The organism is Stenotrophomonas sp. B2 (assembly GCF_014947095.1).
GTDB classification, from domain to species: Bacteria; Pseudomonadota; Gammaproteobacteria; order Xanthomonadales; family Xanthomonadaceae; genus Stenotrophomonas; species Stenotrophomonas maltophilia_P.
On record NZ_JADCQA010000004.1, the window covers coordinates 112,295 to 169,965 of the forward strand.

Below are 57,671 nucleotides of genomic sequence, written 5' to 3' on the forward strand. Positions count from 1 at the left end.
CTGGAACGTGGTCAGCACCGAAATGCCGATCAGCAATGCCCACGCATGCAGCACCAGCCGCCAGGCGCCCTGCAGGTAGTGGGCGAACTTCACCCACAGCACGATCAGCAGCACGATGTGCAATGACGGCGCCTGGTTGAAAGGCTTGTCGAACCCCAGCAGCACTTCGAACAACCAGCCATAGGCACCGCCCGTCTCCGGCCGCTCGAAGCTGAAGCGCAGCGGCCACAGCAGAAAGCAGGCCACTGCGATCACCTGTGCGCTGAGCAGCCGCAGCGCATGGCGGTCCAGCTCCAGGCGCTGCCGGCACAGGAAGAACGACACCGCGTAGAACAGGTCGATCGACCAGTACGGCACGATCGTCCAGGGCACGAACGGAATGCGCGTCTCCCAGTGGAACACGACAACCGGCACCACGTCGTGGCGGCCGGCCATCCAGTTGGCAAAACCATAACTGGCGAAGAAGAACGGGCCCAGCACCGCCAGCCACAGCAGTGCGCGGCGCCACGGACGCGGTGCATCGGCAACGATCGGCGTTGCGGTGATGGCCATCAGGCGACCCGACGCGCCAGCGATACGGTGAAGATGCCGAACGCATCGATGCGCTGGGTCACCTTCTCAAAGCCCGACAGCCGCACCAGCTCGTCCATCTCCTGCTGGGTGCGCCGTCGCATGACCCAGGCCGCGCCCCCGCGGTGGCTGGTGAGTGCACGGGCGATGAATTCCAGCTGCGGGTGCCAGGGCTGGCCGGTATAGGCCAGGTAGCCCCCCTCCGGCACCACCGCGGCAATACCCTGCAGCGAACGCAGCACGGCGTCGTTGTCGGGGAACAGCTCGTACAGCCCTGAGACCACAGCCAGCGTCGGCGCGGGTTCCGCCGTCGCCAACGACGCCGGATCGAATGCGTCGCCCCGCTCGAAGCGGGCGATGTCGGCGGCTCCCAGCCGTTCGATCAAGGCCTGGCCCTGGGTCACATTGAGCGGGCTGAAATCACGCAGCACGATGCGGTCGGCGCGCTGTTCGCCCTGGCCCAGAGCTTCCAGCACATTCCGGCCATGGCCGGCGGCCACGTCCAGCACCTGCACCGGCAGATCCTGACCGCGCAGGCGCATGGCCGCATCACGCAGCAGTTCCTGCAGGTGCTGGCCACGCACGCGGATGCCGCGCCAGCCGATCGCATCGAGGTAGTTGCGGTCGATCATCCGCCCCACCGGCCCCTTGCCGCGCGCTTCGTCGCGGTAGATGTAGTCCAGCGTGCTGCCGGAGTCGAAACCGGTCTGCAGGCCCAGCGCGATGCCTTCGGACAGGGTGCCGCCCAGGCGCAGGCCCGCACGCACCCCGCGCCAGCGCAGGTCGGCCAGGCTGTTGCGTTCCGGAGGCCAGGCCAGGATCTCCGACTCCTCGAACGTCGGCCCATGCCGATGCGCGTCGCGCCGCGACAGCGTGCGCAGCGGTTCGGCGAAACGCGCCTGGATGAAGTCGCGGATGCGCGCCAGTGCCGGTGCACGATCGCGCTCGCCCAGCGTGTCGTGGAAGAAACCCGGCAGGTACACGCGCTCCTTGATCGGACTGGACAGGCGCTCATAGAAGCGGTCCTGCGGACCACGGTGCACCACGAAGTCGGAGCCGGACACCAGCAGTTGCACCGGCACGCTGATCGCCTGCGCGTCGGCCACGATGCGGTCGGCGGCTTCATACAGGCCCAGCAGCACGCGTACCGAGATCGGCCGGGTGATCAGTGGATCGGTGCGGTAACTCTCCACCCGTGCCGGATCATGCGTCAGCCACTGCGGCTTGACGTAGCTGTTGACGAAGAAATTGCCGCGCAGCTTCTGCATCAGGGCCAGGCCTGGACGTGCGAACGGCACATACAGCTTCACCTTGAATGCCGGTGACGCCAGCACCAGCGCGCGCAGGCGGGGGGCATAGTCGTGTACCCAGGTCGCAGCGATGACCGCGCCCACGCTCTGCGCGACCACGACGATGTCCTCGACCGCGATGCCGTGCTCGCTGCCGATGTGGGCGATGAAGCTGTCCAGGTCGCGCACCAGCGCAGGGAAGCCCGGTGCGTCGCCACGCTCGCCCGGCGAACGCCCATTGCCGCGCGCGTCCCAGGCGAAGAAGGCGATCTCCGGCAGGTCCAGCTCGTCGACCAGATGGGCGACCCGCCCTGAATGCTCGTGGCCACGATGCAGCAGCACGATGGCCCGGACCGTGCGCCCCGGTGGTGTGCCTGCGGCCGCAACCGGCCAGTGCCGGTAGAACAGCGGTACTTGGTCGAAGCTGTGGAATTCCCGTTCCTGCACCTGACGCATGCCTTCTCCTGGTGGGCTGTTGACTTATCGCTGCGCTGTGGCCGCTTCCTTCAGTCCCCGCCGGACGCGGTTGACCGCTGTTACCCCGCACAGCAGCGCCATCGCTGCGGCCACGCCGCCGACCGTCAAGGCACCGGCCCAGCCGAACGCCAGCAGCAGGCCCAGCAGGCCGATGACGAAGGCACGGTCGCTCTTGCCCATCGGGCCGTCGTAGCGGCGGCTGGCACCGACCATCAGGCCCAGCACACCGGCGTACTCGCTCAGTGCTGCACCCCAGGCCAGCAACCACAACGCTTCCGGGCGCACGCCCGGCACGCTGAGCAGACTCAGGTACAGCGCCGCATCGGCCACCACATCGCACAGCTCGTTCAGATAGGCGCCCAGCCGCGACTGCTGGCCGAACTCGCGGGCCAGCATGCCGTCCACGGCATTGAGGGCCATGCGCAGCAGCATCCACAGCGGCAGGGCCAGATACAGCAGCGGTTGCTGTGGCGCACAGCACCAGACCACGACGGCGACCAGCAGCGAGACCACGGCAGCGGCCACGGTCACCACATTGGCGGTGATCCCCGCGCGATGCAGGCCGCCTACGGCCGGACGCAGCAGGTCCTGGAAACGTCCTTTCAATGCATAGATCGACACGATCCGAACCCGCAGCTCCCTGGCAGTTCCGGCACAGCCTACCCGATTGGGAGCGCACCTCCGTCGAAATGTCCGCGGCGCGGCGCCGGCCAGGGCATACCGAAGGCGGCCGCAGGGCCGTTGGGGCCGGTCAATTTTGCCGCCGCCGCCCGCCGTCGGCCCCCACCGCCTACAATATCGGCCCCGCTCCGCTGCCGATTGCCCTGTCCCATGACTGCTGATCTGTTGCCCGTCCGTCGGGCCCTCCTCTCCGTTTCCGACAAGACCGGCCTGGTCGAGCTGGCCACCGCTCTGGCCGCCCGCGGCGTCGAGCTGCTGTCCACCGGCGGCACCGCCAAGGCGATCCGTGATGCGGGCCTGGCCGTGAAGGACGTCGCCGAGGTCACCGGTTTCCCGGAAATGATGGACGGGCGGGTCAAGACCCTGCACCCGATGGTGCACGGCGGCCTGCTGGGCCGCTCGGGCCTGGATGACGCCGTGATGGCCGAACACGGCATCGGCGCCATCGACCTGCTGGTACTGAACCTGTACCCGTTCGAATCGGTCACCGCCAAGGCCGACTGCACCCTGGCCGACGCGGTGGAGAACATCGACATCGGCGGCCCGGCCATGCTGCGCTCGGCGGCCAAGAACTTCGCCCGCGTGGCCGTGGCCACCGACCCGTCGCAGTACGCCGAGCTGCTGGGCGCCCTGGACACCCATGATGGCCAGCTGCCGGCGGCCACCCGCTTCGCCTTCTCGGTCGCCGCGTTCAACCGCGTCGCCCAGTACGATGCGGCGATCAGCAACTACCTGTCGGCGGTCACCGCCACCGACGCCGCCGTGCCGGTGCGTGCCGAGTACCCGGCGCAGATGAACTCCACCTTCGTCAAGGTGATGGACCTGCGCTACGGCGAGAACCCCCACCAGAGCGGCGCGTTCTACCGCGACCTGTACCCGGTGCCGGGCACCCTGGCCACCTTCCAGCAGCTGCAGGGCAAGGAACTGAGCTACAACAACCTGGCCGATGCCGATGCCGCCTGGGAATGCGTGCGCCAGTTCGATGCGCCGGCCTGTGTCATCGTCAAGCACGCCAACCCGTGCGGTGTGGCGGTGGGTGCCGGCAACGGCGATGCCTACGAGCTGGCCTACGCCACCGACCCGACCAGTGCCTTCGGCGGCATCATCGCCTTCAACAAGCCGCTGGACGCCGCCACCGCACAGGTCATCCTGGACCGTCAGTTCGTGGAAGTGCTGATCGCACCGGACTACGAGCCGGCGGCGCTGGAATACGCGCAGAAGAAGGCCAACGTGCGCGTGCTGCGCATTCCGCATGGCGACGGCCTGAACAACTTCGACAGCAAGCGTGTCGGCTCGGGCCTGCTGCTGCAGTCCTCGGACAACCGCGGCATGACCCGTGACGAACTGAAGGTGGTCAGCAGGCTGGCACCGACCGACAAGCAGTTCACCGACCTGCTGTTCGCCTGGAAGGTGGCCAAGTTCGTGAAGTCCAACGCGATCGTCTATGCCAAGGACAACCGCACCATCGGCGTCGGTGCCGGCCAGATGAGCCGCGTGTATTCGGCGCGCATCGCCGGCATCAAGGCGGCCGACGCGAACCTGGTGGTTGAAGGCTCGGTGATGGCTTCCGATGCGTTCTTCCCGTTCCGCGACGGCATCGATGCCGCCGCCGCCGCCGGCATCAAGGCGGTCATCCAGCCGGGCGGCTCGATGCGCGACGCCGAGGTGATCGCCGCCGCCGACGAGCATGGCCTGGCCATGGTGTTCACCGGCGTGCGCCACTTCCGCCACTGATCCGCATCACCAAGCCGGGCCCTGCCCGGCTTTTCTTTTCTGCTTACGAGAACCCTGTCCCATGAAGATCCTCGTCATCGGCTCCGGCGGCCGCGAACACGCCCTGGCATGGAAGCTGGCCCAGTCCTCCCGCGTCGATGAGGTACTCGTGGCACCCGGCAACGCCGGCACCGCCACCGAAGACAAGTGCCGCAACGTGGCGGTGAAGGTCACCGACATCGATGGTCTGCTGGCCCTGGCCCAGGCCGAAGGTGTTGAACTCACCGTGGTCGGCCCGGAAGTGCCGCTGGTGGCAGGCGTCGTCGATCGGTTCCGTGCCGCCGGCCTGCGCATCTTCGGGCCAACCGCCGCCGCTGCCCAGCTGGAAGGCAGCAAAGCCTACGCCAAGGACTTCCTGGCCCGGCACAACATCCCGACCGCGTTCTACGCCGTGCACACCGACGTGGAGGCGGCACTGGCCTACATCCGCGAGAAGGGTGCGCCGATCGTGGTGAAGGCCGATGGCCTGGCCGCCGGCAAGGGGGTGATCGTTGCAATGACCCTGGCCGAGGCCGAGGATGCGGTGCGCGACATGCTCTCCGGCAACGCATTCGGTGACGCCGGCGCACGCGTGGTGATCGAGGAATTCCTCGACGGCGAGGAAGCCAGCTTCATTTCGATGGTCGATGGCGTGCATGCGCTGCCGATGGCCACCTCGCAGGATCACAAGCGAGTCGGCGACGGTGATACCGGGCCGAACACCGGCGGCATGGGCGCGTACTCACCGGCCCCGGTGGTCACGCCGGAGGTGCACGCGCGGGTGATGCGCGAGGTGGTCAACCCGACCGTGCAGGGCATGATCGCCGACGGCATTCCGTTCACCGGCTTCCTTTACGCAGGCCTGATGATCGATGCCAGCGGCGCACCGAAGGTGATCGAGTTCAACGTGCGCTTCGGTGACCCGGAAACCCAGCCGGTGATGCTGCGCCTGCAGTCGGATCTGGTCGAGCTGGTGGAAGCCGCCATTGATGGCCGCCTGGACCAGGTGCAGGCACAGTGGGATGCGCGCCCGTCGCTGGGTGTGGTGCTGGCCGCGAAACCTTACCCGGAATCGCCGGTCACCGGCGATGTGATTTCCGGACTGGATGAGGTGCCGGCCAGCGCCAAGGTATTCCATGCGGGTACTGCACTGGACGCGCAGGGCCGGGTGGTCAGTGCCGGCGGCCGCGTGCTGTGTGTGGCGGCGCTGGGTGACAGCGTGCGTGATGCGCAGGCCAATGCCTACGCCGGTGTGGCCAAGGTCAGCTGGGCCAACGAATTCCACCGCAACGACATCGGCTGGCGCGCGATCGCGCGTGAGGGGTAAGGCCTGATAGATCCACCACGCAGCCTCCTGCATGGAACCAGATCACGGATTCTGGGAGTCTTCACCGTCCTCGGCATGGAAGCCGGGACGGTGCGCTTCGGGAAGAGGCGACGCACGTCAAGCGAAGGAAATTACGCTGAGTGAATCCGCTATTTCGCCGAGTCAAGATAACGTTTCCAGTTCTCGAAGAGCCGCGCAACGTTCTGCTCATGTGAGTGAGCAGACGGATCATACCCATCAGAAGCTGGCATGTACCTGACAAAGCTCTCCAGAGACTCCGGGTAATCAAAATCAGCGTAGATCCTCTCAACCTCTCCGAGCGGATCAGCAATCTCATCGCGCTTGGCGTAGGCGTCCGCGAGAAATGCAACAAGCCATCTTCTGAGAATCTCATCCTCGTTTGAGTTCTTATCGAATGCCGCCAACTGCGCAGCTACGCTATTACGCTCATCGGGAAGAACCCCTTCAAGCCTTTCAATCAAGGCGTTCAGATTGAACTTCTCTTCCAGTTCCTTCTGCTCCGACGCGCACTGCTTCACAACCTCAAAGTCAATCAGATGGCGCCCCAGTGCCCATGCCACCTCGGTCTGATTCCAGGGTCCATAGGGTTGAATAGAGTCATACGTTCTCATGGACACTCACTTCTTGTTTGGTATTCCGTTCATGCTGCCACCTTCCACAAATCTTTGATGGGTCAAGTCGCCAGCCTTGTCGACTATGTATTCAAATCGACCGGCCTTTCCATTGAGTTCACCTGGCAGCTGCGTCAGAGTGCGGACCACGCCGTCACCCCCTGTCAACGGAGTATGAACACCCGCTTCTGCAGCAGTCTCTCGCATAAAGGTCGCCGAATTGTGCCCAGCGTCGGCTTTGAGTGCACTTCCCACAGGTCGGGAATTCAGAAGTGCCCGACCTTCAACACTCAGAGCTTTGGATGCCACCACACCTGCTCCACCGGCACCTGTAACTCCTGCGATATCAGCAGCGATACTGGTAGCTGCTGATATGACACTTGGATTGGCCATCGCAACCATGCCAGCTTCGATCAGCACTGGGGCAGCCATTGCCGCTGTAACAGCGATTGCGGCCGGTCTCATCGGCTCGTATACGGCGCCATTTCCGGCAGCAATATCCCTCCGATGCTGCTCAACGAATCGCTCTGCGGCCTGCCTTCCATCCGCATCGACGAACCTGTAGGGATTCCCGTTCGCGTACCGATACCTATTGAACTGCTCAACTGGCTTTTGGTGAGCGGTGACTGGGTCCACTGACAAAAACACACCCAATTGTGGATCCATGTAGCGCTGTTGCATGTAGCTCAGCCCTGTGGCCGAGTCACTCACATGTCCGGCGTACCCAGGTCCATCCGTGACCTGACCGCTTACCACGGCCCCGTAGGGCTCGTAGTCATATCGTTTGATGACGTTGCCGTTGGCATCGCTTTCGGCCACAACCGAGCCCAGGGCATCAGTGTGAATGTATGTGATCGTTGTCTGGGCGATTGCGGATGGTGACAGGCCAAGGCCCATCAGCAGCAGGCAGCACAGCCAGGCGCCTATGACACCAAGCTTGCGAGTTCGATCTTCAATTCCCCCGAAGCGGGTCGACACACCGCTTGCAGTTCTCTCAAACCTGCGCATCATTCCAATCCATGGAAGAGCCTTGAAGCAAGGCTTGGCATTCATAGCACAGAAGGGTAATCATCGGAGTCCAACTCTAGGACTGAGGCCAAAGGGAGGATACTGCATTGGGCCAGGCCCTTCGCTATAAACCTCGCGAGGGCTTGAACGGCTACCGACAGCGCAAGAGTGCCAGCCATGGGCTGATACTACTGAAGCACCCGATCAGCGGCCCGCATCACTAACTGCCATGCCGGCCAAACGAAAAGCCCCGACCAACGCCGGGGCTTTTCATCAGAACGGGTGCCGGAGATAGAAACCGAACCTAAGATCCATGCCTTACGCGGTGAACAGCGCCTTCATCTTCTTCAGGGCATTCGCCTCGACCTGGCGGATGCGTTCGGCCGACACGCCGTACTCGTCTGCCAGTTCCTGCAGCGTCACCTTGCTGTCCGCATCCAGCCAACGGCGGCGGATGATGTCACGCGAACGCGCATCCAGTTCGGCCATGCCTTCGCGCAGCAGCTGCAGCTGGTTGTCCTCGCTGTCGGCACGCTCGTAGGCCATCGACGGATCTTCATCGTTGGCCACCAGGTATGCGGCCGGCGACGGCGGCGCATGATCATCATCCTCGTCGCTGGGCGCATCGAAACCGATATCGCGACCGGACAGGCGCGACTCCATTTCCATGACCTCGCGCTCGGACACGTTCAGATCCTTGGCCACCGCGCTGACTTCCGCGGCGTTCATCCAGCCCAGGCGCGTCTTCGACTTGCGCAGGTTGAAGAACAGCTTGCGCTGCGCCTTGGTGGTGGCGACCTTGACGATGCGCCAGTTCTTCAGGATGAACTCGTGCATCTCGGCACGGATCCAGTGCACGGCGAAGGAAACCAGGCGCACGCCCATGTCCGGGTCGAAGCGCTTGACCGCCTTCATCAGGCCGATGTTGCCTTCCTGGATCAGGTCGCCCAGGGCGAGGCCATAGCCGTTGTAGCCGCGGGCCACGTGCACCACGAAGCGCAGGTGCGAATGCACCAGCTCACGGGCAGCGTCCAGATCGTTGCCGTCGCGGAAGCGACGGGCCAGGTCCTGTTCGTCATCGACCGACAGCACCGGGATCTGGTGCACGGCACCGATGTAGGCGTCCAGCGAACCGAGCGCACTGGGAATCGGGAGATTGTTTGCCACAAGGGCAGTAGAGGTGTTCTGGCTCATAGGCACCCATCTTAGCAGTCCGGGATTTGGACTGCTAAAGGAGGAAAAAGTTCCAGCATCCTATTGATGCAACACTGGTCCCAAACAGAGCCCTACCGTAGCGCGATTTGATGACAGTGGCGAGCGCGCTTTTCGGGATTCACAATCCCTTGGAATTCAATCAATTACCTGCCGGGAACCGGCCGATTCCGGTCAAGCGGAGCTGAACGGGCCGTTCCGGAGGCCCATTCAGGCCAGGAAACGTTGCCCGGTGTTCAGGCCCGGCTGCCGGCGGAGGTCAAAGCGCCGCGCGCGGCGGCAGCGACCAGTCGATCGGCGCCTGCCCGCGACGCTGCAGGTAGTCGTTGGCCATCGAGAAATGCCGGCAGCCGAGGAAGCCACGATGGGCCGACAGCGGCGAGGGATGCGGGGCTTTCAGCACACGGTGGCGCCGGGTATCGATGACCTTGCCCTTCTGCTGCGCGTAGGCCCCCCAGAGCATGAACACCAGGCCTTCGCGTTCGCGGTTGAGCACATCCACCACGTGGTCGGTGAAGCCTTCCCAGCCGCGGCCCTGGTGGGCGCCGGCCCTGCCCTCCTCCACCGTCAGCACGGCATTGAGCAGCAGCACGCCGCGCTGCGCCCACGGCACCAGGCAGCCGTGATCGGGACGGGGGATGCCCAGGTCGCCTTCGATCTCCTTGTAGATGTTCAGCAGCGATGGCGGCACCGGAACGCCGGCGGGCACCGAGAAGCTCAGTCCATGCGCCTGGCCGCGCCCGTGGTACGGGTCCTGGCCCAGGATCACCACTTTCACCTGTTCGAACGGCGTGGCGTCGAACGCCGCGAAGATCTGCGGCCCCGGCGGGAACACCGCCGCGCCGGCCGCCTTGCGCTGGCGCAGGAAGGTGGAGAGTTCGCGCATCTGCGGCTGCAACAGGTAATCGCCGACCTGCTGCTTCCAGCTCGGTTCCAGCTGGATCGTCGGGGTGTCCACTACGTCATCGGTCATCGCAACAGGGGTCCATCGTTCAAGCGGGCCAAGCGCAGCTGGAACAGCACCTTGGTCACCAGCAGGCGCTCCTCGATCGGCTTCAGCACCAGATCATTGGCACCGGCCTGCAGCAACCCGGTCTGGTTGTGTGGATTGCCGTCGCCGGTCATCACCAGCACCGGCAGTCGGCGTTTGCCGTAGCCGAAATCCACGCGCACGCGCTGCACCACGTCGCGTCCGCTCAATTCGCCCTTCAGGGTGACGTCGGTCAACACCAGGTCGATGCGGTGGCGGCTGCGGCCCAGCGATTCGGCCGTGAGCAGGGTGAAGGCCTCTTCGGCACTGACCACGTGCAGCACGTTGAGCTGCTGGCGTTCGAGCATGCGCTTGGTCGCCTCCGCCACCACCCGGCTGTCCTCGATGTAGAGGATGGTCGCCCCGGGAATGGTCTGCGGCTGCACATAGCCACGGATGAAGGTCGCCAGGGCCTCATGGCCCAGCGCCTTGTCGAAATAGTCGGTGACGTACTCGGTGAAGCGCCGCTGCTCCAGATGCTGCTGCGCATCGCCGGAGACGACGATCACCGGCACGTATGCCTGGCCGGCAGCTTCGCGGACCGTCCGCGCCAGCGCCAGGCCGTCGCCATCACGCAGGGTCAGCGAGGTGGTGACCAGGTCCACCGGCCCCTGCGCCAGCGCCTGCTGGGCACCCTCGATGCTGTCGCAGCCGATCACCTCCACGCCCGGCAGATCACGCTGCAGCACGTCGGCGATCAGCTTGCGCACCAGTTTGGAACCGTCGACCACCATCACCCGCGTAGCGGGCCCTTCAAGGTGCTTCAGCGCTTGCGGTTGCATGCCGGTCTCAGGTGTCGGTCGGGCGGGTCTGGTGGAGGAAGTGGCCGGTGACCAGCCACGCGCCCAGCCACCCCAGCAGCAGCGTGCCCAGCAGGACCAGGCTGCCATGCAGCAGGTCCAGGCCGTGCAGCACGAACGGGCTGCCGTAGCTGCGTGACAGGTCAGCCAGCGGCGCGCGCAGGGCGGCGCCGGCAACACCGATCAGGGCCAGCGCCACCGCGCCGGCGCCCAGCCCGTACCAGGCGCCCAGATACAGGAAGGGCCGGCGGATGAAGCCATCGCTGGCGCCGAGCAGCTGCAGCACGCCGATTTCCTCGCGCCGTGCCTGGATGTCGAGGCGCACGGTATTGCCGACCACCAGCGCAGCGCCGACGCCGAGCAGCACCGAAAGCACCTGTACCAGCCGCGCGCCGAACGCCAGCCACGCATCCAGACGCTGCCGCCACAGCGCATCGTGCTGCACCAGATCGGCCTCGGGCAGGCTTTCCAGCGCACGCGCCAGACGCGCATCGTCCTTGCCCTGCCCCGGGGTGATGACCAGCAGCGAAGGCAGCGGATTGTCATTCAGCGCGTCGATCGCCTCGCCAAGGCCGGCATCGCGCAGCTCCTGCAGCCCTTGCTCGGGCGTGCGCACGGTCACCTCGCCGACGTCATCGCGGTCGCGCAGCTGGCCGGCCAGGCGCAACGCACCCGGGCCATCCACCGTGCCCTTGAGGAAGACATTGATGTCGCGCGACTGCTGCACGCTGCCGGCGAAATGCTTGAGGTTGTCCAGCGCGATCGACAGGCCCAGTGGCAGTGCCAGCGCCAGCGCCATGACCATCACCGTCAGCAGGGTCGCCCACGGCTTGCGGCAGGCGCGGCCCAGGCTGAACACCACGCTGTGCACGTGGTGCTGGAACCACACGCCGAGACGCGAGGGTGCGGCGGCTTCGCTGTTTTCGTTCTTCGCCATGCGTTACTCCGCCAGATCCTGCGGCGAGATGTCGTCCACCAGCCGGCCGTGGTCGAGAATCAGCACACGCTTGCGCATGCGACGCAGCAGGGGAAGGTCGTGGCTGACCACCAGCACACTGGTGCCGCGCGCGGGCAGCTCGGCAAACAGGGCCATGATCTCCGCCGCCAGGGTCGGGTCCAGGTTGCCGGTCGGCTCGTCGGCAACCAGCAGCTTGGGTTCACCCACGATGGCGCGGGCGATGCCCACGCGCTGCTGTTCGCCGGCCGACAGCTGCGACGGCAGCGCCTTCTCGCGATGGCCCAGGCCCATCCGTTCCAGCACGGAACGCACGCGCTTGCCGATGTCGCCACGGCGCGTACCGCGCAGGATCAGCGGCAGTGCCACGTTCTCGGCGATGGTCCGGTCCATCAGCAGGCGATGGTCCTGGTACACCGCACCGACCGCGCGCCGATGGCGCGGGACGTCGCCGCCGCGCACCTTCAGCAGGTTGCGCTCGTCGAAGACCACCGCGCCGCGGCTGGGCCGCTCGTCGAGGTGGATCAACTTGAGCAGGGTGCTCTTGCCCGCCCCGGAATGGCCGGTGACGAACAGCATTTCGCCCGGCGCGACCTCGAAGCTGACGTCGATCAGGGCTTCGTGGCCACCGGCGTACTGTTTGCTGACATTGTCGAAGCGCAGGACACTCATGCCCCGATTATGCAGGACCGGCGCGAAGTATCGATAGCGCCGGGACGCGCCCGGGTGGAATCGTCGATCTGCCGCTGCGCGCGCCGGGCATGGCCCGGCGCTACCGCTGACCGGGTGCGCCGATCAGCCGCCCGACAGCATCCGGCGGATCTTGCGGCCGATGCGGGTCAGGAACGAGTCGGCGGCGTCGGTGCTGCGCACCGGCTTGGCCACCACGTGAACCGGCGTCACCGGCGAGGCACCGTTGCCGGCGCTGCCGTTGGCGACCATCGCCTCGCCACCCTCGACCGGACGGCCATGGCGACGACGACGGCGCTTGCGCGGCTTGCGCTCGCCGTCCGCCGCGAGCTCCGGAGCACCTTCGGCACGCGGCGGACGCGGCGGACGCGGGGCCTGGGCCGGGGTGCCGGACCCGGCACCTTCCACCGGCGCGGTCGCGCCCTGCTCGCCTTCCACCCGCGGCTTGCGCGGACCACGCGAGCGGCGTTCGCCGCTGCGCTCGCCATCGCGGCGCTCGCCACGGCCGGCGCCGGAGCGACCACCGCTGCGGCCACCGCCACGACGCTCTTCCTCGGCGGCGCGGGCTTCGCGCGCCTCGCGGAAGATCTGGCCGACGCTCTCGTTCTCGTCACCGTCCTCGCCAGCGACCGTGGCCGGGCGTTCCGGACGCGGCAGTGCGGTCATCAGTTCCTTGGTGACCGGCTCGGACGGAATCTTCTGTTCGATGTAGGCCTCGATGTCCGGCAGGCTCATCGCATAACGCTCGCAGGCGAAGCTGATCGCGTCACCCTCTTCGCCCAGGCGTGCGGTACGGCCGATGCGGTGCACATAGTCTTCGGCGTCGAACGGCAGGTCGTAGTTGTAGACGTACTTGATGCCGTCGATATGCAGGCCGCGGGCAGCCACGTCGGTGGCGACCAGGATTTCCAGCTGGCCCTTCTGGAAGCGGTTGAGCAGGCTCTCGCGCTTCTTCTGCGGCACGTCGCCGGACAGGACGCCGACCCGGTACCCGGCCTTTTCCAGCGAACGCGCCACGCGCTCGACGAAGACCTTGGTGTTGACGAAGACCATGGTGCGGGCGCCTTCGCTGCGCGAGAGCAGGCCCAGCAGCAACGGGATCTTCTCGTCGTCGGCCGGGAAGTAGATCTTCTGGCGCACGCGCGCGGCGGTCACTGTTTCAGCTTCGACCACCAGCTTCTGCGGCTCGTTCATGTGCTCGTAGGCCAGCTCCAGCACGCGATGGCTGAGGGTGGCGCTGAACAGCAGGGTCTGCCGGGTGGTGCGCTCGGGCATGCGGCGCAGCAGGAAGCGGATGTCCTTGATGAAGCCCAGGTCGAACATGCGGTCGGCTTCGTCCAGCACGCAGATCTCGCAGGCGTGCAGCGAAACCACCTTGTGCTGCTTGACGTAATCGATCAGGCGGCCGGGGGTGGCGATGATCACATCCACGCCCTGCTGCAGGATCTCGCGCTGCTTGTCGTAATCCACGCCACCGTAGACGAGGGCGAAACGCAGGCCCAGGTCGGAACCGAACTTCACGGCGTCCTTGTGGATCTGGATCGCCAGCTCGCGGGTGGGCGCCAGGATCAGCGCGCGCGGGTCTTCCGCCTTGCGGTCGGCCAGCGCCGGGCGGCTCAGCAGGCGGTTGACCACGGCAACCAGGAACGCCAGCGTCTTGCCGGTGCCGGTCTGGGCCTGGCCGGCGACATCACCACCGGCCAGCGCGACCGGCAGTGTCAGCGCCTGGATCGGGGTGCAGCGGGTGAATCCGGCTCCTTCAAGGCCAGCCTGCAGGGCCGGATGCAGCTCAAAGGAGGAAAAGGTCAAATCGGTCAGCGGTTTGTCGCTCATGAGTCCGTCTTGGTATGGCCACCGGCCAGCGGGCGGGCAGCACTGCATCGTCTGGGGGCACCGTCGCAAACTGCGGCCCCTGCGGCGGGTCGGCGGACCGGGACCACCGGGTCCGCGCGCCGCTCAATGCCCCAGTTTAACGCACTCCGGCGACCAAACCGGAATGAACCGTCTCACACAACTGCGAGACTGACTCGCTCGGCCGCCTCTTCACCCAGCCACACCGCGCTTGAACAGCCCTGCCCGGGGGCGCTGGAGTCTGCGCCTGCCGGCCCCCACTTCAAGAAGACAGTGAAATCCGACACATACCGCGCTTCGAAGCGATCACGATACGCTGGGTTCCAGCCGGCGACTGTCCGTGCCCCGCGATAGGGGTACACTGCCGGCCGTGAGCGTCCAGGCATCCCGCCGAACGCACCGCGGCAGGACGCCGCGAGGCAACGACGAGGGTCGCGCCACCGGGCAAGGCCCAGTTCACCCACCTCCGGCCTGGCCGGGTGCAATCCAAGACGAGAAACCAAGATGAGCGACAAGGTTGTACACGTCGGCGATGCCGACTTTGATAGCGCCGTGCTGAATTCCAAGGAACCGGTGCTGGTCGATTTCTGGGCCGAGTGGTGTGGCCCGTGCAAGATGATCGCCCCCGCGCTGGACGAGCTGGCCGATGCCTACCAGGGCCGCGCCAAGATCGCCAAGGTCAACGTCGACAACAATCGTGCGCTGGCCGCCAAGTACCACGTGCGTTCGATCCCGTACCTGGTCGTGTTCAAGGATGGCGAGAAGGTCGGCGAGCAGATCGGTGCGGTGGGCAAGGCCCAGCTGGCCGGCCTGCTGGACAAGGCCCTGGCCTGATCCTGTAACGACTCCGGCAGCCGCCCGGTGCGGCTGCCGGCAGGCGCGGACCGCGCCTGCATGAATGCTGTTCCCGGCGACCCTTGCACGGCGCCGCGGGCCGATGATAGTGTCGGCACATCCGGCCGCGTTCGCGTGCCGCACCTTCTGGACGCAGTTTCTTCCAGACCCATCCCCAACGTTCGCCGCCCCAGCCGGGCGCTCGCACCTTCAAGCGAGGAATAACGCTCTTGTCCGATAACACTCCCGAAACCGGCAGCGCAGAAGCGCCCGCCGAAAAGCGCGTGCGCAAGGCCCGCGTGACCAAGGCTGCCGCACCGGCCGCCGCCGAAACCAGCGCGCCCCCCGCGCAGCCGACCCTGCCGCTGGCCGCCGCGCCCGAAGCACCGGCGCCGGCCGCAGCCGCTCCCGCGCCGAGCGCGCCCGCCGCCGAGGCCCCTGCCAGCAGTGGCGGCGGTGAAGGCGGTGAGGGTCGCGAATCCGGCCAGCCGCGGCAGCAGAACCCTCAGGGTGGCGGCCAGCATCAGCACAACCAGAATGGCCAGCAGGGCCAGGGCCAGGGCCAGGGCAACCGCCGTGACCGTTTCCGCAACCGCCGCGACCGCGACCGCAACAACCGCTTCCGCGATGACGGCATGCCCAACGAGGGCGGCGAGCAGCAGGCGTTCGTGCCGCGCGTGCAGCCGACGGTGCCGGAAGGCTTCCCGGTCTATTCGCTGAGCGATCTCAAGCGCATGCCGGCACAGAAGCTGCTGGAAATCGCCGAACAGCTGCAGATCTCCGAAGGCGTGGCGCGTGCCCGCAAGCAGGATGTGATCTTCGCCCTGCTGAAGGTGCTGACCCGCCACGGCGACGGCGTTGCCGCCGATGGCGTGCTGGAGATCCTGCCGGACGGCTTCGGCTTCCTGCGCGCGGCCGAAGCCAGCTACCTGGCCGGCCCGGACGACACCTACATTTCGCCCAGCCAGATCCGCCGTTTCAACCTGCGTACCGGCGACCACCTGTCCGGCCGCATCCGCTTCCCGAAGGACGGCGAGCGCTACTTCGCGCTGTCGATCGTGGACACCATCAACGGTGAGCCGCTGGAAGCGTCGAAGAACAAGGTGCTGTTCGAGAACCTGACCCCGCTGTTCCCGCGTCGCCGCTTCACCCTGGAGCGCGGCAACGGTTCGTCGGAAGACATCACCGGCCGCATCCTCGACCTGATGGCCCCGCAGGGCAAGGGCCAGCGCTCGCTGATCGTCTCCCAGCCGAAGGCGGGCAAGACGATGATGATGCAGCAGGTCGCCACCGCGATCACCACCAATCATCCGGACGTGCACCTGATCGTGCTGCTGATCGACGAGCGCCCGGAAGAAGTGACCGAAATGCAGCGCACCGTGCGCGGCGAGGTCATCAGCTCGACCTTCGACGAGCCGGCCGCACGCCACGTGCAGGTCGCCGAAATGGTGATCGAACGGGCCAAGCGCCTGGTCGAGCACAAGAAGGACGTGGTGATCCTGCTGGACTCGATCACCCGCCTGGCACGCGCCTACAACAACGTCGTGCCGAGCTCGGGCAAGGTGCTGACCGGTGGTGTGGACGCCAACGCCCTGCACCGCCCGAAGCGCTTCTTCGGTGCCGCGCGCAACGTTGAAGAAGGCGGCAGCCTGACCATCATCGCCACCGCGCTGGTCGACACCGGCTCGAAGATGGACGAGGTGATCTACGAAGAGTTCAAGGGCACCGGCAACAGCGAAGTGCACCTGAGCCGCCGCATCGCCGAGAAGCGCGTGTTCCCGGCCATCGACATCAACCGCTCCGGCACCCGCCGCGAAGACCTGCTGATCGAGCCGGAACTGCTGCAGAAGATCTGGATCCTGCGCAAGCTGCTGCATCCGATGGATGAAATGGCCGCGATGGAATTCCTGCTGGACAAGATGAAGAACACCAAGTCCAACGACGAGTTCTTCGGTTCGATGAAGCGATAAGAAGAAAGCCCCGCACTGCGGGGCTTTTTTTGTCATACGATAGTTCCCCGATAGGCATTGGGCACCGCCCACGTGGGCACCGCGTTTGCCGTGGTATCCTGAAGACTAGCGGGCTGGTGCTAAGCGAATCTCAATTCGCCAGGGGTGTTCGATTCCCCCCCGTCTTTACTTCATCTTGATGTGCTTGGCATCCGCAGCAATCGAGCTAAGCTCCTCAGACAGGCCGGTTGCGCCGACAAAGTTCGCGCTGCGAAGCTTCGCCCCGTCGAACTTCGTCCTTGTGCAGTTTGCACCTCGAAAGATCGCGCTGCTCAGATCTGCGTTTGAGAAATCTGCACCAGTCAAATCTGCCCCAGAGAAATCGCAGCCTTTGAAGCGGGCCCCCACCAGTTTCGCGCGCACGAGCTTCGCGCCACGGAAAGTAGTCCGCTTTGCTCTGACGTCAAGGAAAACGGCCCCATCAAAGTCACATCCGGTGAAGGCGCAATCTCTGAGACTGGATTTTGAAATGACTACGCCCTGTGCACTGGAGTCGACAAGATCCAATCCCTCAAGGCTTACATCATTGATACGAGCGGTTGCGATCGTGACCTTTTTCACCCCCAGCGAGGACAGGCGGCGTAGTTCTCCGTAGATCCGATATCCGGCATCACTTCCCCTGTAGTGTCTGAGATCCTCAAGATCACGAAGAACTTGCTTCTTTAGATCGGACCGTTCGCTTCTCCGCTGGAACAGATAGGCGACCAAACCGATGACCAGCAGGTCCAGAATCATTCCATGTGCTTCGACCAACACATTCTCGAAGAACTCTTTCGAGTAAAGCCCCCATGTTGTGTTTGGAAAGACGTGACCCGAGACCCACGACCAGCGACCGGTCACTGCGATGATCACCGTGCCGCTCAGAACCAATGCAAGGATCGGAATCCTGAGCTCGTACAACCAGTACTTCATTCGCGCCAGAATCATGCTATCTGCACACATTTGATGTGAAGCGTGATGATACAAGCACCCACATACGCGCTCGTCGGAGATTTGTCTGAACAGACATAGCTTGCCTTCTATCCAGCAGGCAGGGTTACGGGCAGGCCACCGCGTCTTCGGCGGTAGCCGTGTTGGCCGTCAACCTGACCCGGGTGAATGCCGCGGCGAACGGCGCGTCGGCGCTGACCACGAACGGGGCTTCCACCGCGCCCAGGTCCACGCCGCGCTTTGCAAAGCAGGCCAATGGCACGGTCACCGTCTGCTTCTGCCCGGGCGCCAGCGCGACCAGCTGCGGGGCGATGTCCACCCCACCCTCACAGCCGCTGCCACACTGCATGGTCACCTTCACCGGCGATGCCGGGCGCTTCACCAGCTGCACATCGAACTGCAGCGCGCCGTTGCTGCGCGCCAGTGCGCCGAGATTGCGGCGCGAGGTGCTGCGTGCGATCAGCTGCGCCGGGGCCCGCCAGGTCACCTCCTTGGCGTCCTGCTGGGTGTTCACCTGCACGGTGCGCACCTGCACCACCGGCTTGGCGGTGGGCCAGCGCAGCGTAGCGTTCAGATCATTGCCAAGCGGTTGGGTCGCTCCCGCGGCGGCAACGTGCAGGGCGAATGGCGGCGTGTCGGCGCGGTTGAAGATCGGCAGCACGGTGACTTCGCCGCAGCTGTCCGGGTCAGCTTCCTCGAGCCTGGCGACCTTGCCGCCCTTGGCGTAGCTGAGGCCATAGCCAAGCGCGAACAGCGCCGGCTTCTTCGCGTCGGGCTGGTCGATCGGTGCCGGGCACGGAACGCCCGGCCACGGGAAGCTGAGGCGTCCACGGAAGTCGTGTGCCGGCTTGCCGCCCTTGCCCGCCACCAGCACATCCGTCACGCCCTTGCCTTCGGTGCCCGGCAGCCAGGCGGCGACGAAGGCGCTGGACAGATTGAGCAGGTCGTTGACATACATCGGGCGACCGGACAGGTAGACGGTCACCACCGGCTTGCCGGTTGCAGCTGCGGCCTTCAGCGCGGCCAGGTCCTGCGGGTAGGCCCGGCTGTGGCTGACGGTATCCGAAGCGAGAATATCGCCGTTGGTTTCCGCATAGGGCGTCTCACCGATCACCGCCAGCACCACATCGAAAGCCTTCGGATCGACGCCTTGGCCATCGGCGCTGAAGCTGACCTTGTCCGCACCCAGTTCGGCGCGCAGCGCGCCCAGCACGGAATCGGCGTTGGGAAAATCGGAATTCCTGTTCTCGGTGCCCTGCCAGGTCAGCGACCAGCCACCGGACTGGTCGCCGATGCTGTCGGCGCTCTTGCCGACCACCAGCACCCGTGCATCGCGGCGCAGCGGCAGCACCTTGCCTTCATTCTTCAGCAGCACCAGCGATTCGCGCACGGCACGCCGGGCCAGGTCACGGTGCTGCACGGCACTGGCATCGCCGGCGTAGCGGCTGTCGGACGGCTTGTGGTCGAACAGGCCCGCGCGCAGCTTCACCCGCAGGATGCGGGCGACCGCATCGTCGATGCGCGTCAGCGGAATCTCACCGCTCTTGACCTGCGCGGTGGTGTTGGCGATGAACGCTTTCCAGTCGTCGGGCACCATCACCATGTCGATGCCGGCATTGATGGCCTGCGCACAGCTGTCGTTGCGGCAGCCCGGCACCTGCGCGATGCCGTTCCAGTCGGAGACGACGAAGCCATCAAAACCCATCTTGTCCTTCAACGCATCGGTCAGCAGCGCCTTGCTGCCGTGCATCTTGCCGTAGTCCACGCCTGCGGCGCGGTCGTTCCAGCTGTTGAACGAGGCCATCACCGTCTGCGCCCCCTCGGCGAGCGCACCATAGTAGCCCTGCGCGTGGACGTTGATCATGGTGTTCTTGTCGACCAGCGCCTCACCCTGGTCGCGGCCGTTGTCGGTGGCACCATCGCCCAGGTAGTGCTTGGCGGTGGTGACCACGTTGCCGTCGTCCTTGAAGGTGCCCTGTGCTCCCTTCACGTAGGCGTGGGCGTAGCTGCGGATCACCGCCGGGTCGGACGTATAGCTCTCATAGGTGCGGCCCCAGCGAGGGTCATGGGCCACGGCCAGGGTGGGTGCGAACACCCAGCCGATGCCGGTGGCGCGCACCGAGCGCGCGGTCGCCTCGCCGATGCGTTCGATCAGTTCGGCATCGCCGGCCGCGCCCAGGCCGATGTTGTGCGGGAACAGGGTCGCACCCAGCACGTTGTTGTGGCCGTGCACCGCATCGGTGCCCCAGATGACCGGCACCGGCGTCTTCGCATCGGTTGCCAGCGATGCAGCGTGGTAGGCATCGGCCAGCTGCAGCCAGTCCTGCACGCTGGCGTGCTTGTCCATGCCCGGCCAGGAGCCACCGCCATTGAGGACCGAGCCGATGTAGTAGCGGCGCACCTCGTCCGGCGTGATGGTCTTGATCTCGGCCTGGGTCATCTGCCCGATCTTCTGCGCCAGCGTCATCTGCGCAAGGATCTCCTGCACGCGCCTTTCGATATCCGCATCTGCAGCGATCACGCTGTGGACGCGCGGCCAGTCCTGCAGGCGTTCGCCCGTGGACGGCGCGGCACCCGCCGATGCGGCCAGGGCGGCCAGCAGACAGCCGGAAAGAAGGGTCTGGGTGGGGCGCTTCACTGGGTACTACCTCCGTGGATGACGTTCCTGGCGTGCGGGACTGCAGCGGCACGTCGGTATGGGCGATCGGACGCCTGTCCTGACAGCGCTGTCATATAAGCCTGCCTGCATCGTGTCAATGAGCGATCGCACATCCTGTGGCGGCAATCGCGTAACGGCGGGCTTTGCGGCCGACGCAGCACACGGCCCGCGGCGGTGGGTGTTGCGACGCGACAAGAATTCAGGACGTGCCAGTCCCCCTCGCGTCGTGGCACCATCCGCCTGCTCCGGCAACACCGACATCGCAGGTACGCACTACCATCGGCGCGTCGCCGCCGCCTTCCAGGAGGATCCACCGCATCATGCGCAGTCGAATCGAGGATGTCGCCGCCGTTGCCGGGGTATCGATCAAGACGGTGTCCCGCGTGCTCAACCGCGAGCCGAACGTGCGCGAGCAGACCCGCGAACGGGTGCTGGCGGCCGTGGCGCGCCTGGGCTACAAGCCCAATCTCTCCGCGCGCAGCCTGGCCGGACAGCGCTCGTACGCGCTGGCACTGGTCTACAACAATCCTTCGCGCAACTACCTGATGGAAATCCAGAACGGCATGCTCGAGGCCTGCCACGCACAGCACTACAACCTGATCCTCGGCCCGGTGGGCACTGGCCGGCGTACCCTGCCCGACATGACCGCGCTGTTCGAGAACTCGCGTCCGGATGGCGTGGTGCTGATCCCGCCGCTGACCGACGACGAAGTAGTGCTGTCGTACCTGGAAGAGCATGACATTCCCTTCGCCTGCATCGCCCCGCGACACCCGGAGGGACGCATCGGCGTGCGCATGGATGAAACCACTGCGGTGGTCGAGCTGATCGGTCACCTGGTCGCGCAGGGCCACCGCCGCATTGCCCACATCAAGGGGCCGCGCGCGCATGGTGCCTGCCAGTGGCGCTACGCCGGTTACCGCCAGGCCCTGCGGCAGGCAGGTATCGCCTACGATCCGGCGCTGGTGGTCAACGGCCAGTTCTCGTTCGAGTCCGGCGTGGACGCAGCCAACCTGCTGCTCGACATGGATGAGCCTCCCACGGCAATCTTCGCCGCCAACGACGACATGGCCGCGGCCGTGTATCGCGTCGCGGGCGAACGCGGCCTTCGCGTGCCGCGCGACCTTTCGGTGTGCGGGTTCGACGACACCCCGATCGCAGGGCACATCTACCCTGCACTCACCACCGTGCGCCAACCGACCTCGCACATGGGGCGGCTGGCCACCGAACAGCTGATCGAGCACATCCGTGCCGAAGCCGCTGGCCGCATGATCACGGTCGAGCACGCGGTACTCGAACGCGAGTCGACCGCCGCACCACGGCGACGTTGAGCCAGCGGCGAACCTGCGGCTCACGCGGCAGGCAGCCGCGAACCCTTCCATGCATAGAAGGCAATGTAGAGATAACACAGCGCCGGCAGCAGGAACGACAGCTGCAGGCCATGATTGTCGGCAAGCCAGCCCATGGCCAGCGGGATGACCGCACCGCCGACGATCGCCATCACCAACAGGCTTGAAGCCTGTCCGGTGAGAGCTCCAAGGCGGGTGATCGCCAGCGCGAAGATGGTCGGAAACATGATGGAGTTGAACAGTCCGATGCTCACCACCGCCCACTTGGCCAGGCCACCCGTGGTGGAGACGGTGATGCCGAGCAGCAGCACCACCGCGAGCGCGAAAAGACCGAGCAGCCAGCGCGCATCCAACCGCGCCAGCAGCGCCGCGCCAAGCAGGCGCCCGACCAGCGCACCGCCCCAATAGAGCGAGACATAACCGGTGGCCTCCTGCTCGGTCATGCCCTGGCCGATGCCCGGCGAGGACAGGAAGTTGACCAGCACGCTGCCGATGGAAACTTCCGCGCCCACGTAGCAGAAGATGGCCAGCACACCCAGTCGCACATGGCGGTGGCGCAGGACGTCCCACGGCCGGCTTCGCGCGCCGGTGCGTTTCTCCACGCCGGGAATGGTGGGAAGACGGAACATCCAGATCGCTGCCGCCAGCAGGAACAGGACCACGGCCAGGCCGAAGTACGGCAGCTGCACCGATTGCGCTTCGGCTGCACGGTAGGCCAGTGCTTCGGCCTGCGGCAACAGCGCCAGCTGCTCCTCGCTGCGCGGCTGCGCCGACAGGATCAGCAGGCCACCGAACAACGGTGCCAGCGTGGTGCCCAGCGAGTTCATCGATTGCGCCAGGGTCAACCGGCTGGAGCTGGTGCGCTCCTCGCCCAGCAATGCCACGTAGGGGTTGGCTGCCACCTGCAGCACGGTGATGCCGGTGGCCAGCACGAACAACGCTGCCAGGAACAGCCCATAGACATGGGCGGCCGCAGCCGGCCAGAACAGCAGCGAGCCGACGCCTGCAATGGCCAGCCCGGCGACGATGCCGCGCTTGTATCCCACCGCAGCCACCAGCCGGCCAGCAGGCAGCGACATCAGGAAGTAGGCGCCGAAGAAGGTGAACTGGATGAGCATCGCCTGCACCCAGCTCAGCGCGAACGCCGCTTTCAGGTGCGGAATGAGGATGTCGTTGAGGCAGGTCAGGAAGCCCCACATGAAGAAGATGGCGGTGACCACCGCCAGTGCGCGGGTGGTCCCCTGCACGTGATGTCCTCGAATGGTCGTTGCTGTGTCCATTGCTTGTCCTTCCAGTCAGTGATCGAAGCCATCCTGCGGTCATGCGTGACATTTGCAGCCATTGTGATTGTCCAGCGCTGTCAGTCCGACGAATGCCCTGACCCGTGCGGGCTGAAAGCTGATCCGCGCAGTTTTGTTCTGCACCGCACAACACTTTCCTGCCCTCGTGTTGGCAGCGCTGTCATCCCTGCAAAACCGCTGCAGATGCCGTCGCACAAGGCGTTGTTTCCGAAGCGACGAGGTTCTGGCAACGATTTCACAGCGCGCCTTGCGACCGCCGACGCGGCGCACTTCATGGCAGTTTGTTGACAACGCTGTCAAGCGTCGCTCCAATCCGGGCCACATGCAGTAGTCCGTGATTGAACGAAGCAGGATCGCCATTACCGAATTCCCTGGGGAGGGAGCTTCCATGAAGACGTACAAGGCAGTACCTCGCAAGACGATGCTCACTTCCGCGCTGCTGGCTGCGCTGGCCGCCCCGGCATGGGCACAGGACGCACCCGGCACCAACGAACCAGTCGATCCGACCACGCTCGATGCGGTGCAGGTCACCGGTATCCGCGGCAGCCTGACCTCATCGATGAACCTCAAGCGCGACAGCCAGGGCGTGGTTGACGGCATCGTCGCCGAGGACATCGGCAAGTTCCCGGACACCAACCTGGCCGAATCATTGCAGCGCATCAGCGGCGTTTCCATCGACCGCACCTCCAGCGGCGAAGGGTCCAAGGTGACCGTGCGCGGCATTGGTCCGGACTACAACCTGGTGCTGCTGAACGGGCGGCAGATGCCGGCGTCGAATCTGGGCAACGGCGGCGGCGGCCTGTCCGGCTCGCGCTCGTTCGACTTCGCCAACCTCGCTTCCGAGTCGATCTCTGCGGTGGAGGTATACAAGACCAGCCGCGCCGACAATCCTGCCGGTGGCATCGGTGCCACCATCAACATCAAGACGCTGCGGCCGCTGGAGTCCGAGCCGGTGATCAGCCTTGGTCTGAAGGCGGTCAACGATTCGTCCAACGACAACCTGCCGCGGACCCTGCGCGGCTCCAACGTCACCGGCGAGCTCTCGGGCATCTTCAGCCAGCGCTACGCCGACGATCGCTTCGGCGTGACGTTCAGTGCCAGCCACCAGGAACGTGATTCCGGCTTCAACCAGGCCACCGTGGCCGAGGGCTGGGCCACGTTCAAGGGCAACGAGAGCGCGGACTGGCGGGCGCTGCCGCTGCCTGGCCAGGGGTATTCCGACCGCATCACCAACCGCCCCGGCCCCGACGACGTCTACGCACGTCCGCAGAACACCGCCTACAACGTCAACGGCGTGCAGCGGCAGCGCACCAACGCGCAGGCGACGTTCCAGTGGAAGCCGGCCGACAATGTCACCACCACGCTGGACTACACCTATGTCGAGAACAAGGTGCAGCAGCAGCGCAGCGAGCTGTCGGTCTGGTTCAACTATGGTCCGGGCGACAGCATCTGGACCAACGGCCCGGTGTCCGCGCCGATCATCTACAGCGAGGACATGACCAATTCGGACGTGTCGATGGGCGGCGCCAAACTGGCCACCAAGACCGACATGCACTCGCTGGGCTTCAACGTCGACTGGGAAGTGAACGACGCGCTGGACCTGTCCTTCGATGTGCACAACGCCGAGTCGGAATCGCGGCCGGACAGTCCCTATGGCTCGGCGGGCGTGCTCGGCGTGGCCGCCTTCGTGCGTGGCACCACCACCGTCGACTACAGCGGCGACCTGCCGATCATCAACATCGCACTGCCGCCGGGCGGCGTGCAGGCCTCCGACGCACTGGTCACCGGCTCGGTGTTCCAGAACAGCTACAACAAGTCCAAGGTGCAGCAGTACCAGGGCCGCGGCACGTTCCGCTTCGCCGACTATTCGGCGCTGGACTTCGGCGTGGGCCACACCCAGGTGGAGAACCGCTCTGCCTCGGCCATCATGCAGCGCAACAGCTGGGGCGGTCTGGGCTCTCCGGCCGACTACGCCGATGACATCTGGTACGCCGACAACATGGGCAAGTACTTCAAGGCATTCTCCGGCCACAACGATCCGCGCCTGACCGGCCAGTTCCTGGTGTTCGACTTCGACCGCCTGATCGATCGCGCGGCCCAGGTCGGCACCGATTCCGATCCGGCCTGCCCGAGCTGCTACTACGCACCGACGGAGTACTCCGAGGACATCCGCACCACCGAGAAGTCGAAGAGTGCCTACCTGCAGTACCGCACCACGTTGGATTGGTCGATGCCACTGCACGTGGCCGTCGGCGCGCGCTACGAGCAGACCGAGGTGGAGTCGAATGCGCTGGTGCGCGTACCGACCGGCATCAGCTGGAGTTCGGCCAACGAGTTCAACATCGACTACGCCGCCGATCGCGGCTTCGTCGGTGGCAAGGGCAAGTACGACTACGTGCTGCCGAACGTTGATCTGAAACTGGACCTGGCCGAGACGCTGGCGCTGCGCGGCAGCTACAGCCGCACCCTGGGCCGGCCGAGCTGGACGCAGATCCAGAGCGGTCAGTCGCTGGCCGACATCGTGCGCACCCAGGGCGGCACCGGCACCCGCGGCAATCCGGGTCTGGAGCCGCTGATCTCGGACAACTTCGATCTGTCGCTGGAGTGGTACTACGGCGAGGCCAGCTATGCCTCCGTGGGCTTCTTCCGCAAGAACATCAAGAACTTCATCAGCGACACCATCGTGCGCGAGAACGCCGGCACCCTGCATACGCCGGTCGGTGGCGCGTACTGGAACGAGGCACTGGCATCGGGCTGCGGCACCACCGACATGCCCTGCATCCGCGACTACATCTTCACCAACCATGCCGGGGATCCTGGCGTGACCTATACCGGGCGCAATTCGGCCGGGCAGATGACCGGCACCATCGTCGGCCAGCCCAACGACCCGGTGGCCGGTTTCGACATCACGGTACCGGCCAACCAGCACTCGGATCACCTCGACGGCTGGGAAGTGGCGGTGCAGCACCTGTTCGGCCAGTCCGGCTTCGGCGTGGCCGCGAACTACACCAAGGTGAAGTCGGGGCTGACGTTCAACAACCTCAGCCTGGGCGACCAGTACCCGATGATCGGCCTGAGCGATTCGGCCAACGTGGTCGCGTTCTACGACAAGAACGCCTGGCAGATCCGCGCGGCCTACAACTGGCGCGACAAGTTCCTAAACGGCATCGGTGGCCAGGGCCCGAACCCGAACTACACTGCCGCGTACGGTCAGCTCGATCTCAACATCAGCTACGCGGTCAGCGAACAGCTGACGCTGAGCCTGGAAGCAATCAACCTGACCGACGAGACCATGCGCACCTATTCGCGGCACACCAACATGCTGCGTTATGCCACCCAGACCGGTCCGCGCTACATGTTCGGCGTCCGCTACAAGTTCTGACCGGCGGCGGAGGGCTCGTGGAGCCGGGTTCATGCCCGGCCCACGCCGCACGGGTGCATGATGCGCGGACCCAAGGCCGCCGGGCACGGGCCCGGCCCTCCATCACGACCAGGATGTCCACGCATGCTGCCCCACCCCCGACCCATCGATGACGTGCGGGACCTGGACCCGGATGAGCTGCCGGCCCGGCTGCACACCTGGACCACGCCGAAGGTGATCCGCGGGCTGGTCGCGCACTGGCCCCTGGTCGCGGCCGCGCGCCGCTCGCCTGCGGAGGCGGTTGCGCACCTGGCCGCGTTCGACCACGGGCAGATGCCGGTGACCGCGACCACGGCAGCACCCGACGCCGGCGGCCGGCTGTTCTACAACGCGGACATGAGCGGCTTCAACTTCCGCCGCGAGCAGGTACCGTTGAAAGTGGTGCTGGCCACGCTGCTGAAGTACGCCACCGATCCGGCGCCGCCGTCGATCTACGTGGCATCGACGACGCTGGACAGCTTTCTGCCCGGCTTCACCCGGGCCAATCCGCTGCAGCTGGGCGTGGACGAACCTCTCAGCAGCATCTGGATCGGCAACCGCTCGCGCATTGCCGCCCATCAGGACGTACCGGACAACCTGGCATGCGTGGCGGCCGGGCGCCGCCGGGTGACGCTGTTCCCACCGGACCAGATCGACAACCTGTACATCGGCCCGCTCGATTTCACTCCCGCTGGGCAGGCGATCAGCCTGGTCGATTTCCACGCACCTGACCTTGATCGCTTTCCGCGCTTCCCGCAGGCGCTGCAGCAGGCGCTGGTGGCCGAACTTGAACCGGGCGATGCGGTCTTCATCCCTTCACTGTGGTGGCACCACATGGAAGGTCTGGAAACATTCAATGTGCTGGTCAACACCTGGTGGCGGCCGGTGCCGGCCTGGATGGACTCGCCGATGAATGCCCTGATGCTGTCGATCCTGGCCCTGCGCGGATTGCCCGCGGCACAGCGCGCGCAGTGGCGCGCGATGTTCGACCACTATGTGTTCGCCGACAGCGAGGCGGCGACCGCACACATACCGATGCAGGCGCAGGGTGTGCTGGGAACGCTCGACGCGGCGGCGGCCGCGCACGTGCGCCAGACCCTGCTGCGCCGCCTGCAGCGCTGAGGCCGCCGGTCGCGCCGGGCTTCACCCGCGCCGACGCCGTTTCTGGCGATAATGCTGCCTGCATTCCGCCTGCGCCTGCCCGCATTGCGGTCCCCCCCGCCCCATCCTGCTCCGCATGCGCCTGATTTCGCCCCGCCTCAACCTGGGCAAGCTGATCCTGGCCCTCGCCCTGCTCAGCGCCATCATCGCCCTGGCCAATACACTGCTGGCCAGCTACCGCGTGCAACGCGACCAGCTGGTCGGCAACACGCTGGAGGCCAACCGCGTCTATGCCAGCAAGCTGGCCGAGACGACCCAGAACTTCCTGCTGTCCGCCCAGCAGCAGTTGGCCTACAGCGCGACCCGGCTGGGCGAGGCGGACATGGATCCGCGCCAGGCGCAGGGCGAAGCCAGCCGCCTGCAGCTGCAGTCGAGCAGCTTCAACTCCTCGCTGGTCGTGGATGCCGATGGCCTGGTGATCGCCACCTCGCCCCAGACGCTGCAGCTCCAGGGCGAGATCCTGCACAGCGCGGGCAACAATGCGGCACTGGCCTCCCGTCAGCCGATGATCAGCGATCCCTACCAGTCGGCCACCGGCAAGCTGCTGGTCTCACTGTCGCATCCGATTTTCGACGGCCAGGGCCGCTACCGCGGCTATATCAGCGGCACCCTGTACCTGCGCCAGCGCAGCGCGCTGCATACGCTGCTGGGTACGCATTACTATCGCGACGGCTCGTATCTGTATGTGGTCGACCGCCATGGCCGCCTGCTGTACCACGTCGAAGGCGAGCGGGTGGGCGACTATGTGGTCGGCAATCCGGCGGTGACGGCGGTGATCCACGGTGAGCGGGGAGCGCAGCAGGTACGCAACAACCGCGGTGTATCGATGCTGGCCGGCTATGCCCCGGTCGCTGTCACCGGCTGGGGCATCGTCGCCCAGCGGCCCACCGAAGCCACCCTGCAGCCACTGTCGCGGCTGATGTCGGCGGTGATCTGGAACGCGATCCCGCTGGGTGTGTTGTCACTGGTGATCACCTGGTGGTTCGCCCGGCGCATTTCGCTGCCGCTGTGGCAGCTGGCGCGCAACGTGCAGGCCGGCGAGGACACCGGCAACGCGATCAGCCATGTCAACGGCATCCGCGCCTGGTACTTCGAGGTTGCCCAGCTCAAGCATGCGGTGCTGCACAGTTTCAACGCACTGCAGGACCGGATCGGCACGCTCAACCGCGCCAGCCGCACCGATCCGATGACCGGTCTGTTGAATCGTCGCGGGCTGCAGCATGCGCTGGATGCGCTGCAGGCGCAGGGCATTCCCTTCGCGATCCTGGCGCTGGACATCGATCGCTTCAAATCGATCAACGACGGCCATGGGCATGACGTCGGTGATGCCGTCATCGTCCATATCGCCGAGCAGATGCGCCGCCACTCGCGCGAGAGCGATCTGTTGTGCCGCGCTGGCGGCGAGGAGTTCCTGCTGCTGTTGCCGGGTATCGGTACCGAGCCTGCGCGCCAGGCCGCCGAGCGCCTGCGCCAGCACATCGCCGATCACCCCTTCGCACCGGTCGGCACGATCACGGTGTCGCTGGGCGTGGCCCATTTCCCCAGCTTCCATGCCGATGCCGAGCAGGCCCTGCGCCTGGCCGACAAGGCCCTGTACCTGGCCAAGGAACAGGCGCGCAACCGGGTAATCGTCTACCCCCACGCAGACTGAAGCGCAGGCGCGCGGGGCTACGCCAGCCGGTGGCTGGCGGCATAGGGCGGCGTGTCCGGATAGTCGCCACTGGCGAAGCGGGCCTGCAGGGCCTGCCACCAGCCGGGATCGAACAGGTGCCGATAGTGCTCACGCACGGCCGCCAGTTCGCCGGCCGGCAATCCCATGAAGGGGCCGAAGCGTTCGGGGAACACATCGCGCGGGCCAACGTGGAACCAGGGCTCGTCGGCCATCGCCTCTTCCGGCGAGCTCGGCTGCGGCCAGGCACGGAACACACAGTCGCTGACGAGGCACAGTTCGTCGTAATCGTAGAAGACCGCGCGGCCGTGACGTGAAACACCGAAATTCTTCGGCAGCATGTCACCGGGGAAAATGTTGTTGCGCGCCATGTCGGTGATCGCCTGCGCGTAGTCGAGCACCGCAGCGCGCACCGGCTCTGCGCCCTGCTCGCGCAGGTACAGGTTCAACGGGCGGAAACGGCGCTGCACGTAGCACAGCGCCACTTCCACTTCGTCGCCATCGACGCGGATGCTCTGCGCGCACTGGCCCAGCAGTTCGTCAAGCAGCGCCGGCGCAAAGCGGTCGCGCGGGAAGCGCAGGTGCCGATAGGATTGCGCGTCCAGCAGGCGGCCGACACGGTCCAGGTTGAACACCAGCGCGTACTTCTCTTCCACCTGCTGCCTTGACATCGCCTTCGGCCAGGCGAAACGATCGCGGATGAGTTTGAACACCAGCGGATAGCTGGGCAGGGTGAACACGGCCATGACCATGCCGGGGGTGCCTTCGGCGTGGACCAGGCGCTCGTGTGGATGTTCATTGAAATGGCGGAAGAAGGTGCGGTAGCGCTCGGTCTTGCCCTGCTTGGCACGGCCCAGCACGGTGTAGATTTCGTCGATCGGCTTGCCCGGCAGCAGGCTGCGCAGGAACACCACGGCGTCGCCGACGGTGGCCAGGTCGGCCTGGAAATAGCTGCGCGACACGCCGAACAGGTGGGCGACATCGCGGCGACGGGTCAGCACTGCATCGGCACGCAGGCCCTGTTCGTCGTTGACCAGCGCGATCACGCAGGGCGAGAAGCGATGCTCGCCGAAGACGCGCCCTACCAGATAGGCGCGACGCTCGCGGTAGAACACGGTATCCAGCAGTTCGATGCTGCGTACCGGCGTATCGTCCCAGTGCGCAAGATCATCCTGCAGCCGTACGGCGATGGCGGCGGCACAGCGCAGCTGGTGCGCATAGGGAACATCGAAGCGATAGTCAGCCAGCACCCGCTGCAGCGCCTCCACCGGGCGCGTCGGCGAGACCGCATAGGTGTGGCGGGCGACCGGATGGGTGATCGCATCGGACGGCTCGACATCGAAGGCGATGAACTCCACCGCCGGGTCCACGCCGCGAGTGGCGAACAACCGCCGCGACAGCGTGTTGTAGAACGTCTTGTACAGCTCGGCGTCGATCAGCCCCTGCAGCAGGGCGCTGTAGGCGCCGTGCACCTGCAACCACAGCGAGCGCTCGCCGATCGCCTCGCCGGCAAGCCGGCGCAGTGCATCCATCTGCTCGGCGATGCACAGGTCGTACAGGGCGATGCGCTCGACGGCGTCCTGGCGGGCACCGCTCCAGTCGCGCTGCTCGAAGCGCTGCCGCGCGCGGGCGGTGATCGCCGCGAAGCGGGCATGGTACTGCTCGAATCCATCGCGGATGGCGCCGGCGATGCGCGGCGCCAGCTCGGCAGCGATGTCAGGCGTGGGCATGCAGGGCTCACCGGAGAAGATGGCTCAACCATACGCCGGCGTGGGGTGGAATGTGTAGAGCCGGGCCATGCCCGGCTCCAACAAGCATCGGCTCAGATGGCCAGCTCGGCCTCCACTTCCTGCACCTTGCGCCGGGCCAATGCCAGATTGGATTTGCTACGGTCCAGCACGATGTAGAAGAACAGGCCCTTCTTCCTGGCCACCGGGCGCATGATGTGGTACGCCCTGCCCAGCGAGATCAGGATGTCCTCGATGCTGTCGTTGAGGTTGAGCGACGCTGCGGTTTTCATCTTCGCGCGGATCACCTCGGTGTTGCCGGCTGCCGCCACTTCCATGTCCATCCCCGCACCGGCTTCGCCCAGCAGCATGCCGCTTTCATAGTCGACCAGCGCCACGGCCTGCGCGCCATCGATACCCATCAGTGCATTCAACGATTCAGTCAATCCAGACACGTTGCACCCCTTGTCGGTGTAGGTTCGAGCCCCTCGTTCCCCTGCGGCCGGGCTCACGGTCCGCCGAGTTCGGCCAGGATCGCCTGGCCACATTCCCTGCTCTGCCACAGCACCTGGCCGATCACGCTGCGCTGGTCGCAGGCTGCCATCAGCAGCAGCGGCACACGCCCTTCACCGTGAATGGCCAGCATCAGCACCTTGCCGCCCGCGGCTTCCAGCATCAGCGTCTGCAGGTCTCCCAGGACCAGCTCGCGCCCTACTGCTGCCGCCAACGCCAGCATTGCGCTGGTCATCGCGGCCAGGCGTTCACCACGCCCTTCGGCACCGGCGCTGACCAGCGCGAAGCCATCGACACTGGCCAGCACCACGGTGCGCACCCCTTCCACCCGGTGCTGCAGGTCCTGCAGCAACGGCTGCAGGCGTTCGCGCTGGCGTGCATCGGGCAGTGCGGCCTGTCCGTCAGCCATGCGCGGTCACCAGCGCGTACGCTTCGATCTCGCTCATCAGCACATCCATCAGCAACAGCCCCTGTTCGCGGTCGCGCGCATCCAGCGGCAGCAGCGGCAGCGGTTGGCCGTCGATCTGCGCATGTGCTGCCCAGTGTTCCATCGCGGCCGCCGGTGCCTGGTCCAGATGGGTCACCGCCACCACCAGTGCCAGCGCCGGTCCGAACGGCCGCAGCACCTGCAGGTAGCCGTCCAGTTCGGCAGCCACGCCGGCACGTCGGCCATCCAGCAGCAGCACCGCGCCGCGCGCGCCCTGCAGCAGTATCGGCCACAGGAAATCAAAGCGTTGCTGACCCGGCGTACCGTACAGGCGGAGACGCTCGCCATTGGGCAGATCGATGTCGGCGTAGTCGAGCGCCACCGTGGTCGATGCCTTGTCGGCGCCAAGCCGATCGCTGTTGGCGACGTCGGTGTCCACCACCGTGCCGGCGGCGATGCTGCGCACCAGCGTCGACTTGCCGCTGCCCATGCCACCCAGCACGACCACCTTGTGCTCACGCATTGCGTTCGCTCCCGCGCAGGTGGCGCCACAGCCGGGCCAATAGCCCGCTGTCGTTGCCCGTGCCGCGCATGACCGTCACCGTCGCCGCAGGCGCCGGTTGCAGCTGCGCATAGCCACACAGATAAGCGGCGTGCACGAAATCGCGTACTGCAGCCTGCGGAAGGTCGAGCAGCACGGCACACTCGTCCACCGTACAGGCGCGCTTGAGCAGCAGCGAGCACAGGCGGAAGCCATCGTGATCGTGGCCCAGTACGCGGAAGTCAGGCCAGCGCAGCAGTTTCACCGAGGCGACGCGCAGGCGCTCGTCCAGGGCCTGCCAATGCGGGCTGCGCTGCGCCCACTGCCACAGCAACGGGCGCAATGGCTGCCGGGTGCGATCTGCCGCCTGGGCTTGCAGCTGCGCTGCTGTCAGCGCATCGAGCCAGAGCTGTTCGAACCCCCGCGCAAGGCGTTCGACCAATGCCACGACGGGCTCGTGCAGTGCGATGGCCTGGTCCTGCTCCAGGTCCAGCAGCAGCAGGGGCGCAGCGGCATCCCCCAGCAGCGCGTATCCCTGCCGCAGTGGCAAGCGCTCGCGCAGCAGGCGGGTGATCGCGTGTGCACCATCGGCCAGGCGGATCGGCGCGGGCACGTGTGGAATTACGGGTTCCGGTGGGCGCTGCATGCCACGCAGTGCGCGGCCGATCGCGCCGTCATCGAGCACACGCTGCTGGCCATCGCCGTCGCGCAGCTGGCCACCGGGATCTTCGATCCAGCACTGCAGGCGGGGCCGCTGCTGGCGCATGCGCAGGGCCGCGTTGCGCAATGCGGGCGTATCGCGGATGACCAGCAGATCACAGTCGTCCAGATCCTGGCTGCGGCGGATCTGGCCGTCAGGCAGGGCCGAAGCGATGCGCAGGCGCCTGAGCAGGGCCTGCTCTCCCTGGATATCGGTTCCCACTACCAGCACGCGTGCCATCCGTGTTCCCCGTGCGACCGCCTCCCCGGCGATCTCGCGTCGCCAAGGCTAGGTCATCGCCCTCGGCGTCCGTCGTGATCGACCGCTCAGATTGACAGTGCCCGCGCGTACGCACGCATCGGTTCTGCGACGGCCATCGCGGGCAAGTTTCATGCCGTGTTGACGGCATTCCGACAGCTGACGGAAGTCACGTTTTCATCGCTTGGGGTCAGATCCCTTTTGCATGGCAAAAGGGGATCTGACCCCGGAGCCAAAAAGAAACCCGCGCCGAAGCGCGGGTTCCGGGGTCACGACCGAACGGCGATGGATCAACCGCGCAGCTGCTCCAGCGCGGCGTTGAAGGTCGCGCTCGGGCGCATCGCCTTGCTGGCCTTTTCCACGTCCGGACGGTAGTAGCCGCCGATGTCCACGGCCTTGCCCTGCACTGCGATCAGCTCTTCGACGATCTTATGCTCGTTGTCGGTCAGGACCTTGGCCAGCGGGGCGAAGCGTGCCTTCAGTGCGGCGTCCTCGTCCTGCGCGGCCAGGGCCTGCGCCCAGTACAGCGCGATGTAGAAGTGGCTGCCACGGTTGTCGATGCCACCGAGCTTGCGCGAAGGCGACTTGTCGTTGTCCAGGAACTGGCCGTTGGCTTCGTCCAGCGCCTTGGCCAGTACACGGGCTGCTGCATTGTCGTAGCGGTTGCCCAGATGCTCCAGCGACGCTGCCAGCGCCAGGAACTCACCCAGCGAATCCCAACGCAGGTAGTCCTCTTCAACGAACTGCTGTACATGCTTGGGAGCCGAGCCGCCGGCACCGGTCTCGAACAGGCCACCACCGGCCATCAACGGCACGATCGACAGCATCTTGGCGCTGGTGCCCAGCTCCATGATCGGGAACAGGTCGGTCAGGTAGTCACGCAGCACGTTGCCGGTCACCGAGATGGTGTCTTCGCCCTTGCGGATGCGGGCCAGCGAGAACGCGGTGGCTTCCACCGGCGGCAGGATGCGGATGTCCAGGCCGGCGGTGTCGTGGTTCTTCAGGTACTGCTCGACCTTGGCAATGACCTGCGCGTCATGGGCGCGGGCAGCGTCCAGCCAGAACACGGCGGGGGTGCTGCTGAGGCGCGCGCGCTCGACCGCCAGCTTGACCCAGTCCTGGATCGGGGCGTCCTTGGTCTGGCACATGCGCCAGATGTCACCGGCCTCCACCGCGTGCTCGAACACCACGCTGCCCGCGTCATCGGTGACCTTGACCACGCCGTCGGCGGCGATCTGGAAGGTCTTGTCGTGCGAGCCGTACTCTTCGGCCTTCTGCGCCATCAGGCCGACGTTCGGCACCGAGCCCATGGTGGCCGGGTCGAAGGCGCCGTGCGCCTTACAGTCGTCGATGACGGCCTGGTAGACGCCGGCATAGCAGCGGTCCGGGATGACCGCCTTGGTGTCCTGCAGCTTGCCTTCGGCATTCCACATCTTGCCGGAGTCGCGGATCATCGCCGGCATCGAGGCGTCGACGATCACGTCGCTCGGCACGTGCAGGTTGGTGATGCCCTTGTCCGAGTTGACCATCGCCAGGCCCGGGCGCTGCGCGTACTCGGCCTTCAGGTCGGCTTCGATGGCGGCACGGGTGGCCTCCGGCAGCGACGGCAGGCGCGCGACCAAGTCTCCGATGCCGTTGTTGGCATCGAAACCGGCCTGCCGGATGGCGTCGGCGTGCTTGGCCAGCACGTCCTTGTAGAACTCTTCCACGACCACGCCGAACATGATCGGGTCGGAGACCTTCATCATGGTCGCCTTCAGGTGCAGCGAGAACAGCACGCCCTGGCTCTTGGCATCGGCGATCTGCGCGTCGATGAAGGCAGCCAGCGCCTTGCGGCTCATCACGGCGGCATCAACGATCTCACCGGCCTTGACCGCGGTCTTTTCCTTCAGCACGACGGTGCTGCCGTCATTGCCATGGAAGGTGATCTTCAGGGTGCCGGCGTTGGCGAGGGTTGCCGACTTTTCGCTGCCATAGAAGTCGCCCGCGTCCATGTGCGAGACGTGCGACTTCGAATCGGCGGACCAGGCGCCCATGCGATGCGGATGCTTGCGGGCATAGTTCTTCACCGACAGCGGCGCGCGACGGTCGGAGTTGCCTTCGCGCAGCACGGGATTCACCGCGCTGCCCTTGACCTTGTCGTAGCGCGCCTTGTAGTCGCGCTGCTGGTCGTCGGCCGGCGTTTCCGGGTAATCCGGCAACGGATAGCCCTGGTCCTGCAGCTCCTTGATGGCCGCCTTCAGCTGCGGCACCGAGGCGGAGATGTTGGGCAGCTTGATGATGTTGGCGTCCGGCGTGGTCGCCAGCTGGCCCAGCTCGGCCAGGTCGTCACTGACCTTCTGCTCCTCACCCAGCAGTTCCGGGAACTGCGAAAGAATGCGCCCGGACAGCGAGATGTCGCGGGTTTCCACCACGATGCCAGCGGTGGCGGTGTAGGCATCGACGATCGGCAGCAGCGACTGGGTGGCCAGGAACGGGGCTTCGTCGGTCAGCGTGTAGAGAATCTTGGACATGGGGGACTTGGACTCTGTAGCAGTGCTCAGGGAAAGCCCGGCGGCAGCGCCGGACCACGTGCAACCGTGTCTCGCGCGGGGCCTGGCCCCACGCTTTCCCCCGTCGCCGTCAGGGTGGGCGCGCGGCGGGGAAACCCCTGCATTGTCGCGTTTTCAGCCGCGCGGGGCAAAGCCGCGCCATACGCGCCGGTACTGCAACGCAGTGATTCACCCGGCTGGGGGTGTCACGAAAAAAAAAGACGCAGCCTCGCGGCTGCGTCCATCGTGAGCCCTGCCGGGAGAGAGTCGGCAGGACTTACTTGACCTCGAACTCCTGCGGCGTTCCGGCCGCCTTACCATCAACCATGACTTCGGCGCGGTACTTGCCGGCCGGCCAGCCATTGGCATTCTTGAAGGTGATGTTGGTGGTCTCGGCACCGCTGGTGTTCAGCGTGGCATTCTGCTCGCCGGCGACCTGACCGTCCTGGAAGGTCAGCTTGGCGCCGACGTTGACGTTGTTGGCAGCACCGTCTGTGCGGACCGACACGATCACATCGTCCTTCGGCGCGAACAGTGCTGCCGGAGCGACGGACTTGTCCGCTGCCGCCGTCTTGCCGACGGAGACGGAGGAGACGGCTACTGCCGCCTCAGACATCGGCGGCGGCGCGCCGGTCATCGGTGCCGGGGCCGTTTCGGCCGGGGCGGTGGCAGCGGGCGCTGCATTGCTGTCGGTCGACTCTTCCTTCTTCTTGCAACCCACCAGGGCGACGCTGCCCAACAGGGCGGTCAGCAGGGCGGTCTGGAGCGGCGTGGTCTTGATCATTCGGTGTTCCTCCCAGGATTGTCGGATGGCGTGCGGGCGCGGCCGGCTTACTTCGGTGGCAGTTTCAGGGTCTGGCCAGGGAAAATCTTGTCCGGGTCATCGAGCACGTCCCGGTTGGCTTCGAAGATCTTCTTCCAGGCATTTGCGTCGCCAAGATGCGCCTTGGCGATCTTCGACAGCGAGTCCCCCTTCTGCACGGTGTAGGTGCCGCCGCTGACCACCTCGGCGGTGCTGTCCACCGAGCCGCTGACGCCGGAGAAGTCCGCCTTCGGTGCCTGCTGGGCGGTACTGTCGACGCTGGCGCTGACGCCGGAGAAATCAGCTTTCTTCTCGGTACTCATCCACAACTCCCGTCTGCATGACTACGTGGTTCGCACGGTGCCATGGCGGTTGTTAAATGGGGATGGTGCAGATGTGAAGCAGCCCCCCGGGGGGCTGAACAATCGGGAGATGAACACCCCCTGCCCGCTGCTCCACCGGTAGCGCCGGGCCATGCCCGGCGGCGGTGGCTGGGACCGCTGCGCTCGCCGGGCGTGGCCCGGCGCTACCCGTAACCGCCTGCGAGGGATCGGTGGGGCCACTGCGCTCGCCGGGCATGGCCCGGCGCTACCGTAACCGCCTGCGGCGGTTACTGGCGCAGCTCGCGGTAGGTCGCGGCCGGGGCCGCGATGCCGGGGCTGGCGCGCCATGGATTGATGTCGAGGCCGCCGCGACGCGTGTAGCGCGCTTCCACTTCCAGCCACTGCGGCCGGCAGCGCGCGGAGACCTCGCTGAAGATCCGCTCCACGCACTGCTCGTGGAATTCCGCGTGCTCGCGGTAGCTCACCAGATAGCGCAGCAGGCCGGCCCGGTCGATCTTCGGCCCCCGATAGCGCAGGCTGACCGTGGCCCAGTCCGGCTGGCCGGTAACCGGGCAGTTGGATTTCAGCAGCGCGGAAACCAACGTCTCCTCCACCGGCTGCGCAGCGTCGGCCGAGAGGAAGTCCGCCTGCGGGGGGCCGTAGCAGTCGATCTCCAGGTCCAGGCCGTCGATGGATTCGCCCAGCGGTACCGGGCGCAGTTCGGGCAGGCCGAACGCCACCTGCACGGGTGCGCCGGCACAGGCTGACAGATCGTCGACAAGACGCGCATGCAGTGCCTCGGCACTGTCGATGCGGCTGCTGTTGAGGGAATTCAGGTACAGCTTGAACGACTTCGATTCGATCAGGCACGGCGAGGTGCAGGGCACCTGCACGGTGGCGACGGCCACCTGCGGCTTGCCACGCGGGTCGAGCCAGCTCAGCTCGAACGCATGCCAGCGATCATGGCCGACGAACGGCAGCGCGGTGTCGTCGAGGCCGATCTCGGCGCGGGCGGCGCGGCGGGGGATGGGAAACAGCAGGCCGGGATCGTACTGCGACGGGTAACTGACCTCGCGACCGAGGCTGGAATCCTGGGGGGTGTTCATGGGGCCATTGTATCGCGACGCGGCTGGGCCTCCGGCCGGGCCGGCCAACGGCGGAGCCCCTCCGTGGTGGTTTTGTCGGTTGGTCGTGGAAGGCGGTCTATCGGCTTGGCCGGGTGGGTAGGCGGGTCGGGGGACGCCGTAAACCCGTCCTTGGGGGCTTGGCCGCGGCATCCATGCCGCGGACACCCCCGCCCCGCCTACCCACCCGGCCCCTGACAGTTCCCTGCACGCAGCCACCACCACGGGAAAGATCAGAAAAATCAAAATCAAAAGCCAATCCTTCAGACATTCCCGATGTCTGCCTGTGTCGACCAAGGTCGACACCTACCAGCAGCCGCGTGAACCTGTCGGGGGCGGGGCGGTGTGGGCCTGCAGGACCGTTGGCGCCATGGATGGCGCCATCGAGCCCCCATGGACGGGTTTACGGCGTGTCCTGCAGGCCCACACCGCCGCGCCCAACCAACAGAAATCCAGCACCGCTTTTGCCGCTGACGTTGCCGTTGCGTCAGGGGTGCAGGGCTGCAAGCCCTGCCGCAAAGCCTCACCCTGCCGGGGTGCCGGCACCATGCAGGTAGTCCAGGCTCACCTGCAGCAGTGCACGCAGTCCCACGTCCAGCGCCTTCTCATCCAGCAGGAACTTCGGCGAATGATTGGCCGGTGCCGTCGCCGGATCGATGCCAACGCTGGTGGAGCCGACGAAGAAGAACATGCCCGGCACCTCCTTGGCATACAGCGAGAAGTCCTCCGCGCCCATCTGCAGGGGCGGTTCGTACACGTTGTCCTTGCCCACCACCGCCTGCAGGCTCGGCAGCATGCGCGCCGTCAGCGCCGGATCGTTGACCGTGGCCGGGTTGCCTTCTGATTCGTAGATGTCGGTGACCGCCTTTGCCCCGTGCGCGGCCGCAGTGTGCTCTGCGACGTTGCGCAGGTCGGCGAAGATCTGCTGGCGCATGCCCTCGTCGAACGTGCGGATGGTGCCGACCATCTCCACCTCATCCGGAATGATGTTGTAGCGGATGCCGCCGTTGATCGCACCGAAGGTGAGCACCGCCGGCTGCTTGGACAGATTCGCGCGACGGCTGACGATGGTCTGCGCGGTACCGACCAGATCGGCCGTGGCAACGATCGGGTCGACACCGTTCCACGGCGCGGAGCCATGCGTCTGGCGACCGATCACCTTGATGCCGAAGCGGTCCGAGGCGGCCATCAGCGGACCGCCACGCACGGCGATCTGACCGGCCTGCACGCTGGAGAACACATGCAGGCCGAACACGGCTTCCGGCTTGAAGTCGGCGAACAGGCCCTCCTTCAGCATCAGCGCGGCACCGCCTTCTTCCGGCGGCGGCGCGCCCTCCTCTGCCGGCTGGAAGATCAGCATGACCTGGCCCGGCAGGTCCTTCTTCATTGCCACCAGCGCCTCTGCCACACCCAGCAGGGTGGCGGTATGGGCATCATGGCCGCAGGCATGCATCACGCCCACCGTCTGCCCGCGGTACTGATCGGTCGCCTTCGAGGCGAACGGCAGGCCGGTCTGTTCGGTCACCGGCAGCGCGTCCATGTCGGCGCGCAGGGCGATCTTCGGACCCGGCCTGCCGCCTTCGATGATCGCCACCACGCCATGATGGGCAATGCCGGTCTTCGGCTTCAGGCCCATTGCGCGCAGGTGCTTGGCGACCTCGGCCGAGGTCCGTACTTCGCGGTTGGACAGCTCCGGATGCTGGTGGAAATCACGGCGCCACTCCACCACTTTGGCCTGCAGCCGCTGTGCGGCCGCGGTCACCTCGGGGCGCTGCCCGTCCTGGGCATGGGCAAGGGCCGGCAGGGCCAGGATCAGGGCGGACAGCAGCAACGAACGGCGCATCTCGGTACTCCACGGCAGGGTTCTGCACCTGAATGTAGGGCAACGCTGCCTTTACGGGAACCTCCACGGCCGGTCCCGGTCCTAGCGCCCGTCCCATCCGTCATGCAGGAAACGTGATGTGGCACAGGTATGCTTTGCGCATTGCCCACCGGGCCCCGCCCGTCCAGCCCTCTTGGAGTCCTTGAATGTCACGTGTTTGGAAGATCGTGCTGCTGGTCGTGGCCGTACTGGTGCTGGCCGTGGTGGGCCTGCGCGTGCTGGGCGGTGGCAAGGACAAGGCCGGCAGGCCCGGCGTCGCCGCCGGCCAAGGTGGCGATGACGCCGATGCCGCACCGGTACCGGTGACCGTGGTCGACGCCGTGCGCCAGGACGTGCCCGTCTACGCCAGTGCGCTCGGTACGGTCACCGCGATGAATACCGTCACGGTCAGCCCTCAGGTCGGCGGCCAGCTGATGAGCCTGAACTTCCGCGAAGGCCAGGAAGTGAAGCAGGGCGACGTGCTGGCGGTGATCGACCCACGTACCGCCCAGGCCAGCTATGACCAGGCCGCTGCCGCCAAGCGCCAGAACGAGGCGCTGCTGGCGACCGCGCGCTCCAACTACCAGCGCTCCAATGCCCCCGAGTACCGCCAGTACGTCGCCAAGACCGATCTGGATACACAACGCAACCAAGTGGCACAGTACGAAAGCGCAGTGGCCGCCAACGAGGCGAGCATGCGCTCGGCGCAGGTGCAGCTGCAGTACACCAAGGTCACTGCGCCGATCTCCGGCATCGCCGGCATCCGTGCAGTCGATGCCGGCAACGTGGTCAACGCGGGCACCGCCCTGGTCACCCTGACCCAGATCCACCCGATCCACGTGCTGTTCAACCTGCCCGAACGCCAGCTCGGCGATGTGCGCCAGGCACAGGCGGCCGGCAGCGTTCCGGTGGCCGCGCTGGACCGTGCCGATTCGCACGTGCTGTCCGGCGACGGCAAGCTCGATGTGGTCGACAACCTGATCAGCGCCGACAGCGGCACCTTCAAGGCACGCGCGGTGTTCGACAATGCGGACAACGGCCTGTGGCCCGGCCAGTTCGTCAATGTGCGCATGCAGCTGCGCACCATCGGCGGCGGCGTGGTGATTCCGACCCAGGCCGTGCTGCGTGGCCCGGACGGCGAGTATGTCTACGTCGTGCAGGGCGACAACACGGTGAAGATGCAGACCGTGCGCAGCGGCGTGGAAGTGGGCGACAGCCACGTGCAGATCGCCGAGGGCCTGAAGGGCGGCGAGCGGGTGGTCAGTGAAGGCCAGTTCCGCCTGAAGCCCGGCAGCAAGGTCACGGCCCTGAAGCCCGGTGAGACCCCGGCTGCGCCAACCGAGGCCGAATTGAAGGCCGCCGAACAGAAGAGTGGCGGCGCAGGCCGCCGCGGTGGTGGCCCGCGCTGAGCGCAGGCCACCGACTCCTTTCGCGCCGGCATCGACGCCGGCGCTGCCATTGAAGCGCCAGCAAGGATCAGTCCGTGGGCTTTTCGACGATCTTCATCCGCCGCCCGATCGCCACCTCGCTGCTGATGGCGGGCCTGTTGCTGCTGGGCATTCTCGGTTATCGCAAGCTGCCGGTGTCGGCACTGCCGGAAATCGATGCGCCCAGCCTGGTGGTCACCACCCAGTACCCGGGTGCCAATGCCACCACGATGGCCTCGCTGGTCACCACCCCGCTGGAGCGGCAGTTCGGCCAGATCTCCGGCCTGGACCTGATGACGTCCGATTCGTCGGCCGGGCTGTCGACGATCATCCTGCAGTTCTCGATGGACCGCGACATCGATATCGCCGCGCAGGACGTGCAGGCGGCGATCCGCCAGGCCACCCTGCCCTCGTCGCTGCCCTACCAGCCGGTCTACAACCGGGTGAACCCCGCCGATGCGGCCATCGTCACCCTGAAGCTCACCTCGGACACGCGCCCGCTGCGGGAGGTCAACAACTACGCCGATTCGATCCTGGCCCAGCGCCTGTCGCAGGTGCAGGGCGTGGGCCTGGTGTCGATCGCCGGAAATGTCCGCCCGGCGGTGCGCATCCAGGTCAATCCGGCGCAGCTGTCGAACATGGGCCTGACCCTGGAAGAACTGCGCAGCGCGCTCACCCAGGCCAACGTCAATGCGCCGAAGGGCTCGCTGAACGGCAAGACGCAGTCCTACAGCATCGGCACCAATGACCAGCTGTCCAGTGCCGCCGAATACCGCGACACCATCATCAGCTACAAGAACGGCCGCCCGGTGCGGCTGTCGGACGTGGCCGCGGTGGTGGACGGCGTGGAGAACGACCAGCTTGCCGCATGGGCCGACGGCAAGCCGGCAGTCCTTCTCGAAGTGCGCCGCCAGCCGGGCGCCAACATCGTGCAGACCGTCGAGCGCATCCGCGCGATCCTGCCGCAGTTGCAGGGCGTGCTGCCGGCCGACGTGCATCTGGAGATCTTCAACGACCGTACCGAGACCATCCGCGCCTCCGTACACGAAGTGCAGTTCACCCTGGTACTGACCATCGGCCTGGTCGTGGCGGTGATCTTCGTGTTCCTGCGCCGCCTGTGGGCCACGATCATTCCTTCGGTGGCGGTACCGTTGTCGCTGGCCGGCACGTTCGCGGTGATGGCGTTCACCGGCATGTCGCTGGACAACCTTTCGCTGATGGCACTGGTGGTCGCCACCGGCTTCGTTGTCGACGATGCCATCGTCATGATCGAGAACATCGTCCGTTACATCGAGCAGGGCAAGAGCGGCAAGGAAGCGGCCGAGATCGGTGCGCGCCAGATCGGCTTCACCGTGCTGTCGCTGACGGTATCGCTGGTGGCAGTGTTCCTGCCGCTGCTGCTGATGCCCGGCGTCACCGGCCGCCTGTTCCATGAGTTCGCCTGGGTGCTGAGCATCGCGGTCGTGCTGTCGATGCTGATCTCGCTGACGCTCACCCCGATGATGTGCGCCTACCTGCTCAAGCCCGACGCGCTGCCGGAAGGCGAGGACGCGCATGAACGGGCGCACGCGGCCGGCAAGCAGACCGTGTGGAGCCGCACCGTCGGCCTGTATGAGCGCAGCCTGGACTGGGTGCTGGACCACCAGCGCCTGACCCTGGCCGTGGCCGGCGGCGCCCTTGTGCTGACCGTTCTGCTGTACGTGCTGATTCCCAAGGGCCTGCTGCCCGAGCAGGACACCGGCCTGATCACCGGCGTGGTGCAGGCCGACCAGAACATCGCGTTCCCGCAGATGGAGCAGCGCACCAGGCAGGTGGCCGAAGCGCTGCGCAAGGATCCGGATGTGACTGGCGTGTCGGCTTTCATCGGTGCTGGCAGCATGAACCCCACGCTCAACCAGGGCCAGTTGTCGATCGTGCTGAAGGAGCGCAGCCAGCGTGATGGGCTGGACCGGATCCTGCCGCGCCTGCAGGAGGCCGTCGCCGGGATTCCCGGCATAGCGTTGTATCTGAAGCCGGTGCAGGACGTCACCCTCGACACCCGCGTGGCCGCGACCGAGTACCAGTACTCCCTGTCGGACGTGGACGCGGCCACCGTCGCCACCCAGGCCACGCGCCTGACCGAGGCCCTGCGCCAGCGGCCGGAGCTGGCCGACGTGGACAACAACCTGTCCAACCAGGGCCGTGCCCTGCAGCTGACGATCGATCGTGACAAGGCCAGCGTGCTGGGCGTGCCGATGCAGACCATCGACGACACGCTCTACGATGCGTTCGGCCAGCGCCAGATCTCAACCATCTTCACCGAGCTCAACCAGTACCGCGTGGTGCTGGAAGTGGCACCGGAGTTCCGCACCAGCACCGCGCTGATGGAGCAGCTGGCGGTGGCCTCCAACGGTGCTGGCGCGCTGACCGGCACCAACGCCACCAGCTTCGGCCAGGTCACCTCCTCCAACTCCTCCACGGCCACCGGCATCGGCGCGCAGAACACCGGCATCACGGTCGGTGCCGGCAACATCATTCCGTTGTCGGCGCTGGCCGAAGGCCAGGTGACCAGCGCGCCGCTGGTGGTCAGCCACCAGCAGCAGCTGCCGGCCGTGACCGTCTCGTTCAACGTCGCGCCGGGCTATTCGCTGTCCGAAGCGGTACGCGCGATCCAGGAGACCAAGGACAGTCTGGACATGCCGGCGCACCTGCATGCCGAGTTCATCGGCAAGGCCGCCGAGTTCACCGGCAGCCAGACTGATGTGGTGTGGCTGCTGCTGGCCTCGCTGGTGGTCATCTACATCGTGCTGGGCGTGCTGTACGAGAGCTACATCCATCCGATCACGATCATCTCGACCCTGCCGCCGGCAGGCGTCGGCGCGCTGCTGGCGCTGATGCTGTGTGGCCTGAGCCTTTCGGTGGACGGCATCGTCGGCATCGTGCTGCTGATCGGCATCGTCAAGAAGAACGGCATCATGATGGTGGACTTCGCGATCGAAGCACGCCGCGCCGGTGCCAACGCGCATGAAGCGATCCGCCGCGCCTGCCTGCTGCGCTTCCGCCCGATCATGATGACCACGGCTGCGGCCATGCTCGGCGCGCTGCCACTCGCGCTGGGTACCGGCATCGGCTCGGAACTGCGCCGACCGCTGGGCATCGCCATCGTCGGCGGCCTGCTGCTCTCGCAGCTGGTGACGCTGTACACCACGCCGGTGATCTACCTGTACATGGAGCGCTTCTCCGAGTGGCTGGCGCGCCGCCGCGAGCAACGCGCACTGCGCGAGGGCACGCTGCAGGAGCCGCAGGCATGACCCCTGCCCCGCTGCTGCGGGGGGCCGCGCGATGAACCTGTCCGGCCCCTTCATCCGCCGCCCGATCGGTACCGCCCTGCTGGCCATCGGCCTGTTCATGGTGGGTCTGATCTGCTACCTGAGGCTGGGTGTATCGGCACTGCCGAACATCCAGATTCCGGTGATCTTCGTGCACGCCAGCCAGGCCGGTGCCGACGCGGCGACGATGGCCTCCACGGTCACCGCACCACTGGAGCGTCATCTGGGCCAGCTGCCGGGCATCGACCGCATGCGCTCGTCGAGCTCGGAAGGCAGCTCGCTGGTGTTCATGATCTTCCAGAGCGACCGTGACATCGATTCGGCGGCGCTGGACGTGCAGACCGCGATCAATTCCGCGCAGGCCGATCTGCCCTCGGGCATGGGCTCTCCGATGTACCAGAAGGCGAATCCGAACGACGACCCGGTGATCGCCATCGCACTGACCTCGCAGACGCAGTCGGCCGATGAGCTGTACAACGTGGCCGACTCGCTGCTGGCCCAGCGCATCCGCCAGATCAGCGGCGTGGCCTCGGTGGACATCGCCGGCGCGTCGACGCCGGCAGTGCGCGTGGACGTCAACCTGCGGCTGATGAACGCGCTGGGCCTGACCGCCGACGACCTGCGCAACGCGGTGCGCGCGGCCAATGTGACCTCGCCGACCGGCTTCCTCAGCGATGGCAACTCCACCACCGCGATCATCACCAACGATTCGGTGGCCCGCGCTGCGGACTTCGCCAACCTGGTGGTGAAGACCGAAGGCGACGGCCGGGTGATCCGCCTGAAGGACGTCGCCAACGTCTACGACGGCCAGCAGGACGCCTACCAGGCGGCATGGTTCGACCACAAGCCCGCGGTGGTCATGTATGTGTTCACCCGCGCCGGCGCCAACATCGTGGAGACCGTCGACCGGGTGAAGGCGCAGATCCCGACGCTGCGTGACTACCTGCAGCCGGGAACCACGATGACGCCATACTTCGACCGCACGCCGACGATCCGCTCGTCGCTGCACGAAGTGCAGATCACCCTGCTGATCAGCCTGGCGATGGTGGTGCTGACCATGGCGCTGTTCCTGCGCCGGCTCGCCCCGACCCTGATCGCGGCCGTGACGGTGCCGCTGTCGCTGGCCGGCGCCGCACTGGTGATGTATGCGCTGGGCTTCACCCTGAACAACCTGAGCCTGCTGGCGCTGGTGATCGCGATCGGCTTCGTGGTGGACGATGCGATCGTGGTGATCGAGAACATCATGCGCCACCTCGACGAAGGCATGCCGCGCCTGCAGGCAGCGTTCACCGGCGCACGCGAGATCGGCTTCACGATCGTCTCGATTACCGCCTCGCTGGTTGCGGTGTTCATCCCGCTGCTGTTCGCCAGCGGCATGATGGGCGCGTTCTTCCGTGAGTTCACCGTCACCCTGGTGGCGGCGATCGTGGTCTCGATGATCGTCTCGCTGACGCTGACGCCGGCGCTGTGCAGCCGGTTCCTCAGTGCGCACGACCATCGCGCGGCACCCTCGCGCCTGGGCCGCTGGCTGGACGCCGGCCACGAACGCATGCTGCGCATCTACACGGTGTTCCTCGATTTCTCCCTGCGCCACGCGTTGCTGCTCTCGCTCACGCCGCTGATCCTGATCGGCGTGACCGTCTTCCTGTTCGGCGCGGTGAAGAAGGGCGCCTTCCCGCCACAGGACACCGGGCTCATCTGGGGCCGCGCCAACTCCAGCGCGACCGTGTCCTTCGAGGACATGGTCAACCGCCAGCGCCGCATCACCGACATGCTGATGGCCGACCCGGCGGTGAAGACCGTCGGCGTGCGCCTGGGCAGTGGCCGCCAGGGTTCCAGCGCGCAGTTCAATGTCGAACTGAAGTCACGCAAGGAAGGCCGCCGCGAGACCACCGCGCACGCACTGGCGCGACTGAGCGCCAAGGCCGACCGCTATCCCGACCTGCAGCTGCGGCTGCGCGCCATCCAGGATCTGCCCAGCAACGACGGCGGCGGCTCCAGCCAGGGCGCGCAGTACCGCATCTCGCTGCAGGGCAACGATCTGGCGGCGCTGCAGGAGTGGTTGCCGAAGCTGCAGGCGGAACTGAAGAAGAACCCCAAGCTGCGCGATGTCGGCACCGACGTGGACAACGCCGGCCTGCGCCAGAACATCGTGATCGACCGCGCCAAGGCCGCGCGACTGGGCGTCTCGGTCGGTGCCATCGACGGTGCGCTGTACGGTGCATTCGGCCAGCGCCAGATCTCGACGATCTACTCGGACATCAACCAGTACAGCGTTGTGGTCAATGCCCTGCCTTCGCAGACGGCGACCCCCACCGCACTGGACGAGGTCCATGTGCGCGCAGGCAATGGCGAGATGGTGCCGATCACTGCGGTGGCCACCCAGGTACCGGGGCTGGCGCCTTCGCAGATCACGCATGAGAACCAGTACACGACGATGGACCTGAGCTACAACCTCGCCCCCGGCGTCAGCATGGGCGAGGCAAAGGCGATCATCGATGCGACCGTGGCCGGCATGCGCATGCCGGGCGACATCCGCCTGGCCGACGATGCGGGCTTTGGCTTCAATTCCGATCCCAGCGACATGCTGATCCTGGTATTGGCGGCGATCCTGACCGTGTACCTGGTGCTGGGCATGCTGTACGAAAGCCTGATCCATCCGGTGACGATCCTGTCCACGCTGCCGGCGGCAGGCGTAGGCGCGCTGCTGGCCCTGTTCGGTACCAACACCGAGCTGTCGGTCATCTCGATGATCGCGCTGGTGCTGCTGATCGGCATCGTCAAGAAGAACGCGATCATGATGATCGACTTCGCGCTGGTGGCGCAGCGCGAGCACGGGCTGACCCCGCGCGAGGCTGCACGCGAGGCCAGCATCGTCCGCTTCCGGCCGATCATGATGACCACGATGGTGGCCATCCTGGCTGCGGTTCCGCTGGCAATCGGCCTGGGCGAAGGGTCGGAGCTGCGCCGGCCGCTGGGCATCGCGATGATCGGTGGCCTGCTGTTCTCGCAGAGTCTGACCCTGCTCAGCACGCCGGCCCTGTACGTGATCTTCTCCTGCCTGGCCGAGCGTTGGCGGGCGCGGCGCGCGCGCAGGCGCGAGGCGAAACTGCTCAAGCGCGCGCAGCGCGCCTAGCGTCGGTAGCGCCGGGCCACGCCCGGCGCGCCGCTACCACCCGGGCGACGCTCACGGTTTGACGCGCTGTAACGAAAAGAGAACAATTCGCAACCAGCCATGGTCCTGCGCCCCTGCGGCGCCCCGCTCCCAGTTCACGGACAGCCTGCGTGATCCCAGCCACTGCCTCTTCCCCCAACCATGGGTGGATGGCCTGTGGCCGTCCGCCGAGGAATCCGATCGATGCCTTCGTTCCGCACCCCGCGCCTGGCCCTGCTGGCCGCCGCCCTGTCCACTGCCTGCGCAGCCCATGCGCAAGCCCCGGCTGATGCCCGCAGTGCCACCAACCTGGACGCCATCAAGGTGGTCGGCGAACGCACCCACACCGAGGCCGGCGCGCTGGGTGACCGTGCCCTGCGCGATACCCCGTTCGCCATTACTGCGGTCGGCCGCGAACAGCTCGAGCAGCGCCAGGTCGTATCGCTGGGCGAAGCCTTCCTGTTCGATCCATCGGTCACCACCCAGGTAAGCGCCTACGCCAGCGGCTGGAGCTCGCCCATCCGCAACCGCGGCATCGATCTGAACTACGACAGCTACCGCGTGAACGGTCTGCAGGTGTCCTCGTGGGGCACCGAATGGCCGCTGGAAGTGATGGAACAGGTGGACCTGCTGAAGGGCCCCGGCGGCTTCCTGTACGGCTTCGGCGCGCCCGGCGGCATCGTCAACTACATCACCAAGAAGCCGACCGATACCCCCACCTTCTCGGCGCAGCTGGGCTGGCGCGAACAGGCCATCATCAGTGGTGGTGTCGATGCCGGTGGCCGCTTCGGCAACGAAGATATGTTCGGCTATCGCTTCAACGCGTATCAGGAGAAGGGCGAAACCTTCAACGGTGGCCATGTCGACCGCAAGGTCGGCGCGCTGTCGCTGGACGCGCGCCTGAGCGATGCGCTCACCTGGACCTTCGACGGCGTGTTCCAGTCCCGCGACCTGAGCGAAGAGTCGCCGCAGTACTACTTCATCGGCATGACCTCGCTGCCGCGGCCGATTGCCGGCGACGTCGACAACAGCGTGCCGGGCACCTACTACGATACCCGTTCCAGCCTGCTGTCCACGGCGTTCACCTGGCAGATCAACAGCGGCTGGAAGGCCAGCCTGAGCTACGGCGTCACCACCTCCTGGAACGACGTCAACAAGATCTTCGCCTACATCGACGATCCGAACGGCGACTACAACGTGAATGTGTATGAGCTGGGCGGCAAGAGCCAATGGAAACTGGCGCAGGCGCTGGTGCAGGGCGGCTTCCGCACCGGCCCGCTGCAGCACCAGCTGGTGGCCGGCGTCAGCCACCAGACCGGGCTGGGCTGGGACCGCCCCTACGAGTGGAACACCATTGGTCGCGCCAACCTGTACCAGCGTTCGGCCATCCGCCACGACGCGGTGGGTTCGCGGGTGATGACCCGCGGCGATGAAACCGTGCAGCAGGCCGTATTCGCCAGCGATACCGTGGACTTCGGCGGGGGCTGGTCGGTGCTGGCCGGCTGGCGCTACAACGACTTCGAGACCAAGGGCCGTTACCACACCTACCCGGTCACCCCGACCTATGCGGTGATGTTCAAGCCCAGCGAGGCCGTGACCCTGTACGCCAGCTACATTGAATCGCTGGAAGCCGGCAGCCGCGTGGGCAACCCCTACATCAACGCCGGTGATGTGCTGGGTCCGACCATCAGCAAGCAGTACGAAGTCGGCGCCAAGGTAGAAGCCGCGCGCTGGAATGCGAACGTGGCCGCATTCCGCCTGGAACGCGGTGCCAACATCGACCAGCCCACCGACGCCGGCCTGCGCCTGGTGCAGGATGGCATCACCCTGTACGAAGGCGTGGAAGCCAGCGCCGACCTGCACCTGACCGATGCGCTGACCGTGGGTGGCGGCGTGACCTGGCTGGACCCGACCTACGACAGGCTGTCGCCCGACAATGCCGCGCAGGAAGGCAACCGCACCGTCGGCGCCGCGCGCTGGAGCGGTGTGCTGCATGCCAGCTACCAGCTGCCGTGGGTCGATGGACTGGAAACCTATGCTGCCGTGCGCTACTACGGCGATGTCTGGTACGACGCCGACAATACCCTGAAGCTGCCCGACTACACCCTGGTCAATGCCGGTGTGGGCTACCGCCTGATGGCGTCGGGGCACCCGGTCACCCTGCGCGCCAGCGTGGAGAACCTGGCCAATCGCAGGTACTGGTCGAACGCGGGCGTCGGCCTGCCACGCACCTTCGCGGTGAGCGTGCGCTGGGAGATGTAACCCGGCTTGTGCGGGTGCGGACCGTGGGTCCGCACATTGAACACCGCACCCACGCGCACACCGCCATAATGGAGGCAATTCGCCGCCCGAGCCTGCATGTCCGCGTCCCATTCCCGCCTCAGCCGCCTGTGGGCACACGAGAAAGCCAGCTATGGCCTGCGCGTGTTCATCGCCCTGTCGGCTGCGATGGCCGTGTGCTGGCAGCTGGACGCGCTCCCCGCGCTGCCCGGGGCGTTCCTTGGCATCATCGCCAGCGCGATCGCCGAAACCGACGACAACTGGTGGGGCCGCACCAAGGCGGTGCTGCTGTCGCTGCTGTGCTTCTGCATCGCCGCCGCCTCGGTGATCGCGCTGTTCCCGTGGCCGTGGCTGTTCATCGGCGCACTGGCGCTGTCCACCTTCGGCCTGACCCTGCTGGGCGCTCTGGGCGAACGCTACGCCTCCATCGCCCAGGCCACGGTCACCCTGGCCATCTACACCATGATCGGGCTGGAACAGCATGGCGGCGCCGGAGATCTGCCACGTGCGTTGCATGCGGTCAGCCACCTGCTGGCCGGTGCAGTCTGGTATGGCCTGCTGTCCATCGTCTGGACCGCGCTGTTCGCCAACCGTCCGGTGCGCGAACGCGTGGCCCGTCTTTACCAGGAACTGGGCCGCTACCTGCAGCTGAAAGCCGCCTTGTTCGAGCCGGTGCGTGAGGCCGACCTGCAGCGCCGCCAGCTGGACCTGGCCGAACAGAACCGGCGTGTGGTGGGAGCCCTGAACGAAGCAAAGACGGCGATCCTTGCGCGCTTCGGCCGTTCCGGCCGGCCCGGGGTCAACTCCGGCCTGTACCTGCGCCTGTACTACATGGCGCAGGATTTCCACGAGCGCGCCAGCTCCTCGCACTATCCCTATGGCGCACTGGTGGATGCGTTCTTCCACAGCGATGTGCTGTACCGCTGCCAGCGCCTGCTCGATCTGCAGGGGCAGGCCTGCGCGCGTCTGGGCGAAGCCATCCGCCTGCGCCGCCCGTTCGTGTATGGCGAGAGCAACCAGCAGGCCGGACGCGACCTCGCCGACGCGCTGGCCTACCTGCGCGACCAGCAGCGTCCGCAATGGCAGCGCCTGCTCGGTTCGCTGGATCTGCTGGTGCACAACCTGCGCAGCATCGAGCGCCGGCTGCTCGACGCCGAACGCTCCGAGGCCAGCCTGGACAATGTCGACACGCGCCTGCGTGACAGCAACCCGCACACCCTGCGCGAGATGGGGGTACGGCTGCGCCAGCAACTCACGCCCGGCTCGGTGCTGTTCCGCCATGGCCTGCGCATGGCGCTGGCGCTGATCGCCGGCTTCCTGGCGATCCGCCTGTTCAATGCCCAGAACGGTTCATGGGTGCTGTTGACCATCGTCTTCGTGTGCCGGCCGAACTTCGGCGCCACGCGCCAGCGCTTGGCACAGCGCATCGTCGGCACCCTGGCCGGCCTGGTATTGACCTGGGCCCTGCTGCAGCTGTTCCCACAGCTGCACGTGCAGCTGCTGATCGCCTTGCTGTCGGCGCTGCTGTTCTTCTTCACCCGCACCGATCGCTACCTGGTGGCCTCGGCCGCGATCACGGTGATGGCGCTGACCTGCTTCAACCTGATCGGCGATGGCTTCGTGCTGATCGTGCCGCGCATGGTGGATACGATCCTGGGCTGTGCGATCGCTGCGGCGGCCGCCTTCATGATCCTGCCGGACTGGCAGGGACGTCAGCTGCATCGGGTCCTGTCACGGGTACTGGATACCGCCGCGCGTTACCTGGATGCGGTGCTGGGCCAGTACCGCAGTGGCATGCACGATGACCTGGCCTACCGTATCGCCCGCCGCGACATGCACAACGCCGATGCGGCGCTGTCCACTGCACTGTCGAACATGCTGCGCGAGCCCGGCCATGTACGCCGCAACCTGGATGCCGGCTTCCACTTCCTGGCGTTGTCCAACACCCTGCTCGGTCATCTGTCGGCACTGGGTGCCCACCGCGACCAGGTCGACAGCTACGCCGGCGACCCGCTGGCACTGGCCGCCGGCGACCGGGTGCGCAAGGCGCTGCAGCAGCTGGCCGGCGCGCTGGCCGCACGGCAGGCGGTTGCGGAGGATGACAATGATGCCGACCGCGCCGTCGCTGCGGAGCTGGAGCAGATCGAGGACGTGATGCCACCGAAGCTGCAGTTGATCCGCACCCAGATGGCGCTGGTGCTGCGCCTGCTGCCGAAGCTGCGTGCCGCCGCCAACGAGGCCGTACGCAGCCTGACCTGACCGCCGCCCGGCAGCACTGGATCCGGGCCCGGCCGGCGGGCAGGAATGCTAGGCTGCGCCGGTCAAGGAGATTCCATGTCCGGTCACAACCAGTTCGCCCTGCTGCGCCAGCGCCGCTTCCTGCCGTTCTTCATTGTGCAGGCGCTGGGCGCTTTCAACGACAACGTATACCGGCAGGCCATCATCGGCCTGCTGTTCTACCTGGGCGTGTCCGAAGAGCAGCGTTCGCTGTACACCACGCTGGCGCCAGCGATCTTCATTCTTCCCTATTTCCTGTTCTCGGCATTGGCCGGGCAGATCGCCGACAAACTGGAGAAGTCGCGGCTGATCGTGATCACCACCACGATGGAGATCGTGATCATGTCGCTGGCAGCGATCGGCTTCCTCACCGAGAACCTGCCGTTCCTGCTGGTGGCGCTGTTCTGCACCGGCATGCAGTCGACCCTGTTCGGTCCGGTGAAATACTCGGTGCTGCCCTCGGTACTCAAACCCGAGGAGCTGACCGGTGGCAACGGGTTGGTGGAGATGGGCACATCGATCTCGATCCTGTCAGGGATGATCATCGGCGGCGCCGTGTTCCTGCTGGCGGGCAGCCACGGGCCCGTGTTCGCGGCATCGCTGGTCATCGCCCTGGCGGTCTGCGGCAACCTCGCGGCGCGATTGATTCCCAGGGTCGATGCCGGCGACCCGGGCCTGAAGATCAACTGGAACCCGCTGCCCGAGTCGCTGGTGGTGCTGCGCATGGCGCGCCAGCAGAAGGCGGTGCGCAACGCGATCCTGGGCGTGTCCTGGTTCTGGTTCGTCGGCACCGTGCTGACCTCGCAGCTGCCGAATTATGCGCTGGCCAACCTGGGCGGCGAGCCCAAGCTGTACCTGCTGGCACTGGCGCTGTTTTCCATCGGCACCGGCGTTGGCTCGCTGCTGTGCGAGAGGCTGTCGGCGCGCACGGTCGAGATCGGCCTGGTGCCGCTGGGCGCGTTCGGCATGACCGCGTTCCTGCTCGATCTGTACTTCGCCCGCAGCGGTGAGGCCACCGTGCAGGGGCTGAGCATCACCCAGTTCCTGCAGCAGCCCGGCAGTGTGCGCATCGTCATCGACCTTGTCGGAATCGGCCTGTTCACCGGCATCTTCGTCGTTCCGCTGTTCGCCCTGATCCAGAGCCGCACGCCGAAGGCGCAGATGTCACGCGTGTTCGCCGCGTTGAACATCCAGAACTCCGGTTTCATCGTGTCCGCCGCACTGCTGTCGCTGGCCGCGCGCGAGCTGCTGCACTGGAGCATCCCGCAGCTGTTCCTGGCGCTGGCGATCGCCAATGCCGTGGTGGCGATCTACATCTTCACCATCGTCCCCGAATTCCTGATGCGCTTCCTGAGCTGGGTGATGGTGCGCACCCTGTACCGGCTGCGCCCGCATGGCATCGAAGCCAATGTGCCGGATGAAGGCGCAGCACTGATCGTCTGCAATCATGTCAGCTACATGGATGCACTGATCCTGTCGGCGACGATTCCGCGCCCCGTACGCTTCGTCATGTACTACAGGATCTTCAACATCCCGGTGATGCGCTGGATCTTCCGCACCGCCAAGGCCATCCCGATTGCCGGGGCTCGCGAGGACGAGGCCTTGATGCAGCGCGCGTTCGAGGAGATCGATGCGGCGCTGGCCGAGGGTGAGCTGGTCTGCATCTTCCCGGAGGGAGCACTCACCCGCGATGGGCAGATGGCGCCGTTCAAGTCCGGCGTCGAGAAGATCCTCGAACGCCGGCCGGTGCCGGTGGTGCCGATGGCCCTGCGCGGGATGTGGTCGAGCATGTGGAGCCGGCGCGACAGCCGGCTTGGCCGCATGCGGGTTCCGCGCCGCTTCCGCGCCACCGTCGAGGTGGTGGCGGCGCCTGCCATCGATGGTCGCAGCACCGACGCGCCGGCACTGGAAGCCCAGGTCCGCGCCCTTCGCGGCGATCACGCCTGACGCAATCCCCCCGTTCGCGCGTAGCCGGCCCCCGCCCCACATACGCCAGCGTCAAGCGCCATGCCCGTCATTGCCGGGCTGAAAACGCATACATGCGACGCAGGTTGCGGTAGATTACGCACCCACAGGGGGGAGGTCCGGCCCGTTCACAACGGTCGGCCACCAAGGAATGGAGTCTCACGTTGAATCAACCGCCACCACTCGGCCGTCCGGTCTACATCCCCAACCATCTGGTGTGGGCGATCCTGACGACGCTGTTCTGCTGCCTGCCGTTGGGCGTGGTGTCGATCGTGTATGCCGCCCAGGTCGATGGCCGCCGCGCGGCCGGCGATCTGGCGGGAGCCTATAGCGCGTCACGCAAGGCGGGCTGGTGGGCGGCGGCTTCGGCCGCGGCCCTGCCGGTCCTGTTGCTGTTGTGGTTCGGGCTCTTCGGCGGCCTGGCCGCACTGGGCGCTCTTTCCGACCATTGATCCACCACCACCCATCAAGGAGCTTGAATCATGAACACCGCTACTCCGCAGGTCCCGAACAACCTGGTCTGGGCGATCCTGAGCACGCTGCTCTGCTGCCTGCCGGTCGGCATCGTGTCGATCGTCTATGCGGCACAGGTCAACGGCAAGCTGGCCGCTGGCGATATCGCCGGTGCACAGGACTCGTCCGCCAAGGCCAAGAAGTGGGCCATCTGGTCGGCCATCGCCTGGGTCATCATGGTCGTGCTGTATGTGCTGTTCTTCGTCGTGCTCGGTGGCATCGGCGCGATGAGCAACGGCAGCTACTGAGGCCTGCGGACGGATCCGGCGGCGTCCGCGCCGGATCCGTCTTCGCCTGATCGTGTCCGCTCTTCCTTCCCGGCTCGCCCGCTGGGCACCCTTGCTGGCCTCCACCGGCCTGGCCGCTGGCGCGGCCGTGGTGCTGCGTAACGTCAATCCCTACGTGGCCGGCAATCCCCTGCCGGGCTGCCCGCTGTACGCACTCACCGGCCTGTATTGCCCCGGCTGCGGCAGCACGCGCTGCCTTTACTCGCTGGTCCATTTCGATCTGGCCGGCGCGATGGCGATGAACCCGCTGCTGGTCATCAGCCTGCCCCTGCTGCTGCTGATGCTGCTGAACATCGCTGGCATCCGCCCGCGTGTGCTTGATCCGCTGATGCGGATTCTGGCCAATCCCATGGTCTGGCTGTGGCTGCTGCCCGGTTACGCACTGCTGCGCAACCTGCCGTGGGCACCGTTCACCGCACTGGCGCCGGTCTAGATTCCCACTTCGCGTCCAGGCGCGTCGCGAAGCGTGCTGCGGTCAGGCCGCACGCGCCTGGCCAGCGGCTACGTCACCCAGCCGGCGATCACCAGCACGGCCAGCACCGCCAGCCACAGCAGCAGCATCCGCCACACCAGACTCATGGCATCGCGCAGGTCGGGCAGACGTTGCCAGACCGGCAGCAGGCCCGCCTCGGTGTAGTCATGCGCGTCCTCGCGCAGCTCGGCATTGACGCTGGCCCGCGCCACCGCACCCAGGAATCCGATGCCTCCGACCAGGCGCTCGCCATGCGCTTGCCGCCATGCCTTCCACGCCGTGTCGAAGTTGCCGACCAGTGCCATCGAGAACGCCATCAACTGTGCCACCGGCCATTCGATCCAGCCCAGCAGGCGCTGAGCCACTGCCAGCGGTTCCACCGGTACGCGTGCACGCATCGGGCTTTCGGACATCAGCGCCAGCAGGCGATAGCCCAGCGCGCCCACCGGGCCCAGCAGCAGGAACCAGAACAGCACCGCAAACCAGCGGCGCAGCGCATTGAGTACGGTCGCCTCCACCAGCGAGGGTACATCCTCGCGCAGGCTGCCACCGGCCGCCTGCAGATGGCGCACGGCTGCCTGCCGGGTCGGTGCGTCATCGGCATCGATGATCGCTTCGATGTCACGGTCCAGGTCGCGCGGCCCCCAGCACCAGGCCAGAACCGCCACGCCCAGCAGCAACGAGGGCAGCCCGAACAGCACGCCCCGCAGCAGCCAGGCCAGCAGCGCCATCAACACCAGCGGCGGCAGCAGCGCCAGCACCACGCCCATGGGGCCCTGCCAGGCCTTGCCGCCGTGCGCATCCAGCCAGCCCAGCCAGCGCCGGAAGCTGTCAAAGCGGCGCAGCGAGGCGGCAGCGGCCGGGGCGACATGGCCCAGGGCCAGTGCAACCAGCACGGCAGCCAGAGTGGTGAACATGGCAGGTCTCCCTACGAAACAAGGCGCTCGGCGTCGCTACCTTACCCGTCGCGACGCCGCCATCAGCGGTCTGCCGCACTGTAACCCGGGCCGTGTTCAGGTGGCGGCAATGGTCGCCGCCGTTCTGACAGGCCGGTGCGGTCTTCACGCCCGCTGTTGGCGATACCAGTGCTCGATCAGCCCCCGCGAAATCGAGATCGGCGGCGACAGGCGGATGCCCTGGCCATCATCTTCGACATCACGTGCCAGCGCCGCGCCCACCTCGTCGGCACTGAACCAGCGCGCATCCTCCAGTTCGCCATCCACGGTCGGCACATCGTCCTGCGCCTGCGCGCGGAACCCCACCATCAGCGCGCCCGGGAACGGCCAGGGCTGTGAACCGAGATACTGGCAGGCAGTGATGCGCACCCGGCTCTCCTCGTGCACTTCCCGCACCACGGTCTGTTCGAAGGTCTCGCCTGGTTCGACGAAACCCGCCAGTACCGAATAGCGGCGCGGCGCCCAGTTGGACTGCCGCCCCAGCAGCAACCGGCCCTGGTTTTCCACCGCGACGATCACCGCCGGGTCCACCCGGGGATAGTGTTCGGTCGCGCACTGCCCGCAGCGGCCAACGAAGCCACCGCGGGCAAAGGCCACCGCCCCCCCGCAGACGCCGCAGAAGCGCGTGCGCGAATGCCAGTA

At 66.4% G+C, this 57,671-nt stretch carries 43 protein-coding genes (2 of these 43 running past the window's edge); 17 read left to right on the forward strand and 26 right to left on the reverse strand.

Annotated elements, in window-relative coordinates; genetic code table 11:
• The 3 genes in view from IMX13_RS05690 to IMX13_RS05700 are tightly spaced (at most 24 nt apart) and all read right to left on the reverse strand, a layout consistent with a single transcriptional unit that may run on beyond the window.
• Positions 1 to 555 carry the 5' portion of a phosphatase PAP2/dual specificity phosphatase family protein gene (locus tag IMX13_RS05690; RefSeq protein ID WP_193396066.1) on the reverse strand. Its footprint begins 783 nt before the window's first position, so the window shows 555 of its 1,338 coding nt (coding positions 1-555); the start codon lies at positions 553 to 555; its stop codon lies off the left edge, out of view.
• Positions 552 to 2,315, reverse strand: coding sequence for a bifunctional alpha/beta hydrolase/class I SAM-dependent methyltransferase (locus tag IMX13_RS05695; protein ID WP_193395993.1), 1,764 nt, complete (start codon positions 2,313 to 2,315; stop codon positions 552 to 554). The genes IMX13_RS05690 and IMX13_RS05695 overlap by 4 nt, the downstream gene beginning before the upstream one ends.
• A 24-nt stretch (positions 2,316 to 2,339) precedes the next feature.
• The gene (locus IMX13_RS05700) at positions 2,340 to 2,957 is read right to left on the reverse strand and encodes a CDP-alcohol phosphatidyltransferase family protein (RefSeq protein WP_065181553.1); all 618 of its coding nucleotides are present in this window, start codon (positions 2,955 to 2,957) and stop codon (positions 2,340 to 2,342) included.
• 210 nt (positions 2,958 to 3,167) lie between these two features.
• Here IMX13_RS05700 and purH point away from each other — a divergent pair, with 210 nt between their 5' ends.
• The gene (gene purH / locus IMX13_RS05705; RefSeq protein WP_065174411.1) at positions 3,168 to 4,751 is read left to right on the forward strand and encodes a bifunctional phosphoribosylaminoimidazolecarboxamide formyltransferase/IMP cyclohydrolase; all 1,584 of its coding nucleotides are present in this window, start codon (positions 3,168 to 3,170) and stop codon (positions 4,749 to 4,751) included.
• Between the two features lie 61 nt (positions 4,752 to 4,812).
• Positions 4,813 to 6,096: a phosphoribosylamine--glycine ligase gene (gene purD, locus IMX13_RS05710; protein WP_193395994.1), complete on the forward strand. Its 1,284-nt coding sequence runs from the start codon at positions 4,813 to 4,815 to the stop codon at positions 6,094 to 6,096.
• A 149-nt stretch (positions 6,097 to 6,245) separates the two neighbouring features.
• On the opposite strand, the gene IMX13_RS05715 is transcribed toward purD, so the two are convergent.
• The 8 genes from IMX13_RS05715 to rhlB form a co-directional block, all read right to left on the reverse strand.
• Positions 6,246 to 6,728 (reverse strand): DUF2247 family protein, encoded by a 483-nt coding sequence (locus IMX13_RS05715; RefSeq protein WP_193395995.1) that lies wholly within the window; start codon positions 6,726 to 6,728, stop codon positions 6,246 to 6,248.
• Positions 6,729 to 6,734: 6 nt separating this feature from the next.
• Entirely contained in the window at positions 6,735 to 7,736 is a 1,002-nt protein-coding gene (locus IMX13_RS18865; RefSeq protein ID WP_227255310.1) for an RHS repeat-associated core domain-containing protein, read from the reverse strand.
• Between the two features lie 318 nt (positions 7,737 to 8,054).
• Complete coding sequence (rpoH, locus tag IMX13_RS05725) at positions 8,055 to 8,930, reverse strand: RNA polymerase sigma factor RpoH (RefSeq protein ID WP_053515659.1); 876 nt, start codon at positions 8,928 to 8,930, stop codon at positions 8,055 to 8,057.
• Positions 8,931 to 9,207: 277 nt separating this feature from the next.
• The gene (ung, locus tag IMX13_RS05730) at positions 9,208 to 9,921 is read right to left on the reverse strand and encodes a uracil-DNA glycosylase (protein WP_053515657.1); all 714 of its coding nucleotides are present in this window, start codon (positions 9,919 to 9,921) and stop codon (positions 9,208 to 9,210) included.
• On the reverse strand, positions 9,918 to 10,760 hold the full coding sequence (locus IMX13_RS05735) for a response regulator (RefSeq protein WP_193395996.1): 843 nt from the start codon (positions 10,758 to 10,760) through the stop codon (positions 9,918 to 9,920). The genes ung and IMX13_RS05735 overlap by 4 nt, the downstream gene beginning before the upstream one ends.
• 7 nt (positions 10,761 to 10,767) lie before the next feature.
• Entirely contained in the window at positions 10,768 to 11,715 is a 948-nt protein-coding gene (gene ftsX, locus IMX13_RS05740; protein WP_193395997.1) for a permease-like cell division protein FtsX, read from the reverse strand.
• A gap of 3 nt (positions 11,716 to 11,718) precedes the next feature.
• Positions 11,719 to 12,405, reverse strand: coding sequence for a cell division ATP-binding protein FtsE (gene ftsE / locus IMX13_RS05745; RefSeq protein WP_053515652.1), 687 nt, complete (start codon positions 12,403 to 12,405; stop codon positions 11,719 to 11,721).
• A 123-nt stretch (positions 12,406 to 12,528) separates the two neighbouring features.
• Positions 12,529 to 14,256 (reverse strand): ATP-dependent RNA helicase RhlB, encoded by a 1,728-nt coding sequence (gene rhlB, locus IMX13_RS05750; protein WP_065174408.1) that lies wholly within the window; start codon positions 14,254 to 14,256, stop codon positions 12,529 to 12,531.
• Positions 14,257 to 14,778: 522 nt separating this feature from the next.
• On the opposite strand from rhlB, the gene trxA reads away from it, so the two are divergent.
• Both trxA and rho read left to right on the forward strand, forming a co-directional pair.
• Entirely contained in the window at positions 14,779 to 15,108 is a 330-nt protein-coding gene (trxA, locus tag IMX13_RS05755) for a thioredoxin (RefSeq protein ID WP_025878607.1), read from the forward strand.
• A 230-nt stretch (positions 15,109 to 15,338) separates the two neighbouring features.
• Positions 15,339 to 17,078 carry a transcription termination factor Rho gene (gene rho / locus IMX13_RS05760; RefSeq protein ID WP_193395998.1) on the forward strand — a complete coding sequence of 580 codons (1,740 nt, stop codon included), beginning with the start codon at positions 15,339 to 15,341 and terminating at the stop codon, positions 17,076 to 17,078.
• Positions 17,079 to 17,243: 165 nt separating this feature from the next.
• Here rho and IMX13_RS05765 read toward each other — a convergent pair whose 3' ends face one another.
• Both IMX13_RS05765 and IMX13_RS05770 read right to left on the reverse strand, forming a co-directional pair.
• Positions 17,244 to 18,029 carry a pentapeptide repeat-containing protein gene (locus IMX13_RS05765; RefSeq protein WP_193395999.1) on the reverse strand — a complete coding sequence of 262 codons (786 nt, stop codon included), beginning with the start codon at positions 18,027 to 18,029 and terminating at the stop codon, positions 17,244 to 17,246.
• A 124-nt stretch (positions 18,030 to 18,153) separates the two neighbouring features.
• The gene (locus tag IMX13_RS05770; RefSeq protein WP_193396000.1) at positions 18,154 to 20,685 is read right to left on the reverse strand and encodes an exo 1,3/1,4-beta-D-glucan glucohydrolase; all 2,532 of its coding nucleotides are present in this window, start codon (positions 20,683 to 20,685) and stop codon (positions 18,154 to 18,156) included.
• Between the two features lie 341 nt (positions 20,686 to 21,026).
• Here IMX13_RS05770 and IMX13_RS05775 point away from each other — a divergent pair, with 341 nt between their 5' ends.
• Positions 21,027 to 22,034, forward strand: coding sequence for a LacI family DNA-binding transcriptional regulator (locus IMX13_RS05775; protein WP_053515642.1), 1,008 nt, complete (start codon positions 21,027 to 21,029; stop codon positions 22,032 to 22,034).
• Positions 22,035 to 22,054: 20 nt separating this feature from the next.
• Here the strand turns inward: IMX13_RS05775 and IMX13_RS05780 are convergent, their stop codons facing one another.
• On the reverse strand, positions 22,055 to 23,251 hold the full coding sequence (locus IMX13_RS05780) for a sugar MFS transporter (protein ID WP_227255330.1): 1,197 nt from the start codon (positions 23,249 to 23,251) through the stop codon (positions 22,055 to 22,057).
• Between the two features lie 490 nt (positions 23,252 to 23,741).
• Here IMX13_RS05780 and IMX13_RS05785 point away from each other — a divergent pair, with 490 nt between their 5' ends.
• The 3 genes from IMX13_RS05785 to IMX13_RS05795 all read left to right on the forward strand — a co-directional run bounded on the left by IMX13_RS05785 (position 23,742) and on the right by IMX13_RS05795 (position 29,565).
• Positions 23,742 to 26,735 carry a TonB-dependent receptor gene (locus IMX13_RS05785; protein WP_065174397.1) on the forward strand — a complete coding sequence of 998 codons (2,994 nt, stop codon included), beginning with the start codon at positions 23,742 to 23,744 and terminating at the stop codon, positions 26,733 to 26,735.
• Positions 26,736 to 26,858: 123 nt separating this feature from the next.
• The gene (locus IMX13_RS05790; RefSeq protein WP_065174396.1) at positions 26,859 to 27,875 is read left to right on the forward strand and encodes a cupin-like domain-containing protein; all 1,017 of its coding nucleotides are present in this window, start codon (positions 26,859 to 26,861) and stop codon (positions 27,873 to 27,875) included.
• 115 nt (positions 27,876 to 27,990) lie between these two features.
• Complete coding sequence (locus IMX13_RS05795; RefSeq protein ID WP_193396001.1) at positions 27,991 to 29,565, forward strand: sensor domain-containing diguanylate cyclase; 1,575 nt, start codon at positions 27,991 to 27,993, stop codon at positions 29,563 to 29,565.
• Between the two features lie 17 nt (positions 29,566 to 29,582).
• Here IMX13_RS05795 and aceK read toward each other — a convergent pair whose 3' ends face one another.
• From aceK to IMX13_RS05845, 10 genes are all read right to left on the reverse strand, one after another.
• The gene (gene aceK, locus IMX13_RS05800) at positions 29,583 to 31,313 is read right to left on the reverse strand and encodes a bifunctional isocitrate dehydrogenase kinase/phosphatase (protein WP_193396002.1); all 1,731 of its coding nucleotides are present in this window, start codon (positions 31,311 to 31,313) and stop codon (positions 29,583 to 29,585) included.
• 92 nt (positions 31,314 to 31,405) lie between these two features.
• On the reverse strand, positions 31,406 to 31,765 hold the full coding sequence (locus IMX13_RS05805) for a hypothetical protein (protein WP_111186564.1): 360 nt from the start codon (positions 31,763 to 31,765) through the stop codon (positions 31,406 to 31,408).
• A 53-nt stretch (positions 31,766 to 31,818) separates the two neighbouring features.
• On the reverse strand, positions 31,819 to 32,232 hold the full coding sequence (locus tag IMX13_RS05810; RefSeq protein WP_193396003.1) for a roadblock/LC7 domain-containing protein: 414 nt from the start codon (positions 32,230 to 32,232) through the stop codon (positions 31,819 to 31,821).
• Positions 32,225 to 32,773, reverse strand: a complete 549-nt coding sequence (locus IMX13_RS05815) for an ATP/GTP-binding protein (RefSeq protein ID WP_065174394.1) — start codon at positions 32,771 to 32,773, stop codon at positions 32,225 to 32,227. Before IMX13_RS05815 ends, IMX13_RS05810 begins: the two co-directional genes overlap by 8 nt.
• Positions 32,766 to 33,731 carry a hypothetical protein gene (locus IMX13_RS05820; RefSeq protein WP_053515628.1) on the reverse strand — a complete coding sequence of 322 codons (966 nt, stop codon included), beginning with the start codon at positions 33,729 to 33,731 and terminating at the stop codon, positions 32,766 to 32,768. The genes IMX13_RS05815 and IMX13_RS05820 overlap by 8 nt, the downstream gene beginning before the upstream one ends.
• A gap of 308 nt (positions 33,732 to 34,039) precedes the next feature.
• Complete coding sequence (locus IMX13_RS05825) at positions 34,040 to 36,262, reverse strand: NADP-dependent isocitrate dehydrogenase (protein ID WP_193396004.1); 2,223 nt, start codon at positions 36,260 to 36,262, stop codon at positions 34,040 to 34,042.
• 295 nt (positions 36,263 to 36,557) lie between these two features.
• On the reverse strand, positions 36,558 to 37,064 hold the full coding sequence (locus tag IMX13_RS05830; RefSeq protein ID WP_053515624.1) for a hypothetical protein: 507 nt from the start codon (positions 37,062 to 37,064) through the stop codon (positions 36,558 to 36,560).
• 47 nt (positions 37,065 to 37,111) lie between these two features.
• Positions 37,112 to 37,405 (reverse strand): LysM peptidoglycan-binding domain-containing protein, encoded by a 294-nt coding sequence (locus tag IMX13_RS05835; protein WP_053515622.1) that lies wholly within the window; start codon positions 37,403 to 37,405, stop codon positions 37,112 to 37,114.
• A gap of 287 nt (positions 37,406 to 37,692) precedes the next feature.
• The gene (gene queF, locus IMX13_RS05840; RefSeq protein ID WP_053515757.1) at positions 37,693 to 38,511 is read right to left on the reverse strand and encodes an NADPH-dependent 7-cyano-7-deazaguanine reductase QueF; all 819 of its coding nucleotides are present in this window, start codon (positions 38,509 to 38,511) and stop codon (positions 37,693 to 37,695) included.
• A 541-nt stretch (positions 38,512 to 39,052) separates the two neighbouring features.
• Positions 39,053 to 40,372, reverse strand: coding sequence for a M20 family metallopeptidase (locus IMX13_RS05845; protein ID WP_053515620.1), 1,320 nt, complete (start codon positions 40,370 to 40,372; stop codon positions 39,053 to 39,055).
• A gap of 185 nt (positions 40,373 to 40,557) precedes the next feature.
• Here IMX13_RS05845 and IMX13_RS05850 point away from each other — a divergent pair, with 185 nt between their 5' ends.
• The 9 genes from IMX13_RS05850 to IMX13_RS05890 all read left to right on the forward strand — a co-directional run bounded on the left by IMX13_RS05850 (position 40,558) and on the right by IMX13_RS05890 (position 56,034).
• Entirely contained in the window at positions 40,558 to 41,799 is a 1,242-nt protein-coding gene (locus IMX13_RS05850) for an efflux RND transporter periplasmic adaptor subunit (protein WP_053515617.1), read from the forward strand.
• A 74-nt stretch (positions 41,800 to 41,873) separates the two neighbouring features.
• Positions 41,874 to 45,107 carry an efflux RND transporter permease subunit gene (locus IMX13_RS05855; RefSeq protein WP_193396005.1) on the forward strand — a complete coding sequence of 1,078 codons (3,234 nt, stop codon included), beginning with the start codon at positions 41,874 to 41,876 and terminating at the stop codon, positions 45,105 to 45,107.
• Positions 45,108 to 45,138: 31 nt separating this feature from the next.
• A complete protein-coding gene (locus IMX13_RS05860) occupies positions 45,139 to 48,261 on the forward strand; it encodes an efflux RND transporter permease subunit (RefSeq protein WP_065174390.1) in 3,123 nt (1,040 codons plus the stop codon).
• Between the two features lie 222 nt (positions 48,262 to 48,483).
• The gene (locus IMX13_RS05865; protein ID WP_193396006.1) at positions 48,484 to 50,541 is read left to right on the forward strand and encodes a TonB-dependent receptor; all 2,058 of its coding nucleotides are present in this window, start codon (positions 48,484 to 48,486) and stop codon (positions 50,539 to 50,541) included.
• A 96-nt stretch (positions 50,542 to 50,637) separates the two neighbouring features.
• Positions 50,638 to 52,818: a YccS family putative transporter gene (gene yccS / locus IMX13_RS05870; protein WP_193396007.1), complete on the forward strand. Its 2,181-nt coding sequence runs from the start codon at positions 50,638 to 50,640 to the stop codon at positions 52,816 to 52,818.
• Positions 52,819 to 52,893: 75 nt separating this feature from the next.
• Positions 52,894 to 54,783, forward strand: coding sequence for an MFS transporter (locus IMX13_RS05875; RefSeq protein ID WP_193396008.1), 1,890 nt, complete (start codon positions 52,894 to 52,896; stop codon positions 54,781 to 54,783).
• A 182-nt stretch (positions 54,784 to 54,965) separates the two neighbouring features.
• Positions 54,966 to 55,253 carry a CD225/dispanin family protein gene (locus IMX13_RS05880; protein WP_053515606.1) on the forward strand — a complete coding sequence of 96 codons (288 nt, stop codon included), beginning with the start codon at positions 54,966 to 54,968 and terminating at the stop codon, positions 55,251 to 55,253.
• Between the two features lie 30 nt (positions 55,254 to 55,283).
• On the forward strand, positions 55,284 to 55,562 hold the full coding sequence (locus IMX13_RS05885; RefSeq protein ID WP_065174386.1) for a CD225/dispanin family protein: 279 nt from the start codon (positions 55,284 to 55,286) through the stop codon (positions 55,560 to 55,562).
• Between the two features lie 52 nt (positions 55,563 to 55,614).
• Complete coding sequence (locus tag IMX13_RS05890) at positions 55,615 to 56,034, forward strand: DUF2752 domain-containing protein (protein ID WP_193396009.1); 420 nt, start codon at positions 55,615 to 55,617, stop codon at positions 56,032 to 56,034.
• 68 nt (positions 56,035 to 56,102) lie between these two features.
• Here the strand turns inward: IMX13_RS05890 and ampE are convergent, their stop codons facing one another.
• Positions 56,103 to 56,990 carry a regulatory signaling modulator protein AmpE gene (ampE, locus tag IMX13_RS05895; RefSeq protein ID WP_053515600.1) on the reverse strand — a complete coding sequence of 296 codons (888 nt, stop codon included), beginning with the start codon at positions 56,988 to 56,990 and terminating at the stop codon, positions 56,103 to 56,105.
• Positions 56,991 to 57,134: 144 nt separating this feature from the next.
• Positions 57,135 to 57,671, reverse strand: the 3' portion of a protein-coding gene (gene nudC / locus IMX13_RS05900) for an NAD(+) diphosphatase (RefSeq protein ID WP_164151968.1). Its footprint extends 369 nt past the window's final position; 537 of the gene's 906 nt are visible here — the last part of the coding sequence; its start codon lies off the right edge, out of view; the stop codon is at positions 57,135 to 57,137.

What these genes read in the sequence shown, in the direction of transcription:
- IMX13_RS05695 (WP_193395993.1), bottom strand. Translation starts at nt 2,315, where the DNA reads ATGCGTCAGGTGCAGGAACGGGAATTCCACAGCTTCGACCAAGTACCG.
- purH (WP_065174411.1), top strand. Translation starts at nt 3,168, where the DNA reads ATGACTGCTGATCTGTTGCCCGTCCGTCGGGCCCTCCTCTCCGTTTCC.
- purD (WP_193395994.1), top strand. Translation starts at nt 4,813, where the DNA reads ATGAAGATCCTCGTCATCGGCTCCGGCGGCCGCGAACACGCCCTGGCA.
- IMX13_RS05715 (WP_193395995.1), bottom strand. Translation starts at nt 6,728, where the DNA reads ATGAGAACGTATGACTCTATTCAACCCTATGGACCCTGGAATCAGACC.
- IMX13_RS18865 (WP_227255310.1), bottom strand. Translation starts at nt 7,736, where the DNA reads ATGCGCAGGTTTGAGAGAACTGCAAGCGGTGTGTCGACCCGCTTCGGG.
- rpoH (WP_053515659.1), bottom strand. Translation starts at nt 8,930, where the DNA reads ATGAGCCAGAACACCTCTACTGCCCTTGTGGCAAACAATCTCCCGATT.
- ung (WP_053515657.1), bottom strand. Translation starts at nt 9,921, where the DNA reads ATGACCGATGACGTAGTGGACACCCCGACGATCCAGCTGGAACCGAGC.
- IMX13_RS05735 (WP_193395996.1), bottom strand. Translation starts at nt 10,760, where the DNA reads ATGCAACCGCAAGCGCTGAAGCACCTTGAAGGGCCCGCTACGCGGGTG.
- ftsX (WP_193395997.1), bottom strand. Translation starts at nt 11,715, where the DNA reads ATGGCGAAGAACGAAAACAGCGAAGCCGCCGCACCCTCGCGTCTCGGC.
- ftsE (WP_053515652.1), bottom strand. Translation starts at nt 12,405, where the DNA reads ATGAGTGTCCTGCGCTTCGACAATGTCAGCAAACAGTACGCCGGTGGC.
- rhlB (WP_065174408.1), bottom strand. Translation starts at nt 14,256, where the DNA reads ATGAGCGACAAACCGCTGACCGATTTGACCTTTTCCTCCTTTGAGCTG.
- trxA (WP_025878607.1), top strand. Translation starts at nt 14,779, where the DNA reads ATGAGCGACAAGGTTGTACACGTCGGCGATGCCGACTTTGATAGCGCC.
- IMX13_RS05765 (WP_193395999.1), bottom strand. Translation starts at nt 18,029, where the DNA reads ATGAAGTACTGGTTGTACGAGCTCAGGATTCCGATCCTTGCATTGGTT.
- IMX13_RS05775 (WP_053515642.1), top strand. Translation starts at nt 21,027, where the DNA reads ATGCGCAGTCGAATCGAGGATGTCGCCGCCGTTGCCGGGGTATCGATC.
- IMX13_RS05780 (WP_227255330.1), bottom strand. Translation starts at nt 23,251, where the DNA reads ATGTGGGGCTTCCTGACCTGCCTCAACGACATCCTCATTCCGCACCTG.
- IMX13_RS05785 (WP_065174397.1), top strand. Translation starts at nt 23,742, where the DNA reads ATGAAGACGTACAAGGCAGTACCTCGCAAGACGATGCTCACTTCCGCG.
- IMX13_RS05790 (WP_065174396.1), top strand. Translation starts at nt 26,859, where the DNA reads ATGCTGCCCCACCCCCGACCCATCGATGACGTGCGGGACCTGGACCCG.
- IMX13_RS05795 (WP_193396001.1), top strand. Translation starts at nt 27,991, where the DNA reads ATGCGCCTGATTTCGCCCCGCCTCAACCTGGGCAAGCTGATCCTGGCC.
- aceK (WP_193396002.1), bottom strand. Translation starts at nt 31,313, where the DNA reads ATGCCCACGCCTGACATCGCTGCCGAGCTGGCGCCGCGCATCGCCGGC.
- IMX13_RS05810 (WP_193396003.1), bottom strand. Translation starts at nt 32,232, where the DNA reads ATGGCTGACGGACAGGCCGCACTGCCCGATGCACGCCAGCGCGAACGC.
- IMX13_RS05815 (WP_065174394.1), bottom strand. Translation starts at nt 32,773, where the DNA reads ATGCGTGAGCACAAGGTGGTCGTGCTGGGTGGCATGGGCAGCGGCAAG.
- IMX13_RS05820 (WP_053515628.1), bottom strand. Translation starts at nt 33,731, where the DNA reads ATGGCACGCGTGCTGGTAGTGGGAACCGATATCCAGGGAGAGCAGGCC.
- IMX13_RS05825 (WP_193396004.1), bottom strand. Translation starts at nt 36,262, where the DNA reads ATGTCCAAGATTCTCTACACGCTGACCGACGAAGCCCCGTTCCTGGCC.
- IMX13_RS05830 (WP_053515624.1), bottom strand. Translation starts at nt 37,064, where the DNA reads ATGATCAAGACCACGCCGCTCCAGACCGCCCTGCTGACCGCCCTGTTG.
- IMX13_RS05835 (WP_053515622.1), bottom strand. Translation starts at nt 37,405, where the DNA reads ATGAGTACCGAGAAGAAAGCTGATTTCTCCGGCGTCAGCGCCAGCGTC.
- queF (WP_053515757.1), bottom strand. Translation starts at nt 38,511, where the DNA reads ATGAACACCCCCCAGGATTCCAGCCTCGGTCGCGAGGTCAGTTACCCG.
- IMX13_RS05845 (WP_053515620.1), bottom strand. Translation starts at nt 40,372, where the DNA reads ATGCGCCGTTCGTTGCTGCTGTCCGCCCTGATCCTGGCCCTGCCGGCC.
- IMX13_RS05850 (WP_053515617.1), top strand. Translation starts at nt 40,558, where the DNA reads ATGTCACGTGTTTGGAAGATCGTGCTGCTGGTCGTGGCCGTACTGGTG.
- IMX13_RS05860 (WP_065174390.1), top strand. Translation starts at nt 45,139, where the DNA reads ATGAACCTGTCCGGCCCCTTCATCCGCCGCCCGATCGGTACCGCCCTG.
- IMX13_RS05865 (WP_193396006.1), top strand. Translation starts at nt 48,484, where the DNA reads ATGCCTTCGTTCCGCACCCCGCGCCTGGCCCTGCTGGCCGCCGCCCTG.
- yccS (WP_193396007.1), top strand. Translation starts at nt 50,638, where the DNA reads ATGTCCGCGTCCCATTCCCGCCTCAGCCGCCTGTGGGCACACGAGAAA.
- IMX13_RS05875 (WP_193396008.1), top strand. Translation starts at nt 52,894, where the DNA reads ATGTCCGGTCACAACCAGTTCGCCCTGCTGCGCCAGCGCCGCTTCCTG.
- IMX13_RS05885 (WP_065174386.1), top strand. Translation starts at nt 55,284, where the DNA reads ATGAACACCGCTACTCCGCAGGTCCCGAACAACCTGGTCTGGGCGATC.
- ampE (WP_053515600.1), bottom strand. Translation starts at nt 56,990, where the DNA reads ATGTTCACCACTCTGGCTGCCGTGCTGGTTGCACTGGCCCTGGGCCAT.